This window comes from Parvibaculum sp. (assembly GCF_049671045.1).
In the GTDB taxonomy this organism is placed as follows: domain Bacteria; phylum Pseudomonadota; class Alphaproteobacteria; order Parvibaculales; family Parvibaculaceae; genus Parvibaculum.
In genome coordinates this window covers 1-56,268 of sequence record NZ_JBATUH010000127.1, presented here as the reverse complement: position 1 = coordinate 56,268, position 56,268 = coordinate 1, and the positions used below count along the sequence as shown (strand labels likewise).

The 56,268-nt window shown below is 64.4% G+C and carries 51 protein-coding genes; 22 read left to right on the top strand and 29 right to left on the bottom strand.

The genetic code is table 11. The features are described from left to right. Nucleotides 1-86 precede the first annotated feature (86 nt). From WBG82_RS15200 to WBG82_RS15175, 6 genes are all read left to right on the top strand, one after another. Nucleotides 87-437: an ArsR/SmtB family transcription factor gene (locus tag WBG82_RS15200; RefSeq protein WP_424425652.1), complete on the top strand. Its 351-nt coding sequence runs from the start codon at nt 87-89 to the stop codon at nt 435-437. Beyond that, on the top strand, nt 421-900 hold the full coding sequence (locus tag WBG82_RS15195; RefSeq protein WP_424425650.1) for an SRPBCC domain-containing protein: 480 nt from the start codon (nt 421-423) through the stop codon (nt 898-900). Before WBG82_RS15200 ends, WBG82_RS15195 begins: the two co-directional genes overlap by 17 nt. Continuing rightward, a complete protein-coding gene (locus WBG82_RS15190) occupies nt 897-1,415 on the top strand; it encodes an SRPBCC domain-containing protein (protein WP_424425648.1) in 519 nt (172 codons plus the stop codon). Before WBG82_RS15195 ends, WBG82_RS15190 begins: the two co-directional genes overlap by 4 nt. Nucleotides 1,416-1,467: 52 nt before the next feature. After that, on the top strand, nt 1,468-1,878 hold the full coding sequence (locus tag WBG82_RS15185) for a VOC family protein (RefSeq protein ID WP_424425646.1): 411 nt from the start codon (nt 1,468-1,470) through the stop codon (nt 1,876-1,878). 68 nt (nt 1,879-1,946) lie between these two features. Continuing rightward, entirely contained in the window at nt 1,947-2,696 is a 750-nt protein-coding gene (locus WBG82_RS15180) for a YceI family protein (protein WP_424425644.1), read from the top strand. A gap of 53 nt (nt 2,697-2,749) precedes the next feature. Then, complete coding sequence (locus WBG82_RS15175) at nt 2,750-3,397, top strand: glutathione S-transferase family protein (RefSeq protein WP_424425642.1); 648 nt, start codon at nt 2,750-2,752, stop codon at nt 3,395-3,397. 10 nt (nt 3,398-3,407) lie between these two features. Here the strand turns inward: WBG82_RS15175 and WBG82_RS15170 are convergent, their stop codons facing one another. From WBG82_RS15170 to cobA, 3 genes are all read right to left on the bottom strand, one after another. Further along, the gene (locus WBG82_RS15170; protein ID WP_424425640.1) at nt 3,408-4,688 is read right to left on the bottom strand and encodes a hypothetical protein; all 1,281 of its coding nucleotides are present in this window, start codon (nt 4,686-4,688) and stop codon (nt 3,408-3,410) included. Between the two features lie 106 nt (nt 4,689-4,794). Continuing rightward, nucleotides 4,795-5,013, bottom strand: coding sequence for an alkylphosphonate utilization protein (locus WBG82_RS15165; RefSeq protein WP_324297951.1), 219 nt, complete (start codon nt 5,011-5,013; stop codon nt 4,795-4,797). Nucleotides 5,014-5,094: 81 nt separating this feature from the next. Beyond that, the gene (cobA, locus tag WBG82_RS15160; RefSeq protein WP_424425638.1) at nt 5,095-5,985 is read right to left on the bottom strand and encodes a uroporphyrinogen-III C-methyltransferase; all 891 of its coding nucleotides are present in this window, start codon (nt 5,983-5,985) and stop codon (nt 5,095-5,097) included. Between the two features lie 142 nt (nt 5,986-6,127). On the opposite strand from cobA, the gene WBG82_RS15155 reads away from it, so the two are divergent. Both WBG82_RS15155 and WBG82_RS15150 read left to right on the top strand, forming a co-directional pair. Beyond that, on the top strand, nt 6,128-6,835 hold the full coding sequence (locus tag WBG82_RS15155; protein ID WP_424425636.1) for a retropepsin-like aspartic protease family protein: 708 nt from the start codon (nt 6,128-6,130) through the stop codon (nt 6,833-6,835). 95 nt (nt 6,836-6,930) lie between these two features. After that, complete coding sequence (locus WBG82_RS15150; RefSeq protein ID WP_424425634.1) at nt 6,931-8,430, top strand: phosphomannomutase/phosphoglucomutase; 1,500 nt, start codon at nt 6,931-6,933, stop codon at nt 8,428-8,430. A gap of 29 nt (nt 8,431-8,459) precedes the next feature. Here WBG82_RS15150 and dusA read toward each other — a convergent pair whose 3' ends face one another. Both dusA and WBG82_RS15140 read right to left on the bottom strand, forming a co-directional pair. Further along, nucleotides 8,460-9,452, bottom strand: coding sequence for a tRNA dihydrouridine(20/20a) synthase DusA (gene dusA / locus WBG82_RS15145; protein ID WP_424425632.1), 993 nt, complete (start codon nt 9,450-9,452; stop codon nt 8,460-8,462). 94 nt (nt 9,453-9,546) lie between these two features. Beyond that, complete coding sequence (locus tag WBG82_RS15140) at nt 9,547-9,876, bottom strand: ArsR/SmtB family transcription factor (RefSeq protein WP_424425630.1); 330 nt, start codon at nt 9,874-9,876, stop codon at nt 9,547-9,549. Between the two features lie 214 nt (nt 9,877-10,090). Here WBG82_RS15140 and WBG82_RS15135 point away from each other — a divergent pair, with 214 nt between their 5' ends. From WBG82_RS15135 to WBG82_RS15105, 7 genes are all read left to right on the top strand, one after another. After that, nucleotides 10,091-10,351, top strand: coding sequence for a helix-turn-helix transcriptional regulator (locus WBG82_RS15135; RefSeq protein WP_324297964.1), 261 nt, complete (start codon nt 10,091-10,093; stop codon nt 10,349-10,351). 76 nt (nt 10,352-10,427) lie between these two features. After that, nucleotides 10,428-12,446, top strand: coding sequence for a hydrogenase 4 subunit B (gene hyfB, locus WBG82_RS15130; protein ID WP_424425627.1), 2,019 nt, complete (start codon nt 10,428-10,430; stop codon nt 12,444-12,446). Next, nucleotides 12,437-13,393, top strand: a complete 957-nt coding sequence (locus WBG82_RS15125; RefSeq protein ID WP_424425625.1) for a respiratory chain complex I subunit 1 family protein — start codon at nt 12,437-12,439, stop codon at nt 13,391-13,393. Before hyfB ends, WBG82_RS15125 begins: the two co-directional genes overlap by 10 nt. Further along, the gene (locus WBG82_RS15120; RefSeq protein ID WP_324297969.1) at nt 13,394-14,056 is read left to right on the top strand and encodes a hydrogenase-4 component E; all 663 of its coding nucleotides are present in this window, start codon (nt 13,394-13,396) and stop codon (nt 14,054-14,056) included. After that, a complete protein-coding gene (locus WBG82_RS15115) occupies nt 14,053-15,501 on the top strand; it encodes a hydrogenase 4 subunit F (protein ID WP_424425623.1) in 1,449 nt (482 codons plus the stop codon). The genes WBG82_RS15120 and WBG82_RS15115 overlap by 4 nt, the downstream gene beginning before the upstream one ends. An 18-nt stretch (nt 15,502-15,519) precedes the next feature. Further along, nucleotides 15,520-17,010 carry an NADH-quinone oxidoreductase subunit C gene (locus tag WBG82_RS15110; protein WP_424425621.1) on the top strand — a complete coding sequence of 497 codons (1,491 nt, stop codon included), beginning with the start codon at nt 15,520-15,522 and terminating at the stop codon, nt 17,008-17,010. 11 nt (nt 17,011-17,021) lie between these two features. Beyond that, a complete protein-coding gene (locus WBG82_RS15105; protein WP_424425620.1) occupies nt 17,022-17,549 on the top strand; it encodes an NADH-quinone oxidoreductase subunit B family protein in 528 nt (175 codons plus the stop codon). A gap of 6 nt (nt 17,550-17,555) precedes the next feature. On the opposite strand, the gene WBG82_RS15100 is transcribed toward WBG82_RS15105, so the two are convergent. Genes WBG82_RS15100 through WBG82_RS15065 form a run of 8 tightly spaced genes read right to left on the bottom strand, consistent with a single transcriptional unit; the run spans nt 17,556 to nt 28,068 of the window. Then, nucleotides 17,556-18,686: an acyl-CoA dehydrogenase family protein gene (locus WBG82_RS15100; RefSeq protein ID WP_424425618.1), complete on the bottom strand. Its 1,131-nt coding sequence runs from the start codon at nt 18,684-18,686 to the stop codon at nt 17,556-17,558. Between the two features lie 15 nt (nt 18,687-18,701). Further along, a complete protein-coding gene (locus WBG82_RS15095) occupies nt 18,702-19,907 on the bottom strand; it encodes an acyl-CoA dehydrogenase family protein (protein WP_424425616.1) in 1,206 nt (401 codons plus the stop codon). Nucleotides 19,908-19,923: 16 nt separating this feature from the next. Next, the gene (locus WBG82_RS15090; RefSeq protein WP_424425614.1) at nt 19,924-21,114 is read right to left on the bottom strand and encodes an acyl-CoA dehydrogenase family protein; all 1,191 of its coding nucleotides are present in this window, start codon (nt 21,112-21,114) and stop codon (nt 19,924-19,926) included. Between the two features lie 17 nt (nt 21,115-21,131). After that, on the bottom strand, nt 21,132-21,743 hold the full coding sequence (locus WBG82_RS15085) for a glutathione S-transferase family protein (RefSeq protein ID WP_424425613.1): 612 nt from the start codon (nt 21,741-21,743) through the stop codon (nt 21,132-21,134). Next, nucleotides 21,740-23,752, bottom strand: a complete 2,013-nt coding sequence (locus WBG82_RS15080; protein ID WP_424425611.1) for an acetyl-CoA carboxylase biotin carboxylase subunit — start codon at nt 23,750-23,752, stop codon at nt 21,740-21,742. The genes WBG82_RS15085 and WBG82_RS15080 overlap by 4 nt, the downstream gene beginning before the upstream one ends. A gap of 13 nt (nt 23,753-23,765) precedes the next feature. Further along, nucleotides 23,766-24,578 carry an enoyl-CoA hydratase/isomerase family protein gene (locus WBG82_RS15075; RefSeq protein WP_424425609.1) on the bottom strand — a complete coding sequence of 271 codons (813 nt, stop codon included), beginning with the start codon at nt 24,576-24,578 and terminating at the stop codon, nt 23,766-23,768. 17 nt (nt 24,579-24,595) lie between these two features. After that, nucleotides 24,596-26,218, bottom strand: coding sequence for an acyl-CoA carboxylase subunit beta (locus WBG82_RS15070; RefSeq protein ID WP_424425607.1), 1,623 nt, complete (start codon nt 26,216-26,218; stop codon nt 24,596-24,598). 41 nt (nt 26,219-26,259) lie between these two features. Then, a complete protein-coding gene (locus WBG82_RS15065; protein WP_424425605.1) occupies nt 26,260-28,068 on the bottom strand; it encodes an acyclic terpene utilization AtuA family protein in 1,809 nt (602 codons plus the stop codon). A gap of 173 nt (nt 28,069-28,241) precedes the next feature. Between WBG82_RS15065 and WBG82_RS15060 the strand changes: the two genes are divergently transcribed. Together WBG82_RS15060 and WBG82_RS15055 are read left to right on the top strand one after the other, a co-directional pair. Next, nucleotides 28,242-28,880 carry a TetR/AcrR family transcriptional regulator gene (locus tag WBG82_RS15060; RefSeq protein ID WP_424425603.1) on the top strand — a complete coding sequence of 213 codons (639 nt, stop codon included), beginning with the start codon at nt 28,242-28,244 and terminating at the stop codon, nt 28,878-28,880. Further along, nucleotides 28,877-29,968, top strand: a complete 1,092-nt coding sequence (locus WBG82_RS15055) for a phospholipase (RefSeq protein WP_424425601.1) — start codon at nt 28,877-28,879, stop codon at nt 29,966-29,968. Before WBG82_RS15060 ends, WBG82_RS15055 begins: the two co-directional genes overlap by 4 nt. Here the strand turns inward: WBG82_RS15055 and WBG82_RS15050 are convergent. Then, on the bottom strand, nt 29,965-31,974 hold the full coding sequence (locus WBG82_RS15050) for an acetyl/propionyl/methylcrotonyl-CoA carboxylase subunit alpha (RefSeq protein ID WP_424425599.1): 2,010 nt from the start codon (nt 31,972-31,974) through the stop codon (nt 29,965-29,967). The genes WBG82_RS15055 and WBG82_RS15050 overlap by 4 nt on opposite strands. A gap of 11 nt (nt 31,975-31,985) precedes the next feature. Beyond that, nucleotides 31,986-33,593: a carboxyl transferase domain-containing protein gene (locus WBG82_RS15045; RefSeq protein WP_424425597.1), complete on the bottom strand. Its 1,608-nt coding sequence runs from the start codon at nt 33,591-33,593 to the stop codon at nt 31,986-31,988. A gap of 95 nt (nt 33,594-33,688) precedes the next feature. Here WBG82_RS15045 and WBG82_RS15040 point away from each other — a divergent pair, with 95 nt between their 5' ends. Beyond that, the gene (locus WBG82_RS15040; RefSeq protein ID WP_424425595.1) at nt 33,689-34,279 is read left to right on the top strand and encodes a TetR/AcrR family transcriptional regulator; all 591 of its coding nucleotides are present in this window, start codon (nt 33,689-33,691) and stop codon (nt 34,277-34,279) included. A 4-nt stretch (nt 34,280-34,283) separates the two neighbouring features. On the opposite strand, the gene WBG82_RS15035 is transcribed toward WBG82_RS15040, so the two are convergent. The 4 genes from WBG82_RS15035 to WBG82_RS15020 are packed head-to-tail and all read right to left on the bottom strand — an operon-like array spanning nt 34,284 to nt 39,504. Continuing rightward, entirely contained in the window at nt 34,284-36,257 is a 1,974-nt protein-coding gene (locus WBG82_RS15035) for an acetoacetate--CoA ligase (RefSeq protein WP_424425593.1), read from the bottom strand. Nucleotides 36,258-36,276: 19 nt separating this feature from the next. Further along, on the bottom strand, nt 36,277-37,053 hold the full coding sequence (locus WBG82_RS15030) for an enoyl-CoA hydratase (RefSeq protein WP_424425591.1): 777 nt from the start codon (nt 37,051-37,053) through the stop codon (nt 36,277-36,279). Between the two features lie 29 nt (nt 37,054-37,082). Further along, entirely contained in the window at nt 37,083-37,973 is an 891-nt protein-coding gene (gene mmsB / locus WBG82_RS15025) for a 3-hydroxyisobutyrate dehydrogenase (RefSeq protein ID WP_424425589.1), read from the bottom strand. A 31-nt stretch (nt 37,974-38,004) separates the two neighbouring features. Beyond that, nucleotides 38,005-39,504 carry a CoA-acylating methylmalonate-semialdehyde dehydrogenase gene (locus WBG82_RS15020; protein WP_424425588.1) on the bottom strand — a complete coding sequence of 500 codons (1,500 nt, stop codon included), beginning with the start codon at nt 39,502-39,504 and terminating at the stop codon, nt 38,005-38,007. Nucleotides 39,505-39,587: 83 nt separating this feature from the next. Between WBG82_RS15020 and WBG82_RS15015 the strand changes: the two genes are divergently transcribed. From WBG82_RS15015 to WBG82_RS15005, 3 genes are all read left to right on the top strand, one after another. Continuing rightward, complete coding sequence (locus tag WBG82_RS15015; RefSeq protein WP_424425586.1) at nt 39,588-40,508, top strand: LysR family transcriptional regulator; 921 nt, start codon at nt 39,588-39,590, stop codon at nt 40,506-40,508. Nucleotides 40,509-40,599: 91 nt separating this feature from the next. Continuing rightward, the gene (gene polX, locus WBG82_RS15010; RefSeq protein ID WP_424425584.1) at nt 40,600-42,315 is read left to right on the top strand and encodes a DNA polymerase/3'-5' exonuclease PolX; all 1,716 of its coding nucleotides are present in this window, start codon (nt 40,600-40,602) and stop codon (nt 42,313-42,315) included. Nucleotides 42,316-42,327: 12 nt separating this feature from the next. Then, nucleotides 42,328-43,344: a ribonuclease Z gene (locus tag WBG82_RS15005; RefSeq protein ID WP_424425582.1), complete on the top strand. Its 1,017-nt coding sequence runs from the start codon at nt 42,328-42,330 to the stop codon at nt 43,342-43,344. 8 nt (nt 43,345-43,352) lie between these two features. On the opposite strand, the gene cysN is transcribed toward WBG82_RS15005, so the two are convergent. From cysN to WBG82_RS14965, 8 genes are all read right to left on the bottom strand, one after another. Further along, the gene (gene cysN, locus WBG82_RS15000) at nt 43,353-45,257 is read right to left on the bottom strand and encodes a sulfate adenylyltransferase subunit CysN (RefSeq protein ID WP_424425580.1); all 1,905 of its coding nucleotides are present in this window, start codon (nt 45,255-45,257) and stop codon (nt 43,353-43,355) included. Further along, nucleotides 45,257-46,165, bottom strand: a complete 909-nt coding sequence (gene cysD, locus WBG82_RS14995) for a sulfate adenylyltransferase subunit CysD (RefSeq protein ID WP_424425578.1) — start codon at nt 46,163-46,165, stop codon at nt 45,257-45,259. Before cysD ends, cysN begins: the two co-directional genes overlap by 1 nt. A gap of 19 nt (nt 46,166-46,184) precedes the next feature. After that, a complete protein-coding gene (gene cysQ, locus WBG82_RS14990) occupies nt 46,185-46,991 on the bottom strand; it encodes a 3'(2'),5'-bisphosphate nucleotidase CysQ (RefSeq protein ID WP_424425576.1) in 807 nt (268 codons plus the stop codon). A gap of 318 nt (nt 46,992-47,309) precedes the next feature. Further along, nucleotides 47,310-48,830, bottom strand: a complete 1,521-nt coding sequence (locus tag WBG82_RS14985; protein ID WP_424425574.1) for a flavin-containing monooxygenase — start codon at nt 48,828-48,830, stop codon at nt 47,310-47,312. Between the two features lie 199 nt (nt 48,831-49,029). After that, nucleotides 49,030-49,689: an OmpW/AlkL family protein gene (locus tag WBG82_RS14980; protein WP_424425572.1), complete on the bottom strand. Its 660-nt coding sequence runs from the start codon at nt 49,687-49,689 to the stop codon at nt 49,030-49,032. Between the two features lie 125 nt (nt 49,690-49,814). Further along, nucleotides 49,815-51,236, bottom strand: coding sequence for a membrane-bound lytic murein transglycosylase MltF (gene mltF / locus WBG82_RS14975; RefSeq protein ID WP_424425570.1), 1,422 nt, complete (start codon nt 51,234-51,236; stop codon nt 49,815-49,817). A 176-nt stretch (nt 51,237-51,412) separates the two neighbouring features. Further along, nucleotides 51,413-52,642 carry an acyl-CoA dehydrogenase family protein gene (locus WBG82_RS14970; RefSeq protein ID WP_424425568.1) on the bottom strand — a complete coding sequence of 410 codons (1,230 nt, stop codon included), beginning with the start codon at nt 52,640-52,642 and terminating at the stop codon, nt 51,413-51,415. Nucleotides 52,643-52,688: 46 nt separating this feature from the next. Then, the gene (locus tag WBG82_RS14965) at nt 52,689-53,813 is read right to left on the bottom strand and encodes an acyl-CoA dehydrogenase family protein (RefSeq protein ID WP_424425566.1); all 1,125 of its coding nucleotides are present in this window, start codon (nt 53,811-53,813) and stop codon (nt 52,689-52,691) included. A 339-nt stretch (nt 53,814-54,152) separates the two neighbouring features. Here WBG82_RS14965 and WBG82_RS14960 point away from each other — a divergent pair, with 339 nt between their 5' ends. Beyond that, a complete protein-coding gene (locus WBG82_RS14960) occupies nt 54,153-54,695 on the top strand; it encodes a hypothetical protein (RefSeq protein WP_424425564.1) in 543 nt (180 codons plus the stop codon). A gap of 21 nt (nt 54,696-54,716) precedes the next feature. On the opposite strand, the gene WBG82_RS14955 is transcribed toward WBG82_RS14960, so the two are convergent. Then, entirely contained in the window at nt 54,717-55,277 is a 561-nt protein-coding gene (locus WBG82_RS14955; RefSeq protein ID WP_424425562.1) for an NADPH-dependent FMN reductase, read from the bottom strand. Nucleotides 55,278-55,392: 115 nt separating this feature from the next. Then, the gene (locus WBG82_RS14950; protein WP_424425560.1) at nt 55,393-56,010 is read right to left on the bottom strand and encodes a GNAT family N-acetyltransferase; all 618 of its coding nucleotides are present in this window, start codon (nt 56,008-56,010) and stop codon (nt 55,393-55,395) included. Nucleotides 56,011-56,268: the final 258 nt, after the last annotated feature.

Here is a 56,268-nt window from a genome sequence, read left to right as displayed (position 1 = left end):
CACGCCGCCACATCACGAATCTTGACTCGCCGCTGCGACAGATTTATTTAACCGATCGGTTATTTAACCAGCAGGTTCATTGCAAAGTGTCGACGGATCGCCTCAGCTCCACCTTCTCGGCTCTCTCCGACCCCACGCGGCGGGCCATTCTCGCGCGGCTATCGCTCGGCGAAGCATCGGTGAGCGAGCTTGCCAGGCCGTTCGAGATGAGCCTTCCGGCCATTTCAAAACATCTCAAGGTGCTGGAGCGCGCAGGGCTCATCTCGCGCGGGCGGGATGCCCAGTCGCGGCCCTGCCGGATAGCGCCCGGCGCGCTCAAGGAAGCGGCCGAGTGGATCGAGCATTACCGGCGGTTCTGGGAACAGAGCTTCGACCGGCTTGACGATTATCTGCGCGAAATTCAGGCGAAGGAGGACGAGCATGGACGCAACGGCTGATGCCGACACGGTGCTGGAGATCACGCGCTTGTTCGACGCGCCGCGCGAACTGATCTTCAGGCTCTGGACCGACCCGCAGCACTTCGGAAAATGGATCGGCCCGCGCCATCATCCGGCCATCCATGTCGAAATGGATGTGCGGCCGGGCGGCGCCTGGCGCGCCTGCCTGCGGCCGGTCGCCGGAGGCGTCGATCTCTGGCAGGGCGGCCATTACCGCGAGGTCGTCGCGCCGGAACGGCTCGTCTACACTTTCGCATGGGACAAGGAACACCCCGCCCATGGCCATGAGACACTGGTGACCGTGACCTTTGCCGAGGAAGGCAACAGGACGAAGATGTTCTTCCGGCAGGAATTCCTGCCCTCCACCGCCGAGCGCGACGGACATCGCGGCGGCTGGTCGAGCAGCTTCAACAGGCTGGACGATCTTCTGCGCGCCATGCGGGCACGGGGTGGACAGGCATGAACGCGAACGACAGGAGCGGCGCGGCCGCCACGAGCGAATTCGTCCTTGCACGTATGTTCGACGCGCCGCGCGACGTCGTGTGGCGCGCCTTCACGGAAAGCGAGCGGCTGAACGAATGGTGGGGACCGACGGGCTTCGCCATGCTCGCCTGCAAGGTCGATCTGCGCCCCGGCGGAATATTCCATTATGGCATGAGGGCGCCGACGGGAGAGACGATGTGGGGCAAATGGGTATACCGCGAAATCGTCGAACCGGAACGGATCGTCTTCGTCGTTTCCTTTTCGGATGAAAAAGCGGGCATCACCCGCCATCCGCTGAGCGAAAGCTGGCCGCTCGAGCTTCTGAGCAGCACGACGTTCGAGGAGCGGGACGGCAGGACGCTCGTCACCGATCGCGCCGTGCCCATCAACGCAACCGAGGAAGAGCGCGGGACATTCGTGGAAAATCTCGAAGGGATGAGACTGGGAACCGATGGGAGCTGGGACCAGCTCGCCGCCTATCTGGCGAAGCTCTGAAGGGCACCAGATCCCCTTACTCAGCCATAATCGCTATACGGGAGGAACGCATATGAAACTGAACCCCTATCTCAATTTCGACGGCACATGCGAGGAAGCCTTCAGATTCTATGAGAAGTGCCTGGGCGGCAGGATCGAAGCCATGTTCACGCATGAAGGTTCGCCCATGGCCGAGCAAGTATCGCCCGAATGGCGCGGCAAGATCATGCATGCGCGTCTCGTCGTGGGCGATACGATCCTGATGGGGTCCGACGCGCCGGCCGAGCATTTCGAGAAGGCGCAGGGCATATCGGTCTGCCTCAATGTCGAGAAGACCGCCGAAGCGGAACGCATCTTTCACGCGCTGGCGGAAGGCGGCACGGTACGCATGCCGATCCAGCAGACATTCTGGGCCGCGCGCTACGGCATGGTGGTCGATCGCTATGGCACGCCCTGGATGATCAATTGCGAGCAAGCATCGTAAGGCACCGCTCGGGCACGAGCGCGCGCCGCAATGGACGCGGCGAACAGTTGCCAAGGGGAGACGGCAAAATGGATATCGGACTTGAGAGTGCTGGCAGCGCGCAATCCGGCAAGCGCGGCATGAAGCGCATCATTCTCGCGGCATTCGTCTGCGCCGCGCTCGGAGCGAACATCTCCGTTGCGCGAGCGGCCGATGCCGCGAAGGAGACGGCGCCCGCAGCACCCGCGGCGCCCGCCCCGGCCGCCACCGAGCCGGTTCCGGCCGGCGTCTATACGATCGACAAGTCTCACACGAGCATCATCTTCCGCGTCGATCATCTCGGCTTCTCCTACTTCACCGGACGGTTCACGCGCTACGACGCGAAACTCGAAGGCGATCCGCGCAATCCGCCCGCGGCCCGTCTCTCCGTCACCATCGATCCCGCGTCCATCGAGTGCGACAACCCGCCCGCGGGCTTCGTCGCCGCGCTGCGCGGCGCGCAATGGCTCGACGCGGCGAAATATCCAAAGATGACTTTCCAATCGACATCCATCGAGATGACGGGCGCGACGAGCGCGCGGGTCACGGGCGACTTCACCATGCATGGCGTGACGAAGCCGGTGACGCTCGATGTCGCGTTCAATGGCGGCTATGCGGGCCATCCGATGGACCCCAATGCGCGCATCGGCTTTTCGGCGCGCGGATTTCTCAATCGCTCGGAGTTCGGCATCAGCTACGGCATTCCGCCGGCGGGTTCCGCCATGGGCGTGAGCGACAGGGTCGAAATTCTGATCGAGACGGAATTCTCCGGCCCCGCATTGAAAGCCGCCGCCAAATAGCACCGTCGGCGGCGCGTGGCCGCAGACCCGCATGCGCCAGGAAGAGAGGTCCCATGTCGCTTGAACTCTTGTTCCATCCGATGTCGTCCTTCTGCCAGAAGGCACTCATCGCGCTTTACGAGAACGACACGCCCTTCACGCCGCACATGATCGACCTCGGCGATCCGGCGTCGCGCGCGGAACTCACCGATCTCTGGCCCGTCGGCAAGTTTCCGGTTCTGCGCGACCACAAGAGAGGGCGGACGGTACCGGAATCGAGCATCATCATCGAGTATCTGGCGCAGCATTATCCGGGCAAGGAGGAACTCGTGCCGACCGACGCCGACCTCGCGCGGCAGGTGCGGATGCGGGACCGCTTTTTCGATCTCTATGTGAACGTGCCGATGCAGAAGATCGTCACCGACCGGCTGCGCCCGGAAGGCATGCACGATCCCTATGGCGTCGAGGAGGCGCGAAAGCTTCTTGCCACCGCCTATGACATGATCGAGAGCGAGATCGGCACGAAGGTCTGGATCATGGGCGACGGCTTCAGCATGGCCGATTGCGCCGCCGCGCCCGCGCTCTTCTACGCCAGCAAGGTTCTACCCATCGGCAAGGCGCATCGGAAGGTCGCCCAATATTTCGACCGCCTGCTCGCGCGCCCCTCCTATGCCCGTGTGCTCGAGGAAGCAGAGCCTTATCTCCCGCTTTTTCCGAAGTAGGAGAGCGGCGCTAGAAAAGCGAAGCGTAGCGCACCGCATCGAGCACGCGGCGCGAACGGACCTCGTAGCCGCGCTCGCGCAGCGCCTTCTCGATGCCGGGCATGTGCTCCGCGCCCCACGGAATGACGATCACGTCATGGCCTTGCGCCTCCCGGTCGAAGACCGCGATCAGCGCCGCGTTGCGCCTGTCGATGAGATCGGCATAGACGGTCGAAAGGTCCTTCTCGGAGAAGCGCTTGCTCATCGCATCGAGGCGGCGGAATGCCTCCAGCAGCGAGTGGCTGCCATAGATCGCGCCGACCTCGCGGAGAAAGCTGATCGTCGGATCGGAGAGATCGGACACATCGACATCTGCCCGCATGATGACGGGGCGCTGCCCGCCGCTCGGGACCGGCGCGGCGGCCGCGCTCGCCATTTTCCCCGCCTGCCCTGCCTGTACTGCCTGCCCTGCCGCGCCGCCGCTCATCCAGGCGGATTGCACTTCCACCTGCTCCTCAAGACCGAGCGCGCGAGCAAGGCGGCGATAGGAGAACTCGCCCTTCAGCCGCCCCTGCTCGTCGGACACGCCTTCGACGAGGACCAGCGCGCGCGGCGGAATACCCGCAAAGAGATTTTCATAGAAGGCACGCTCGCCGATATGGATCATGCCGACGAGCCGCACGGTCCTGCCCTCTTTCTCGAGCACAGTTTCGCCCGCCTCGATGCCCCTTGCCGTGAAGCGAATATAGCCATCCGTCTGCCGCTCCACCGTTGCCGCAAGCAGGGCCGCGCCGAGAAGCGGCAGCGCGACCAGGACGATGGCGAGGGTCGCCACCACAGCGAGGAGCACTCGCCGCAGGAGATGCGTCTTCACCGGCAGATCTGAAACGGCGAGATGCCAGCGCCCCGTCCGCCGCTTCACCAGCGCGGTGGCGAACAGGAAAACTGCGAGCTGGCTTGCGCAAAGCAGGAAGCTGGCAAGCGGCGTGCCCTGCCTGAAGGCGAAAGGCGGTGCGCCAAGCCCCGCCCAGAGCACGAAGACGAGCGGCGGAAGAAAGACCCGCTTCGGCAGATGCGGCACAAAGACGAGCAGCAGCAACATCGGTACGGCCGCAAACAGGACGGCGATCGCCACTGCCTCGCGGATCGCGGAGAGCGCGCCGATCTGCCAGAGTCCCTTCAGCGCCTCGTCGAGCGTCGAAATCCCGCCATCGAGACCGAAGGCGAAGAGATATGCATTCGCCAGCAGCGTGGCGATTGCGAGAAACTGGCTGCGACGGCCGGCAAGCGCATCGCTCTTCACTTCGGCCATCCGCCCTTCCCTCCCTCGCTGGCCCTCCGTCGCTGGCCTGCCATCGCTGGCTCGCGGCGAAGTTAGCGCGGATCACGCTTTGCGGGAAACCGGGAGTGCGATGGCCTCATGCCTTCTTCAGAAACTCGGTCTTGAGGACGAGGCCCTTGACCTTCTCGGCATTGCACTCGATGAGGCCCTCATCGCCGGTCAGACGAATGTTCTTGATGACAGTGCCGCGCTTCAGCGTCACCGAGGTTCCCTTTACCTTCAGATCCTTGATGACCATGACGCTGTCGCCGTCATGCAATTGATTGCCGTTGCTGTCCTTTACAATCAGGGTCATGGGGCCGCCTTTATTGATTGGGGGAAGCCCCTCTTTAGGCGGCGGGACGGCAAAGAGCAAGGAGAGGGCCCGAAGCCCGCTTCAGCCCGCGTCGCGCTGGCTGCGCGTTTCCAGCGGATCGCGCTTCAGGACGCGGCCTTCGAGCGCGCCGAGCCAGTCGAGCCCTTCGCGCAGGCGCACGACCTCGCCGATGACGATGATGGCGGGCGCCTTGAAGCCTGTCCGCTCGACATCGGCGGCCGCCTGCCCGAGCGTCGTTTCCAGAACCTGCTGGCTCTCGAGCGTCGCATTGTGGACGAGCGCGACGGGTTCGTCCGCATGCCGACCATTCTCGATCAGGAGGCTGGCGATACTGGAAAGATGCGACAGCGCCATATAGAGAACGATAACGGGCGAGCCGCGCGCGATGGAGGGCCAGTCGAGATTTTCCGGCACGGCGCCGCCCGCCATATGGCCGGTGACAAAGGTGACGGCGTGGTTCACGTCGCGATGGGTGACGGGAATTCCCGCATAGCCGAGGCCGCCAATGCCGGCGGTGACGCCGGGCACGATGCGGAACGGGACGCCGGCATCGACCAGCGCCAGCGCCTCCTCGCCGCCGCGGCCGAAGACGAACGGGTCGCCGCCCTTGAGCCGCAGGACGCGCTTGCCGGCCCGCGCAAGCTCGACGAGGCGCGCGGAAATATCGCGCTGCTTCGGACTCGGCTTGCCGCCGCGCTTGCCGGAATATTCGAGCTTCGCATGGCGGCTTGCGAAACCGAGCACACTCTCATCGACCAGCGCGTCATAGACGATGACATCGGCCTGGGAGAGCGCGTTCAGCGCATGGAGAGTGAGCAGGCCCGGATCGCCCGGCCCGGCGCCGACAAGCCAGACCCAGCCCGGTTCAAAAGCGGGCAGACCCGCGCGTGCCGCGAGCTGCGGGTCGAGCGCCGCTCCGCCACCAAGGCCGATGATCTTGCCGTCACTCATATTACAAATTTCTGTTGGTATTTAATCTCAAGCCCGACATTAGCACGTAAATAATGGGCTGTCGCGCCCGATCAAGACGAAAAGCGCGTTCTTTCAGACGTCGTTTATCCCCGGTCAGCGATTCCCGGCTAAGCTTCCTGCCATGAGACACAATAGCTGGACATTGGCGGCGCTGCTCCTCCTTGCGGTGGTTGCGCTACTCCTCCTCCTCAACAGCCTTTTTCCTGGCGCGCTCCAGGAAGAAGGAACGCAGATGCGCCTCATCTATGGCCTGACCTGGCTCACGCTGATCGGCGGCAGCATCGCGCTCGGCTGGCGCGGCAATGCGGGCGTGGCGCTGAAACAGGCGCTCGCCTGGGTCGGCATCGCGCTCGTGCTCATCGTCGCCTACAGCTATCGCGACGATTTCATGGGGCTGGGACGGACGCTTGGAAGCCGCGTGGCCGGCGAACTCATGCCGACGTCGGCGGTCGCCACGGCGCCGGGCATCGCCTATCTCACGCGCGATCTATCCGGGCATTTCCGCGCAGATGCGCTGGTCAACGGCACGCATGTGCGCTTCATGGTCGATACGGGCGCGACGGACGTCGCGCTCAGCGCGCCGGATGCGGAGCGGCTCGGCTTCGACCTCGCCAAACTCTCCTACAGCGTGCCCTACCAGACCGCGAACGGCGTCATCATGGCGGCGCGGGTGACGCTCGACGAGATCGCCATAGGCGAAATCCGGGTGAGGAATGTGCGCGCGTCGATCTCCCGCGCCGGGCTCGACCAGTCGCTGCTCGGCATGAGCTTCCTGAACGAGCTTGGCGGCTACGAGTTTCAGGGCAACCGGCTCATGCTGCGCGAATAGCCCGCCCGCGCCTCCCCGCCCGCAATCGACATCCCACGAACCCGGCCGACCCGCTATAAGGGGGCTAAGCCGATTGCGATATCAAGGAGACAGGGATGCTTCCCAAGCCGCGCGCCGACCTCAAGCCCAATACGTTCGAATTCGAGGTGGAGCCGCTGATCGCGCCCGCGGGCTTCCGCGAATATGACGCGCGCTGGCTTTTCCCCGAGCAGATCAACCTTGCGGGGATGCAGGCGCTGGGGCTCGGCCTCGGCACGCTGATCCACGAAATGGGCGTGCGCCCCGCTCTCGCCGTCGGTCACGATTTTCGCTCCTATTCGGCCTCGATCAAGAATGCGCTCATCATCGGCCTCATGCGCGCGGGCGCGGAGGTTCACGACATCGGGCTTGCGCTTTCACCCGTCGCCTATTTCGCGCAATTCGCCCTCGACGTACCGGGCGTCGCCATGGTGACGGCAAGCCACAATGAGAACGGCTGGACGGGCGTAAAGATGGGCGCGCAGCGGCCGCTGACCTTCGGACCGGACGAGATGAGCCGCCTGAAGGAGATCGTTCTTTCAGGCGCGGGCAAGGAGCGGGACGGCGGCAGATACATCCATGTGCCGGACATGGCCGAGCGCTATATCGCCGACCTCGCCAACCGGCCGAAGATCAAGCGCAGGCTGCGCGTCGTCGCCGCCTGCGGCAATGGCACGGCCGGCCATTTCGCGCCGAAGGTCCTCGAGGGCATCGGCGCGGAGGTGATCCCGCTCGATTGCAATCTCGACTACACGTTCCCGCGCTATAATCCGAACCCGGAGGATATGGAAATGCTCCATGCCCTTCGCGACAAGGTGCTCGCGGAAGGCGCTGATGTCGGCCTCGCCTTCGATGGCGATGGCGACCGCTGCGGCGTGGTGGACGATACGGGCGAGGAAATCTTCGCCGACAAGGTGGGCGTGCTGCTTGCCCGCGATCTTTCCGCGCGCCACCCAAATGCGCAATTCGTCGTAGATGTGAAATCGACCGGACTTTTCCTCACCGATCCCGTGCTCGTCGCCAATGGCGCAAGGACCGACTACTGGAAGACGGGACACTCCTACATCAAGCGGCGCGCGCATGAACTCGACGCGCTGGTGGGCTTCGAGAAGTCGGGCCATTATTTCTTCAATCCGCCGATCGGCCGGGGATATGACGACGGGCTCGTCTCGGCCATCGCCATTTGCGACATGCTGGACCGCAACCCCGGCACGAAGATGTCCGAACTGCGCGAGGCGCTGCCCAAGACATGGGGCACGCCCACCATGTCGCCCTTCTGCCCGGACGAGGTGAAATATCAGGTCGTCGATCGCATGGTCGCGCTCTTCACCGGCATGAAGGCCAATGGCGAAACGCTCATCGGACAGAAGATCCGCGATCTCGTGACCGTCAACGGCATCCGCGTCGTCACCGAGGACGGCACATGGGGGCTGGTGCGCGCCTCGTCGAACAAGCCCGGCCTCGTGGTGGTGGTGGAAAGCCCGACATCGGAAGCCAATATGCGGGGCATGTTCGCCGAGATCGACACGCGGCTCTCGGCCTTCCCGGAAGTCGGGGCTTACGACCAGAAGATCTGAAGCCGCGCGGTGGGGATGACAAGCTGGTGTCAGACGAGCGCGGCGGCGGCCTCGCGCGGGACAAGCGCCATGGCATCGCGGATGACCTGCGCCGTCGCGCCCGGACGTGGCGCGTTCTCCGAGATGTGGCGGCGGAAGGCGCGTGCGCCGGGCATGCCGTGAAACAGGCCGAGAATGTGGCGCGACATGGCGTGAAGATGCGTGCCCTTCGCAAGCTCCGCCTCGACATAAGTCAGGTAAGCCTCGAGCACCTCATGGGGCGCTCGTGGCGGCGCATCGGCGCCATAGAAGCGGCGGTCGGCATCCGCAAGCACGTAAGGCGTCTGATAGGCGGCGCGGCCGAGCATCGCGCCATCGACATGATCGAGATGGGCCGCCGCCTGATCGAGCGAGACGATGCCGCCATTGATGACGATCCGCATGTCCGGCATGTCGCGCTTCAAGCGATAGGCGCGGTCATATTCGAGCGGAGGAATGTCGCGGTTCTCGCGCGGGGAAAGCCCTTCGAGCCACGCCTTGCGCGCATGGACGATCAGCGTTTCGCAGCCTGCATCGCGCACGGCGCGGGCAAGCGCCGGCAGGGCCTCGGCCGGGTCCTGCTCATCGACGCCGATGCGGCACTTGACCGTGACGGGAACGGAAACGGCCTTTCGCATCGACGCCACACACTCGGCAACCAGCATCGGCTCGCGCATGAGGCAGGCGCCGAAGCGGCCGGACTGCACGCGATCCGACGGGCAACCGACATTGAGATTGATCTCGTCATAGCCGAAGCCTTCGGCGATGCGCGCGGCCTCGGCAAGCTCGCCGGGCTCGGAGCCGCCGAGCTGCACGGCAACGGGATGCTCAGCCGGATCGAAGCCGAGAAGGTGCTGGCGGTCGCCATGAATGACGGCGCCGGTCGTCACCATTTCCGTATAGAGCAGCGCATGGCGCGTGATGAGCCGCAGGAAGAACCGGTCATGCCGATCGGTCCAGTCCATCATGGGCGCCACGCAGATGCGGTGGTTGAAGCTGCTCATCTGATCCGCATTGTTGAAATTCGGAGCGCGCGAAGATCGCCGGAAAGGTCCTGAAGCGCAAGCGCGCCCGCCCGGCCCGCGCAATCGACAAGGATCAACGCCGCTTCGCCGCGGGCGGGCAATAAATCTCGGCCAGAGTTTCGATGATGCGCTGGGCGGCCGGGTCCGCGAGGCGATAGAAGATCGTCTGTGCTTCGCGCCTCGTCGCCACCAGCCCCTGCTCGCGCAAAACGGCAAGATGCTGGGAGAGCGCCGACTGGCTGATGCCGATGAGTTCCTGTATCTCACCGACGGACATTTCGCGGGCCGCGATCTGGCAGAGGATCAGCAGGCGGCGCTCATTGGCGAGCGCGCTCAGGAGCTTCGACGCTTCCGCCGCGCTTGCCTCGAGATCCTTGATATCCGCCGCCAGGGCCGTCGCCATGTGAACTCCGTCGCCGCGTGAAGCGGCCTGTCCGATACACCACATACATTAGCAATGCGTGATATGAATTCAAGGCTGGGCGCCGGGAACAACCGCACATCGCGTGAGCGCATAGCCTGAAATTGATGTTTTATACATCATAATACACCATTGAAATATCCATCTTCATGGATTATCCTCGATCAAATTCGACATCCAGCCGCTGAAGGCCGCCATGATTACCGCAGCGCAACTGCGCGCAGCGCGCGCCCTGCTCGGGATCGACCAGCGCAAGCTTGCCGCGCTGTCGGGCCTTTCCGTACCCACGATCCAGCGCATGGAAGCGAGCGAAGACGTGATACGCGGCAATGTCGACTCGCTGATGAAGCTCGTTGCGGCGCTCGATGCCGCGGGCGTCGATCTGATCAATGAAGGGGCGGTGAGCGACCAGGGCGGCCGCGGCGTGCGCCTCAAAGGCGGACCTGCAAAGCCCTAGCGTGGGGGGCGCCCGATCCCACACGCTGCCATGGCCGCGATTAGTGTTGCTACGGGCATGTCGAGGATGAAGCACGATGTACCTCATCGTGAATTTGTGGTGCGTTCTCGCCTTCTTCGCCCTTTCGGCGGCAGCAGCCGCGACGGGGCGGCGCCCGCTCGCCTCGCCGCTCATCTATGGCGCGAGCGCGGTCGTCTCGCTTGCAGGTTTCATCCTCGCCCTCGCGGAAATGACTGGCGTGGAAATGACGGGCGCGCCCATGACGGCGGCCCTGCCGCTCGGCCTTCCATGGCTTGGCGCGCATTTCCGCGTCGATGCGCTGTCGGCCTTCTTCCTCGCCATCGTCAACTTCGGCGGGCTCGCCGCGAGCATCTACGCCATCGGCTATGGACGGCATGAAAGCGCGCCTCAACGCATATTGCCGTTCTTTGCGTCCTTTCTCGCCGGCATGAACCTCGTCGCGCTGGCGGACGACGCCTTCACATTCCTCGTCGCCTGGGAGTTCATGTCGCTGTCGTCATGGGCGCTCGTCATGGCGCATCACCGAGAACCGGAGAACCGGCGCGCGGGCTACATCTATCTCGTGATGGCGGCCTTCGGAACCTTCTGCCTTCTGCTCGCCTTCGGCCTGCTTGCGGGGCCCGCCGGGGGCTACACATTCGCCGAGATGCGCGCGCACGCGCCCGGGCCGCTCACGGGCGCGCTGGTGCTCATGCTGCTTCTCCTCGGCGCGGGCTCGAAGGCTGGCCTCGTGCCGCTGCATGTCTGGCTTCCGCTCGCCCACCCGGCGGCGCCGAGCCATGTCTCCGCGCTGATGAGCGGCGTGATGACCAAGGTCGCGATCTATGGTTTCATCCGCATCGTTTTCGATCTGCTCGGCCTTCCCGAATGGTGGTGGGCGCTTCCGGTGCTCGCGCTTGGCGGCGTGACCGCGGTCGCAGGCGTTCTCTATGCACTCATGCAGAGCGACATGAAGCGCCTGCTCGCCTACAGCACGGTCGAGAATGTCGGCATCATCTTCATCGGCCTCGGCCTCGCGCTCGCCTTCCGGGCGAACGGCATGAACGCGGCGGCGGCGCTCGCGCTCACCGCCGCGCTGATGCATGCGCTCAATCACATGCTCTTCAAGAGCCTGCTCTTCTTCGGCGCGGGCGCGATCCTCAACGCGACGGGCCTGCGCGACATCGAAAAACTGGGCGGGCTCATTCGCCTCATGCCCGCGACGGCGCTCTTCTTCCTCGCGGGCTCGGCCGCGATCTCGGCGCTGCCGCCCTTCAACGGCTTCGTCTCGGAATGGATGACCTTTCAGGCGATCCTGCTGAGCCCGGCGCTGCCGCAATGGGGCCTCAAGCTGATGGTGCCCGCGGTGGGCGCCGGGCTCGCGCTCGCCGCGGCATTCGCCGCCGCCTGCTATGTGCGCGCTTTCGGCATCGCATTCCTGAGCCAGCCACGATCCGGCGCCGCAAGCATGGCGCGCGAGGCCGATCGCTTCTCGCTGGCGGCGATGGCGGCGCTCGCCGCGCTGTGCCTCCTGCTCGGCGTCGTGCCCGGCCTTGCCATCGACGCGCTCGCACCCGTCGCACAAGGGCTCATCGGCACGCATATGCCGCGCCAGATCGTCCAGCCATGGCTCTCCATCGTCCCGATCGCGGAGAGCCGCAGCTCCTATAACGGGCTTCTGGTGCTCGCGTTCATTGCAATGTCGGCTACGGCCGCAGTGCTCGCCATTCACCGCTTCGCCTCGCGCGTGGTCCGTCGCGCGCCGAGCTGGGATTGCGGCTATCCGGACGCCTCTCCCCGCCTCCAATATTCGGCGAGCGGATTTTCGCAACCGCTTCGGCGCATCTTCGGCACACTCGCCTACAGGATCGACGAGCGCGTCGATATGCCCGCGCCCGGCGACACCCGCGCCGCGAGATACAGGCTCGAATTGCGCGACATGGCATGGGAAACGCTCTACGCCCCGCTCGCGGGCGCCGTCATGTCCACCGCCGAATATCTCAACCGCTTCCAGTTCCTGACGATCCGGCGCTATCTCAGCCTCGTCTTCTTCGCGCTCATCCTGCTTCTCATCATGGTGGCGGCATGGCCCTGATCGCCGACCTCGCAATCCAGACGGCGCAGATGGCGCTGGTGCTGCTCATCGCGCCACTCCTCACCGGCTTCGTGCGCAAGGCGAAGGCGCGCCTCCTGCGCAGGCGCGGGCCTTCCGTGCTGCAACCATATCGCGACCTCGCGCGGCTGCTGCGAAAGGACGCAGTGCTTGCCGAGAATGCCTCATGGCTCTTCCGCGTGGCGCCCTATCTCGTCTTCGCCGCGACCTGGGTGGCGGCGGCACTCGTGCCGACATTCGCCACCGGCCTCATGTTCAGCTGGTCGGCCGATCTCATCGCCATCATCGCGCTTCTCGGCAGCGCGCGCTTCATGCTCGCGCTGGCGGGGCTCGACGCCGGAGCGCGCTTCGGTGGCATAGGCTCGAGCCGCGAAATGATGATCTCCTCGCTCGCGGAACCCGCCATGATCATGATCGTCTTCACGATCGCGCTCATCGCGGGCTCGTCGCAACTCTCGACCATAGCGGGCTTCATGCTGTCGCCTGAGGTGGGGCTGCGCGTCTCGCTCGGGCTTGCCGCCATTTCCCTCGTCATGGTGGCCATTGCAGAGAATGCGCGCATACCCATCGACAATCCGGCGACGCATCTCGAACTCACCATGGTGCATGAAGCGATGGTGCTCGAATATTCGGGCCGCCATCTGGCCATGATCGAGCTTGCGGCGATGCTGAAGCTCCTTCTCTACATTTCGATCATCATCTGCGTCTTCACGCCCTGGGGCCTGACGCCGGATGGCGCGAGCCTCGCCACGCATCTCGCCGGTGCCGGCATCTATGCGCTCAAGCTCGGCGCGGCGGGGCTGCTGCTCGCCTTCTTCGAGACGACGGTTGCCAAGATGCGCGTCTTCCGGGTTCCGAATTTTCTCAGCGCCGCGCTCATGCTGGGCCTGCTCGCTGTTCTCCTGCGTTTCGTGTCGGGGAGTTTCTAGATGCAACATCTGACCTTCGATATCGCGCATATGCTGGCAGGCGGGCTCGTGCTGGTGAGCGTGATGATGCTCTATCAGGATCGCCTCTACGCGCTGCTCAATGTCTTCGCGCTCCACGCCGTCGTGCTGGCGCTCTCGGTCGCATGGCAGGCCTACATTCAACACGCCTCGCAGCTCTACATCACCGCAGGCATCGCGCTCGTCTTCAAGGCGATCATCATTCCGGTCGCCCTGCACCGCATGATCGTTCGCCTCGGCATCCATCGCGAGGTCGAAACGGTGATCGGCATCGGCACGATCATGCTCGCGGCGATGGCGCTCATCGCGCTTTCCATGGCCGTGATGCTGAGGGTGACGGCCGAAGCCGATCCGCTGGCGCGTGAGGACATCGCCTTCGCGCTCTCTGTCGTATTGCTGGGACTTCTGATGATGGTCAGCCGCCGCAATGCCGTCAGCCAGATCGTCGGCTTCATGTCGCTCGAGAACGGTCTCATCCTCGCTGCGGCCGGCGCGAAAGGCATGCCGCTCGTCGTCGAGATCAGCGTCGCCTTCTCCATCCTGATCGCCTTCATCGTCATAGGTATCTTCCTCTTCCGGATCCGCGAACGCTTCGACACGGTCGATGTGCGCGCGCTCGATCAGGTCAGGGAGGATCAGCGATGACGGGTTTCGCCTTCGATGCACTCGCGGCGGTTCTCATCGTTCCCTTCGCTGCCGCCGGGCTTCTCATCCTCATTCCCGGCTACAGGGCGGCCGCCGCGCTGAACGCGCTTGCCTCGCTCCTCACGCTCGCCGCCGCAGCGATGCTCCTCGTCGAGCGGCCGGAACCCGGCGCCTATCTCATCGTCGATGATCTCAATATCGTCTTCATCGTGCTCAACGCCTTCGTCGGCTTCACGACCAGCACCTTCAGCGCGGGCTATATCGGGCACGAACTCGAAACCGGGCGGCTGACGCCTGCCTATCTGCGTTTCTACCACGCGACCTATCAGATCATGATGTTCGGCATGAACCTCGCGCTGGTCTCGAACAATCTCGGCCTCATGTGGGTCGCGGTCGAACTTGCCACGCTGAGCACCGTGCTCATGGTGGGCATGTATCGCACGCATGAAGCGCTCGAAGCGGCGTGGAAATATTTCATCCTGGGCAGCGTCGGCATCGCGCTGGCGCTCTTCGGCACGATCCTCGTCTATATGGCGGCGCTGCCCGTCATCGGAGAGGGACCGCAGGCGATGGCCTGGACCGTGCTCATGGAGCATGTCGCGAAGTTCGATCCGGCGCTTCTCAATGTCGCCTTCATCTTCCTGCTGCTCGGCTATGGCACGAAGGCGGGACTCGTGCCGCTCCACGCCTGGCTCCCCGATGCGCATGCAGAAGGCCCGACGCCGATCTCGGCCGTTCTTTCGGGGCTTCTGCTCAATGTGGCGCTCTATGCCGTGCTGCGCTTCAAGATGCTGCTTGCGGGCAACCCGGAAGCGCTCGCGCCCGGACCGCTGCTCGTGACCATGGGGCTTGCCTCGCTGATCTTCGCCGCCTTCATGCTCTATCGGCGGCGCGACATCAAACGGCTCTTCGCCTATTCGTCGATCGAGCATATGGGCATCATCGCATTCGCCTTCGGCATGGGCGGCCCGCTCGCAAATTTCGCCGGGCTGCTGCACATGACGATGCACAGCCTGACGAAGTCCGCGATCTTCTTCGCGGTCGGGCATGTGGCGCAGGTGAAGGGCACGCAGCGCCTTGCGGATATTCGCGGCCTCAGCGAGTCCCACCCGCTGCTCGGCTGGGGGCTCATCGCCGGCGTCGCAGCCATAGCGGGCCTGCCGCCTTTCGGCGTTTTCATGAGCGAATTCCTGATCGTGAGTTCGACCTTCGCGCGCGAACCGCTGCTGGCGATCCCGCTCGCCTTCGGCCTCTTCGTCGCGCTCGGCGCGCTCTTCATGTGGATCGGCAGCATCGCATTCGGAGAGCCGACGGGACGCGTGGCGCCAGTGCGCGCATCCTACGTGCCGCTCTTCGCGCATCTTGCGCTGGTGCTTGCCGCGGGCGTCTATCTGCCGCCGCCTCTCGTCGCGTGGTTTCAGCATGTCGCGCATCTGCTCGGCTAGGGAAAGGAGGCAGGCACGATGACAATCCTTTCCGACATTCTCGCGAAGGGGCGGCCCGCGCCTTCGCACCGGCCCTGGCCGCGCGTGACACTCGACGTCGAGGCGTGGCGGCAGCTCGGCCCGCAGCTCGCGGAAGGGCGCCCGACGCTCTGCGGACTTTGGGCCGATGGAAATAAAGTCCATGCCGCGCTGCTCGACGAACTGACGCATGAACTCGCCGTCGTCACGCTGGATTGCGAGGATGGGCGCTATCCCTCGATCGCCGCCGCGCATCCGCCCGCGCTTCGCCTCGAGCGCGCGGCGCGCGATCTCTTCGGGCTCACGGCGGAAGGATGCCCGGATGAAAGACCCTGGCTCGACCACGGCCGATGGGGAGACGCGAGCGACAAGGTCGCGCCCTACACCTTCCTGCCGAGCGAAGGCGAGGCGCTGCATCAGCTCGCGGTCGGCCCCGTTCATGCCGGCATCATCGAGCCCGGACATTTCCGCTTCACGATCAATGGCGAGACGATCGTGCGTCTCGAAGCGCGGCTCGGCTACGCGCATAAGGGTGTCGAGGATCTGATGTCCGGCGCCGGGCTCGATCACGCGGCGAGGCTCGCAGGCCGCGTGTCGGGCGACAGCACGGTAGCCTATGCGCTCGCCTTCTCCCGCGCGGCGGAGGCGGCGCTCGGCATCGAGGCGCCGCCGCGAGCCATGTACTTGCGCGCGCTCATGGCCGAACTCGAGCGGCTCGCAAACCATTTCGGCGATATCGGCGCGATCTGCAATGACGCGGCCTTCGCGCTCATGCACGCCCAATGCGGCGTTCTGCGCGAGAATGTCCTGCGCGCGGCGCATGCCTCGTTCGGCCATCGGCTGATGAAGGAGTGCATCGTCCCCGGCGGCGTCGCGGCCGATCTCACCAAGAACGGGGCGGAACGCATCCGCGCGCTCATCGCCGAGGCGGGACGCCAGTTTCCAGAGCTGATCGAACTCTACGACAACACGGCATCGCTTCAGGATCGCACCGTCGGCGCCGGGATATTGAAGCCGGCGCTTGCCCGCCAGTTCGGCTGTGGTGGCTATGTGGGGCGCGCATCGGGCCGCGCATTCGACGCGCGGCATTCGCTGCCCTATGCGCCTTATGGCGCGCTCACATTCGACGTGCCAGTCCTCATCGCAGGCGACATAGACGCGCGCGTATGGGTGCGCATACGGGAGGTCGAACAATCGCTCTCGCTGGTTCGGCAAATCCTCGATCGTCTGCCCGAAGGGCCGCTGCGCGCCGAGCCCGCGCCCTTCGCGGGTGAGCCGCGCGAAGGCATGGCCATGGTCGAGGGATTTCGCGGCGACATTCTCGTCTGGCTCCGGCTTTCCGGCGACCTCCGGATCGAGCGCTGCCATTTGCGCGATCCTTCATGGTTTCAATGGCCGGTGCTCGAAAACGTCGTTGAGGGCAACATAGTTGCCGATTTTCCAATCTGCAACAAATCCTTCAACTGCGCCTATTCCGGCCACGACCTCTAGGGCCACACGCCATGCGCAAAATTCTCTTTCGTAATCTGACACGCGGACCGCTGACGGAGCAGGCACCTTCGGTGGACGACAAGGCCATGGCCGAACTCGCGGCCGCGCTCGAACGCGCATCGCGCCGGCGGCTCGGGCGCAGCCTCTCGATCCGCGCGCTCGATGCCGGCTCCTGCAATGGCTGCGAACTCGAGATGCATGCGCTCTCGAACGCCTTTTACGATCTCGAGCGCTTCGGCCTGCACTTCGTTGCATCGCCCCGACACGCCGATGTGCTGATGGTGACGGGCCCCGTCACGAAAAACATGCGCGAGGCGCTGGAACGGGTATGGACCGCGACGCCGGACCCGAAATGGGTCATCGCTATCGGCGATTGCGCTGTGGATGGGGGGCTTTTCGCGCCGAGCCCGAAGATCGTGGGCGGCGTCTCGGCGGTCATTCCCGTCGATCTTCACATTCGCGGCTGCCCGCCCTCGCCGCTTGAACTTCTGAAGGGGCTCGTCGCTCTGCTCGAGACGACAAGCCCCGCCAGGAAGTAGCGCCGATCAGAAAAGCAGATCGGCAAGCAGGCGGCGATGATGAGCCGCATCGCCATGCTGATATTCGCACCAGAGCCCGCGGCGGCGATAAAGCTGCGCGTCGCAGTCATAGGTGAAGCCGAAGCCGCCATGGAACTGGATGGCGCGGTCGGAGGCAAAGGCAAGCGCATCGCTCGCCTGCGCCTTGGCCATGCGGACGGCTATCTCGCCCTCCTCGCCCTTGCCGAAAACCGCTGCTGCGTAATAGAGGTGCGAGCGCGCCGCCTCCATCGCCAGCAGCGCATCCACCGTCGGGTGCTTCAGTGCCTGATAGGAGCCGATATATTTCTCGAACTGCTTTCGCGTCTTCAGATATTCGACCGTTACGTCGATGACGCCACTCGCGCCGCCGCACATCTCCGCGGAGAGAAGCAGGCAGGCGGCAAGATCAAGATGCGAGAGGCAATCGGCCGTCTTCGCCGGATCGAGAAGATTGCTCGCCGGGATCGACACCCCATCGAGCTTCACCCGGTAGGAACGGCGCGTTTCGTCGATGACCGTCTCGCGCTCCATCTTCGCGGAGGCAAGCGCCGCGCGATCGAGGAGAACGAGCGCGGGCGCGCCGTCGAGCGCCACCGAGACGATCGCAAGATCGGCGGAAGCGGCGTCCGTCACGAATGTCTTGGTGCCCGAAAGCGTCAGCTTGTCGCCGCTGCGCACCGCCCTGCTCGCAAGGTTTGCGAGGTTCCAGTCGCCGCTCGGCTCCGTCAGCGCGAGCGCGCCGATGGCGCCTTCGCAGATGGCCGGCAGCCACTCGGATTTCTGCGCGTCCGTTCCCGCCTTGATGAGCGCCTGCGCGACGAGCGTGGTCGATGTGAGAGGCGTGCCCACCAGGTAGCGGCCCATCGGCTCCACGATGGTCACGACCTCGGCGAGACCAAGGCCGCTGCCGCCGAACTCCTCGGGCACCGCGACGCCGAGCCAGCCGAGCGAGGCCATCTCGAGCCACACGGACCGATCGAAATCCTCCGCCGCAGCAATGCGCGCCCGCGTGCGGTCGAGCGGGAACTTGTCGGCGCAGAAGCTCGTCGCAACTTCGAGGAGCTGCGCCTGCTCTTCGCTGAACTCGATGGTCGGTCTTTTGTTTGTGTCCTGCATGGTCCTACGTCTCACTTAGCTCTTCGGCAGGCCGAGAACACGCTCGCCAATGATGTTGTGCTGAATTTCGCTGGTGCCGCCGCCAATGGTGGCGGAGAAGGCATTGAAATAGGAACGCTGCCAGAGGCCGCGCTCATAGGCGAGATCGTCGCCCACATAATAGGCGGCGTTTGCGCCCTGTAGCGAAAGCGCGAACTGATTGAGGCGGCGCTGATACTCGCTGCCGACGAGCTTCGACGACATGGCGATCGATGCCGGGCGATCGGCGGTGAGCGCCTTGATGCGTGCGCGCGAGGAATTGAGCGACTGGCCGCGCTCCTCCATGATGAACTGGACGAGCTTGTCGCGGATCAGCGGATCCTCGATGGCGGGCCGCCCGTTGCGCTGCGCGACACGCGCCAGCGCCACGACTTCGGCCACTTCCTTGCTCATCATCGAATGGCCGCCGGCCTGCCCGCCGACCGCGCCGCGCTCGAAGGCGAGCGTCGCCATGGCGACCTGCCAGCCGCCGCCTTCCTTGCCGATGAGGCAGGTGTCGGAGATCCGCGCATCGGTGAAGAAGGTCTGATTGAAGCCATACTCGCCCGTTAGCTTGCGGATCGGCACGACTTCGATGCCCGGTATGCGCATGGGGATGAGGAAGAAGCTCAGCCCTTCATACTTGTTGTTCGCATTCGGATTGGTGCGGGCGAGCAGGATCATGTACTTCGCGTGCACGCCGAGGCTCGTCCAGATCTTGCTGCCGTTGAGCACGAACTCGTTGCCGTCGCGCTCCGCCTTGAGCTGCGCATTGCCGAGATCGGAACCATGGTCGGGCTCGGAGAAACCCTGGCACCAGATGTCCTCGGCGCTCAGAATGCCCGGAATGTAAGCCTTCTTCTGTTCGTCCGAGCCCATGTTGAGGATGAGCGGACCGGCCCAGTTGAGGCCGATCGTGTTCATCATGAAGGGCACCTTCTGGCGCACCATCTCGCGCGTCACGATGTCCTGAAGCTGCTGGGGCTTGCCGCCGCCGCCATACTCCTTCGGCCATGCCATGCCGAGATAGCCAGCCTCATAGACCTTTCGCTGCCAGTCGCGAAGGAAATAGAACTGCTCGTCGGTTCCCACTTCCATGAAAGATTGCGGCAGCAGAAATCCCGGATCGGCGGGCTTGTTCTCCTCGAACCAGGCCCGCACCTCCTTGCGGAATTCGTCGAGCTCCTGTTTGCTCAGGCTCATTCGTCGTCCCTTTCCATCAAATTCCAAGCTGACGGGCGGCGAGATCGCGCATGATCTCCTCCGACCCGCCGCCAATCGCGTTCACGCGCACCTCGCGATAGATGCGCTCGACGCGGCAGCCGCGCATATAGCCGGCGCCGCCCATGATCTGCATCGCCTCGCGGGCGCAAAACTCCATCGTCAGTGTTGCCTGTACCTTGAGCAATGAAAGGTCCGCGACCGGCGTCTCGCCCGCCTTCACGCGCACCACGCACTGCTCCAGATATGCCTGCGTCGCCGCGATCTTGCGAGCCATCTCGGCGAATTTGTGCCGGATGACCTGATGATCCGCAAGCCGCTTGCCGAAGGTCTCGCGGTCTCGCGCCCAGGCCAGCGCATCCTCGAAACAGACGCGCGCATGAGCGACGGCGCTCGCCGCGAGGCCGATACGCTCATTGTTGAAGTTGAGCATAATGCCGAGGAAGCCCTGATTTTCCTCGCCGATGAGATTTTCCTTCGGCACGCGCACGTCGTCGAAATAGAGCGCGGCCGTGTCCGACGACCACCAGCCCTGCTTCTTCAGCGGGGTGCGGGTGAAGCCCGGCATGTCGCGCTCGAGCAGCAGGAGCGATACGCCCTTCGCGCCTGGGCCGCCCGTGCGGACGGCGACGGTGTAGAAATCCGCCCGCATGCCGCCGGTGATGAACATCTTCGAGCCGTTGACGACATAGTGATCGCCGTCGCGCACGGCGCGCGTCTTGAGGTTCGCGACGTCGGATCCGCCCGAAGGTTCGGTGATCGCCAGCGCATGGATCTTCTCGCCCGCGAGAACCTGCGGTGCGACACGGGCCTTTATCGCCTCGGACCCGATGGCGAGCACCGGCGGCAGGCCGATGCCATGCACCATCAGGCTCGCATTGACGCCGCCAGCGCCAAGCCGCGCCAGCTCTTCCGCCGTGACGATCGAATACATCGGATCGTCGACAGGCGTGCCGCCATATTCCTCAGGGTAACCGAGACCGATCAGCCCGATCTCGGCCGCCTTCCTGTAAAGCTCGCGCGGGAACTCGCCCGCCTCCTCCCAGGCATCGACATAGGGCATCATCTCCGTCTCGACGAACTTGCGGAGCGTTGCCCGCCAGGCGCGATGATCGTCGGTATAGAGCGGTCCCATATAACGGTGGTCGAAATCGACCGGGCTTTCGCCGCCGGAAAACTTGAGTGACATACTGCCGCTCCGCTGCTTCAAAGCGCAATGGCGCGCTGGAAGGCCGGGCGCTCGCTCAGCCGCTTGTAATAGGCGTCCGTATTCGGCTTGAAGCCGCCCCTGAGCCCAAGCGTATCTGCGAGATAGAGCGCGTAGCCGACGCAGATGTCGGCGATGGTGAAGCGGCCCGCGCAGAGATATTCACGCTCGCCCGCCGCCTGCTCGACGCTCTTCAGGCGCGAGAAGAACCACTGGGTGTAATCGTCCGCCGCCTGCTTCAGCCGCCGCTCCTCGGGCTCGAGCTGCGTATAGCGAAGCACGATGGTCTGCGGGAAGGTGAGCGTCGCGTCGCTTCTGTGCAGCCAGTTGAGATAGAGGCCGTAATCCTTGTCCTTCGGCGTGAGGCCGATGGAAGTCGGCCCGTAGCAATCGACGAGATACTGACAGATGCCCGCCGACTCCGTCATGGTGAGGTCGCCATCCGTCATGGTCGGCACGGTGCCCAGCGGATTGATATCGAGATAGCCTTCGTGGAAGAAGCGCGGCGGAAACTTCATCGATTCGAGTTCGTAGGAAATCCCCATTTCCTCGAGAGTCCAGAGCGGACGCACCGAGCGCGCGCCCTTGCAGTGATAAAGCTTGATCGTCATGCCTTTGAGGCTCCGCTTGCCGTTTGTTCCATCTCGATCATGAGCGTGTTCGCAGGCACCTGATCGCCAAGAGCGACATTCACCGCCGTCACCTTGCCGCTCCGCGTCGCGTTGATCTCGTGCTCCATCTTCATGGCTTCGAGCACCACGAGCGACTGGCCTTCGGCAACCTCGTCGCCCACCGCGACATTGAGCCGAAGAATCTTGCCATGCATGGGCGCAAGGATGTGCCCGCCCGACGCCGTTTCATCCGCGCCTTTGGCGCGCTTCAGAAGATTGTCGAAAACGAAGCTGCGCCCGTCGACCGCGAGATGAAGCTTCGCCTCGCCGCTTGCGAGATGGCGCAACGTCTTTTGCACATTGCCGACGAGCATGCGCGCAACGCCCGCTTCGTCGTTCAGCACCTCTACATTGTGGACGCTCTCTCCCTCCTCGACCCTGTAGCGCCCGCCACCGAGCGCACTGACGCGGAACTCGACCGGCGCTTCCTCGCCCAGCGAATAGGAAAAGCGGCTCGCAAGCGTGCCGGCGCTTGCCCAATCCTTGAGCTTCGGCGTCAGCGCCACGGCACGGGCGGCGGCATCATCACGCGCCGCGCGATATTGCAGCACCGAGGCGAGCGCTGCCTGCGCGCGGGTGGGACGCGTGGCCTCCAAGCCTGCATCTCCGAAATTCTCGGCAAGGAAGGCGGTCGTCGCCTCGCCCGCCGCGAAACGCTCCTGCGCGAGAATGGCGACGAGGAAATCCTTGTTCGTCACCGGGCCGAAGACGGTCGTTTCCTCCAGCGCGCGGATGAGCCTCCGCCGTGCCTCATCGCGATCGCTTCCCCAGGCAATGATCTTGGCGATCATCGGATCGTAGAAGGGCGAAATCTCCTGTCCTTCGCGCAGGCCATGGTCGATGCGGACGCCATCGCCGCTCGCAGGGCGCCACACATCGACACGGCCACTCGCGGGAAGGAAATTGTTGGACGGATCTTCCGCGTAAAGGCGCACCTCGATGGCGTGCCCCTCGAGCGTCACATCGTCCTGCGTCAGCGGCAGCACCTCGCCGCGTGCCACGCGAAGCTGAAGCGCGACGAGATCGAGGCCGGTGACAAGTTCCGTCACCGGATGCTCGACCTGAAGGCGCGTGTTCATTTCGAGGAAGTAGAATTCGCCGTCGCGGTCGAGCAGGAATTCGACCGTGCCCGCGCCCTCATATTTGATGCTGCGCGCGGCTTCCACCGCCGCGCGGCCCATCATGTCGCGCAGGCCCGGCGTCATCACCGGACAGGGCGCTTCCTCCACGACCTTCTGGTGACGGCGCTGCACGGAACAATCGCGCTCGCCGAGATGAATGACATGGCCGTGGCTGTCGCCAAAAACCTGTATCTCGACATGGCGCGGCTGCTGCACAGCCTTTTCGAGAATGAGTTCATCCGAGCCGAACGCATTGAGCGCCTCGGAACGCGCGGAGGCGAGAGCAGCGACGAGCTGATCCTTCCGCTCGACAAGGCGCATGCCGCGGCCGCCGCCGCCTGCCGCCGCCTTCACCATGACGGGATAGCCGATCTCTTCCGCGGCCGCGACGAAAGCCGCATCCGACTGATCGCGCCCTTCATAGCCCGGCACACAAGGCACGCCCGCCGCGATCATGCGGCGCTTGGCTTCCGCCTTGTTGCCCATGAGATGAATCGCATCGGCCGAGGGGCCGATGAAGACGAGCCCCGCTTCCGCGCATGCCCGCGCGAATGCGGCATTCTCGGAGAGAAAGCCGTAACCGGGGTGGACGGCGTCGGCCCCTGTCGCCGCAGCTGCCTTCAGCAGCCGCTCGGGATCGAGATAGGACGAGGCGACCGGCGCCGGGCCGATCAGCACAGCTTCATCGGCAAGCGCGACATGAGGCGCGCTGCTATCGGCTTCCGAATAGACGGCGACGGTGCGATAGCCGAGCGCACGGGCCGTGCGGATGACGCGCACGGCGATCTCGCCGCGATTGGCCACCAGTATCTTCGTGAAATTCCTCATGCTGCGCCCCCCGTCACGCGCCCGATACCGACCAGCGCGCCTTGCGCTTCTCGATGAAGGCGGCAACGCCTTCGCGCCCCTCCTCGCTCAGCATGCATTCGGCAAAGCCCCGCGCGGCGAAATCGAGCGCTTCCGCGCGCGGTCGCCGCATGGCCTCGAAGAGGATCGCCTTGGTGACCGCGTTCGCGCCGGGCGCGCAATTGGCGATCTGGGAGAGCACATCGGTGCAGATGCGGTCGAGATCGTCCGCGCCATCGGCGAGGAAATGACCGATGCCGAGACGCACCGCCTCCTCGCCCTTGAAGCGCGCGCCCGTGAGCATGAGCCGGCGCGCCGTCGTCAGCCCGACGCGCTCGACGACGAAGGGCGCAATCTGCGCAGGGGGAATGCCAAGGCTCGTCTCGCTGAGCTGGAAGCGCGTCTCTCGCTCGACGATGGTGACGTCGCCGACGCAGGCAAGCCCGAGCCCGCCGCCGACGGCCCCGCCCTCCACCAGCATGACGACGACCTGGGGCTGCTCGTTGATCTTGATCATGAGATCGCCAAAGGCGCGATTGCCGCGCGCGATCTCATCGGCGTTGCCTGGGCCCTGCATGCCCGACTTGAAGCCCTTGATGTCACCGCCCGCGCAGAAGACGCCGCCCTTGCCGCGTATGACGAGGGTGCGGATTGAGCGGTCGTCGCGCACCGCGTCGAGCACGGCGGCAAGCTCGCCCGTAACCTCCGCCGTCAGCGCGTTGCGCGCCTCCGGCCTGTTGAACCAGATGCGCAGCACGCTTTCTTCGCGTTCGAGGATCAATGCGGTCGTCGCCGGAAGCGTCGTCATATTCCCTTCTCCCGAAATCACATGCGCGCGATGCCAAAGCTGTTCGGCGTCACCTTGCGGTGCCGCGCCTCCCAGCACGTCTCGAGCAGGAAGCCCAGAACCCTGCGCGTATCGCGCGGGTCGATGAGCCCATCATCGAGCAGATGGCCCGATGTGTAGAACGCATCCGACTGGCCGTCGAAATGCTGGGTCAGCATGTCTTCCTGCGCCTTGATCTGCGCCTCGTCGAGCGTCAGACCGCGCCGGGCGGCACCGGCCATCATCACCTGTGACATGGTGCGCGCGGCCTGCGCGCCGCCCATCACGCCGGTTTTCGTGTTCGGCCAGGAGAAAACGAAATCCGGATCGTAGCCGCGTCCGCACATGCCGTAATTGCCTGCGCCGAAGCTCGCGCCGATCATGAAGGTGAGGCGCGGAACGCTGACATTGGTGACCGCCTGGATCATCTTCGAGCCATGCTTGATCATGCCCGCGCGCTCATACTGCGTGCCGACGAGATAGCCCGTCGTGTTCTGGAAGAAGACGAGCGGTATCTGCGCCTGATCGCAAAGCTGCATGAACTGCGCGGCCTTGGTCGCGCCGTCGGGATCGATCGGGCCGTTATTGCCGATGAGGCCGAATGCCTGACCGTAAACCTCCGCCTGCAGACAGACGGTCGACACGCCATAGGCGGGCTTGAAATCCAGAAGCTCGGAGCCATCGACGACACGCGCCACGACCTCGCGCACGTCATAGGGCTTGCGGTAATCGAGTGGCACGACGCCCGCGATCTCGTCAGGATCGTAGAAGGGCTCGGCGAAGCCACGCGCGGGCAGCGCCGGGCAGCGATCGTTCCATTGCAGGCGCGCCACCACTTCGCGCGCGATCAGAAGGCCATGGCCGTCATCCTCGGCGAGATATTCGGCAAGGCCGGACACCGTCGCGTGCATTTCCGCGCCGCCAAGTTCCTCCTCCGTCGCGACCTCGCCCGTCGCTGCCTTGAGAAGCGCCGGACCGGCAAGGAACGCCTTGCCGCGCCCCTTGATCGCAACGACGTAATCGCTGAGCCCCGGCATATAGGCGCCGCCCGCCGTCGACGCGCCATGGAGCACCGTGATGACAGGAAGACCCGCGGCGCTCAGCCGCGCGAGATTGGCAAAGAGGCCGCCACCGGCGATGAAGCCTTCGACGGTATATTTCATCAGGTCAGCGCCGGCGCTCTCCACCAGATGGATGAAGGGAAGTTTCTTCGCCAGAGCGATTTCCTGGCAACGCCGAAGCCGGTAACTGCCCGCCTGCGTCATGGCGCCCGCATTGATGCCGCTGTCATCGACAAGGATCGCCGCGCGCACGCCCGCGACGAAGCCGATACCGGCAATCACGCTGCCGCCAGGAACCGACTTCGCCGGATCGTTCGTGTCGAGCAGATAGCCCGACATATTGCCGATTTCGAGAAACGGCATGCCGGGATCAAGGAGCCGCGACAGCCTTTCGCGCGGCGTCAGCTGACCGCGCTCGTCGAAACGGGCCTTGCGCTTTTCCGACTCGCGGAAGGAACGCCCGTTCAGCTCCTCGAGCTTCGCCGTCAGTTCGAGCATTTCCGCCCGATTGGTTCTGAACGCCTCAGACACCGTGCTGATTTTCGAGACGAAGCGTGGCATTCGAGCACCCTCTCAGAATTGATGGCCGCCTGTTACGATCCTCACGCCGCCGGAAGCCCGTCGCGGCGGGCAAGCTCCGCCGGCACTTCGATCGGCACTTCGAGCAGCAATTGCGAATAGCCCTTGCCCTGCGGATCGTTGCGAAGGCTGGCGATGCCGCCGCCGCCGAGCACATTGTGCAGCAGGAAATTGAGTGCATGCGGGCCCGGCAGAACGAAGCGCTCGACTTCGCCTTTGAGGAAATGGGCGAAGCGCTCCACGACGATTTCAGTCGTCAGCGAGCGGCAGATATAGGGGAAATATTCGGCGCGCCGCGCGATCACGCCAACATTCGCCTTGTCGCCCTTGTCGCCGCTGCGCGCCCAGGCGAGCGAGACGAGCGGCACACGGACGAGATTTGCCGTCTCCGCAGCTTGCGGCGTCTCGGGCCGGGCGAGCGAAGCGGGATCGAAAGGCCGGCCCGCCGCATCGGCCATCGCGATTTTCCGGCCATCCACTTCGACGGCGATCGCAACGCGCGACTTCGGGATCGCGAAGGAGAAGAGCCGCGCCACCGGCATCGGCTTCGGCCGCCCGCCTGCAAAGCCGGACAGTCCCGGCGGCGTCGCAAGGCCGAGGCCCGTCGCCTCCTTCAGCAGAATGCCGATGCCCGCCGCCTCCGGGTGCTTCGCCGCGATCTTCACCACGACCTCGCGCGAAACCTCGATGCGCCGCGCGCTGCCATATTGCGACTCGGCGCCGATGACCTCGGTGCTGACCTCCGTATAGTCCGGCAGGTTGAGGCCCCGCAGCGTGCGCCGCGCGCGCTTGTAGACGACTTCGGCGAACCGCTCCGCCTTGCGGCTCGCATCCATGCCGTAGAAGCTCATGGTGAGGCCGCCGCGAAAGCCATCCACATAGGTCGCGCAGACCTTATAGGTATCGGGCGCGGGATGCCCCTTGGCGTTCCACACCAGCACGCGGTCCGCGCCCTGCTGCTCCACTTTCACCTGCGAGAAATCGCAGACGACATCCGGCAGCATATAGGCCTGGGGATCGCCGATCTCGTAAAGCATCTGCTCCGAGACGGTGCCGACATTGACGACGCCGCCGGAGCCTTCCGGCTTCGTGCAGACGAAAGTGCCGTCCGGCGAAACCTCGGCGATCGGATAGCCGATGTCCTCCAGCCGGTCGATGACGCTTTCCCAATCGGTGAAGTTGCCGCCCGTCGCCTGCGGCCCGCATTCGAGAATGTGGCCTGCAAGGCTGCCGCCCGCGAGCTTGTCGAGATCACTTGGCGTCCATCCGAATTCGTGGATGCAGGCGCCGAGCGTCACCGCGCTGTCGACGGAGCGCCCGGTGATGACGATGTCCGCGCCCTCGCCAAGCGCCTTCGCGATCGGGAATGCGCCGAGATAGGCATTGACCGAGAGAATCTTCTTCGGATCGGGAAAGACATCGGCCGAAAACATTTCAGCGAAGCCCTGCGCCGCAAGCTCGTCCTTGCTCGCGATGAGATCGTCGCCGGTGATGGCGGCAACCTTGAGATCGAGACCGCGATCGGCGATGAGCGCGCGCACGGCCGCCGCGCAGGCCTCCGGGTTCACGCCCCCGGCGTTGGAAATGATCTTCACCTTCTGGCGTGCGATCTCGGCAAGATTGGGCTTCAGCGCCTGAGAGACGAAATCCGTCGCGAAGCCCGCATCCGGCTTCTCGGCGCGGGCGCGCGCCATGATCGACATGGTGATTTCGGCAAGGTAGTCGTAAACGATGTAGTCGAGCCCGCCAGCCGCCAGAAGCTGCGGCGTCGCCATGGCCGCATCGCCCCAGAAGCCGCTCGCACCGCCGATGCGGATGACCTTCTTCGACATTCTCCGCCTCCCTCATCGATGCCGGATCGCCACGCCTTATTGCGACATTTACAAACCGGGCATACTGTTTTTATTATGGCAGCGCGCCGCGAACAAGTGGATTCAATGTCGCGCATCACAGTAGAGCCCAAGCTTCCCTTGCGGCACCCAACAAAAGAGCCACGATGCGGAAGATGAAGTCAGCAGAAGCACCGCCGCTGGGCCGCCAGGAGGCGAAAAGCCTCAGGACGCGCAACGCGCTCTGCGATGCGACCGTCACCTGCCTCGTCGAGTTCGGCTATGGCGAGACGACGCTGGCGCGGGTGGTCGAGAAGGCCGGCCTTTCCAACGGGGCGCTGCTTCACCACTTTCCGTCGAAAGAGCATCTGATGACGGCGACGGCGCAGCACCTCTTCGCCAAGACGCTCAATCGCCCCAAGCGCCGCCTGCCCGAGAATGCGGGCGACAAGGATGTGATCGCAGCCGATCTGCGCACGAACTGGTCCTACTACATCAACACGCCGCAATATCGCGCGCTTCTCGAAATCCTGATCGCTTCGCGTACGGACAAGAACCTTCGCGCGCAGATCGCGGGCACGCTGCACGAATATCACCGCCAGGCCGTCGCCTACATGATGTCCGCCTATGAATCCGCGATCGGCGAGCCGGAAGACGCGGAGCTTCTGCCCGTGATGAGCAACATCTTCTTCCGTGGCCTGCTCATTCAGGACCAGTATTCCGCCGATCCGCACAAGCAGCAGCGCATGGTGGAACGGTGGATCGAGATTGTCGCCCCTCTGCTTCGGCCGCGCGGCGGCACGGCCGGACAATGAGCGGCGAGGAAAACGACGCCGTCTTCGAGGCGGTCGTAGCGCTGGTGCCCGCGCTCCTCAACGCGCTCGAGGCGATACAGTTCGCCGGGCGGCATCTGCATCCGCCGCACCTCGCCGATCTCATTGCCACTGTCGGCACGCGCGACGCACCGCTGCGCGAGGCGCTTGACGGGCTTCGCCGTATCGACTGGCCGGAGCGGTTCGCCTTCGTCCGCGACCGGCTCGAAGCGGCATCCATCTCGGCCATGAGCGCATTCGATGGCTTGCGCGCCGCTGGTGGCGAAGCAGGCGGCGTGCTTCAGGCCTATCGCGCCCTTCGGCACTACGTCCGCGCCGTGGAGGCGATCTATCCGCTGGCGCCGATGCTGCCTGCCATCAGCCGCTTCTTCCTCGAGGAGCCGGCGCGCGGCGACGAGGCGCTACTGCGTCGGCTTGGCGAACCGCGCAGCGGAGAGGAACGGACAGGCATTCTCGAAGCGCGCAACGAAAAGACGATGCGTGGCGGCTTCTCGCTCTATGTCCCTGAATATTATGACGCCGGCACCGCCCATCCGCTCATCATGGCGCTGCATGGCGGCAGCGGGCATGGACGCGATTTTCTCTGGACATGGATGCGCGAGGCGCGAACGCGCGGCGCCATTCTCGTGAGCCCCACCTCGATGGGCGATACCTGGTCGCTCATGGAGCCGGAACTCGACATCGCCAATCTGGAGCGCATGCTTGCCTTCGTGCGCGAGGGATGGAACGTCGATCCATCACGCATGCTGCTCACCGGCATGAGCGACGGCGGCACCTTCACCTATTTGAGCGGCCTCTCCGGCGAAAGTCCCTTCACCCATCTCGCGCCCATCTCCGCGAGCTTCCACCCGATGTTGCTGAGCTTCATGGACGCGGAACGCATTGCCGGACTGCCGATCCGTATCGTGCATGGCGCGCTCGACTGGATGTTTCCGGCCGCCATGGCTCGCTCCGCCGAGGAAGCCCTTAAGGGCGCGGGCTCACGGGTCGTCTATCACGAAATCGCCGATCTCTCGCACACCTATCCGCGCGAGGAGAATGCGGCGATCATGGACTGGTTTCTCGGCTAGTCGCCGCCTTCAAAGGTGACGAGCGCCGCGCCTGCCTCCACCTGATCCCCGGCGGCGACGTTCACCGCCTCGACAACGCCATCGGCCGGGGCGGCGAGCGTCTGCTCCATCTTCATCGCTTCCATGACGACGAGCGCGGCACCTTTCTTCACCGCCGCACCTGCCCCCGTCAGTACCGCGACGATCTTGCCCGGCATGGGCGATTTGAGCGCGCCCACCTCACCCTCATGAACGAGATCGACATCGAGGGGATCGGGGACGATGAAGTCGCGGACAACGCCTTCACGGATGAGCGCGAAGCCGCGCGCCGCAGGCACGAAGGCCGCCTTCATGCGCACGCTATCGACCGTCGCCACGATGCCGCCATCGGGCCCGAGCGTGCCGGAAGCGACATGCTCGCCGCCCTCATGTACGAAGCGGACAGCCCCGCCCTGCATCCGCACGGGGATCGCGAGCGCTTCGCCGTCGAGCGTGAATGTCAGCACCTGGCGCCTTCCGCCGCCGAGCACCCAGCCATCGCTCGCCGCCCAGGGCGAATAGGGATCGCGCGTTGCCCGCTGCGCCGCTTCAGTCTTGCGGGCGCGATCGGCAAGATGGCCAACAAGCGCTGCGCCCAGCGTCAGCGCATCGAGCTTCGGCGCCGGCAGCAGCGCGGCCAGATGCCGGTCGATGAAGCCGGTGTCGATATCGGCCTTGAGAAATGCGTCGTGCCCCGCCACGGCGGCGAGGAAGGCGAGATTGGTTTTCGGTCCCGCCACCTCGGCCGATCGGAGAAAGCGGCGCAGCCGCGAGAGCGCCGCCTCGCGCGTTTCCCCATGCGCGATGATCTTGCCGATCATCGGATCGTAGAACAGGGAAACGTCGTCGCCCTCCTCCACCCCCATATCGGCGCGGATCGCGGCATCCCCCGGCAGGCGCATGCGCGTGAGCCTGCCCGTCGACGGGAAGAAATTATTTGCGGGATCTTCCGCATAAAGCCGGACCTCGACGGCATGGCCGTTGAGCGGAATGTCGCCCTGCGCGAGCGGCAGCGCCTCGCCCGCGGCCACGCGAAGCTGCCATTCGACGAGGTCGGTGCCGGTGATCGCCTCGGTCACCGGATGCTCGACCTGAAGGCGCGTGTTCATCTCCATGAACCAGAAGGCATCGGCGCTGAGGCCCTTCGAGGCATCGGCGATGAACTCGACCGTGCCCGCGCCCCGATAGCCGATCGCCTTCGCCGCCGCGACCGCCGCCTCGCCCATGGCGCGGCGCATCGCTTCCGGCATTCCGGGGGCCGGCGCCTCCTCGATCACCTTCTGGTGGCGCCGCTGGAGCGAGCAGTCGCGCTCGTGGAGATAGACCGCATTGCCATGCGCATCGGCAAAGACCTGGATCTCGATGTGACGCGGCCGCGCGACATATTTCTCGACCAGTACGCGCTCGTCGCCGAACGCGGACCCCGCCTCGCGCTGGGCGGCCTTGAGTTCCGCCTCAAACACCTTGGGATCATCGACGCGGCGCATGCCCTTGCCGCCGCCGCCCGCCACCGCCTTGATGAGCACGGGATAGCCGATCTTCTGCGCCTCGCCCTCGAGGAAACGCGCATCCTGCATTTCGCCGTGATAGCCGGGAACGACAGGAACCCCCGCCTTCTCCATCAGCGCCTTCGCCGCGTCCTTGAGGCCCATCGCCCTGATGGCGGAGGCTGGCGGGCCGACAAAGACGAGCCCTGCCTTCTCGCACGCCTCGGCAAACGCCACATTCTCGGAAAGGAAGCCATAGCCCGGATGAATGGCCTCCGCGCCCGAGCGCTTCGCCGCCTCGATGATCCGTTCAATGACGAGATAGGACTCCTTCGCGGCGGCGGCACCGATATGGACGGCGTCGTCCGCCTCGCGCACATGATATGCGCCGGCATCGGCATCCGAATAGACGGCGATGGTACGAAGCCCGAGCCGCCTTGCCGTGCGCATGATGCGCACCGCGATCTCGCCGCGATTGGCGATGAGGAGAGATTTGAACATGCTCTTGCTCCTCACATCCTGAAGACGCCGAAATGCGTTTCGGACACTGGCGCATTGAGACAGGCCGAGAAGGCAAGCGCCAGCACGCGGCGCGTTTCCTGCGGCGTGATGATGCCATCGTCCCAGAGCCGCGCGGTGGCGAAATAGGGATGCCCCTCTTGCTCGTATTGCGCGCGGATCGGCGCCTTGAAGGCATCTTCCTCCTCCGCGCTCCAGCTCTCGCCGCGTGCTTCCATACCCTCGCGGCGCACGGTCGCGAGCACGCTCGCCGCCTGCTCGCCGCCCATGACAGAGATGCGCGCATTGGGCCAGGTGAAGAGGAAGCGTGGGCTGTAGGCGCGACCGCACATGCCGTAGTTGCCCGCGCCATAGGAGCCGCCGATGACGAGCGTGATCTTCGGCACGTCGGCGCAGGCGACCGCCGTCACCATTTTGGCGCCGTCCTTGGCGATGCCGCCCGTCTCATACTCGCGGCCGACCATGAAGCCCGCGATGTTCTGAAGGAAGAGCAGCGGGATGCGGCGCTGGCAGCACAGCTCGACGAAATGCGCGACCTTGAGCGCCGATTCCGAAAAGAGGATGCCATTATTCGCGACGATGCCCACGGGCATGCCGTGGAGATGGGCAAAGCCGGTCACGACCGTCGTGCCGTATAGCGCCTTGAACTCGTCGAATTCGGAGCCGTCGACCAGCCGCGCAATGACCTCGCGAACATCGTACTGGATCGAGAGCGAATGCGGCACCACGCCATCGAGCTCCGCCGCGTCATAGAGTGGCGCCACGGGCTCGCGCAGCGGGATGTTGACCGGCTTGCTGCGGTTGAGCGTGCCGGCGATCTGGCGGGCGAGCGCCAGCGCGTGATTGTCGTCGATGGCGTAATGATCTGTGACGCCGGATTTGCGCGAATGCACATCGGCACCGCCGAGATCCTCGGCTGTCACCACCTCGCCCGTCGCCGCCTTCACGAGCGGCGGGCCGCCGAGAAAGATCGTGCCCTGCTTGCGGACGATGATCGTCTCGTCCGACATGGCGGGCACATAGGCGCCGCCCGCCGTGCAGGAACCCATGACGACCGCGATCTGCGGAATGCCCTTCGCGGACATGCGCGCCTGATTGTAGAAGATGCGGCCGAAATGCTCCCGGTCGGGAAAGATGTCGGCCTGGTTCGGCAGGTTCGCCCCGCCAGAATCCACGAGATAGAAGCAGGGAAGATTGTTCTCGAGTGCGATTTCCTGCGCGCGCAGATGCTTCTTCACCGTCACGGGATAATAGGTGCCGCCCTTGATGGTCGCATCGTTGCAGACGATGACGCATTCCTGCCCGCGCACGCGGCCGATACCGGTGATGATGCCCGCCGCATTGATCGCCTCGCCATACATGCCATGGGCCGCCATGGACGAAAGCTCGAGAAAGGGCGTTCCCGGATCGATGAGGCCATAGACGCGGTCGCGCGGCAGGAGCTTGCCGCGCGAGACATGGCGATCGCGCGAGCGCTGGTCGCCGCCCTCCGCTGCCTTGGCGCGCTCTGCCTCGAGTTCGGAGACGAGGCGTTCCATCGCCGCGGCGTTTTCGCGGAAGCGCGCATCGCGCGGATTGACGTTGCTCTTCAGAATGGACATGGGCTCGACCGGACGGATTGAAGACAGGGCCGGGTTAGGATACAAACGATCATACGTTCGTTTCCGGTATCCGCGCAAGCCGCGTGAGAGGTTCCATGAGCAGGACCAGAGGCTCCTCGGGCCCCAAGACGCTCGCCGCCATCCGGGAGGCCGGGCTCGATCTCATCTACAAGCGCGGCTTCGACGCGATGACGCTGCGCGATCTGGCCGCCCGGGTCGGGCTCCAGCCCGGCTCGCTCTACAACCACATCGCCAACAAGCAGGACCTGCTCTTCGACCTCATCCATAATCACATGGTGACGCTGCTCGCGCGCATCGACGCCGATCTCGACGGCATCGACGACCCGGTGGCGCGGCTCGAGGCGTTCATCGCCTTTCACCTCACCTATCACATCGAGCGCAAGCGCGAGGTCTTCATCGGCTCGGCGGAGCTTCGCAGCCTGACGCCGAAAAACCGCAGGCGCATCGTCGATCTGCGGCGCGCCTATGAAGACCGCCTCTGCGCGATCCTCGAAAGCGGCGTCAGAAAGAGAAAGTTTCGCGTCGGCGATATCCGCGTCGGCGCCTATGCCATCCTCGCCATGCTGACGGGCATCTGCACATGGTACGACCCCAAGGGGCGCATCGACCGCGAGGCGCTCATCGACATCCACACGAAGCTCATCCTCGAGGGTGTTGAGCGATAGCGCTTCAGCTCTTCAGCGCCGCGATGTCGCTGTAGAGATCGAGTGCCTCGGGATTGGCGAGCGCTTCCTTGTTCTTCACCTGCCGCCCATGGACGACATCGCGCACGGCAAGCTCGGTGATCTTGCCCGATTTTGTGCGCGGAATATCGGCGACGGCGACGATCTTTGCGGGCACATGGCGGGGCGAGGCCCCTTCGCGGATCTTCTGGCGGATGCGCGCTTCCATCGCCGCATCGAGCGCGGCGCCGGGCTTCATAACCACGAACAGCACGACGCGCACATCGCCCTGCCACTCCTGGCCGATGGCGATCGCCTCCTGAATTTCGGGCAACTGCTCGACCTGGGCGTAGATTTCCGCCGTACCGATGCGCACGCCGCCCGGATTGAGCGTCGCGTCCGAGCGGCCGTGAATGATGAAGCCGCCATGCGGCGTCAGCTCCGCGAAGTCGCCATGACACCAGACGCCGGGAAAACGCTCGAAATAGGCGCTGCGATATTTGGCGCCGTCCCGGTCGTTCCAGAACCCGATGGGCATGGACGGAAAGGGCTTCGTGCAGACGAGTTCGCCCTTCTCGCCCGCGACGGGCCTGCCCGCATCGTCCCAGATCTCGGTCGCCATGCCGAGCATGCTCGCCTGGATCTCGCCGCGCCAGACCGGCAGCAGCGGCGAGCCGCCGACGAAGCATGCGAGCAGGTCCGTGCCACCCGAGATCGAGGCGAGCGCCACGTCCTTCTTGATGTCCTCATAGACGAAATCGAAACTCTCCGGCACCAGCGGCGAGCCCGTCGAGAGGATCGTGCCGATGCTCGAAAGGTCATGCGTCTCGCGCGGCTTCGCGCCAGACTTCTTCACCGCGTCGATGAATTTGGCCGAGGTGCCGAAGACATCGGCTTGAACGGCGTCGGCATAGTCGAAGAGCACATCGCCCGTTGGATGGAAGGGCGAGCCGTCGTAAAGCGCGAGTGTCACTTCCGAGGCAAGCGCCGAGACGAGCCAGTTCCACATCATCCAGCCACAGGTGGTGAAGTAGAAGAGCACGCTGCCCGGCTTCAGATCGCAATGGAGCTTGTGCTCCTTCATGTGCTGCAGCAGCGCCCCGCCCGCGCTGTGGACGATGCATTTCGGAATGCCGGTCGTGCCGCTCGAATACATGATGTAGAGCGGATGGGCAAAGGGAAGCCGCGCGAAGGTGAGCGGCGCGACGGGAACGGAGGCGAGAAGCCCGTTCCAGTCTTCCGCCTTCGGAAGACCCTTCGGCCCCTCGCCGATGAAGGGCACGATTGCCACATGCTCGAGCCCCGGAAGCCCCTCGATGATTTCGGTGAGCTTCTCATGGGACGGGAGCACCTTGCCCGCATAGCGATAGCCGTCACAGGCGACGAGCACCTTGGGCTCGATCTGACCGAAACGGTCGAGCACGCCGCGCACGCCGAAATCGGGCGAGCAGGAGGAGAAGACGGCGCCGAGGCTCGTCGCCGCCAGCATGGCGACAATCGTCTCCGGGCAATTCGGCATGAAGGCGGCAACGCGGTCGCCGGGCCCGACGCCCCAGCGGCGGAGCACGGAGGCGAAGCGGGCGACGCGGCGCTTGAGTTCCGCCCAGGAGACGGCCTCGGCCATCTCGCCTTCATTGTTGAAATAAAGCGCAGGCCCGTCGTCGTCGCGCGACAGCAGGTTCTCGGCGAAGTTGAGCCGCGCATCGGGAAAGAATTGCGCGCCGGGCAGCTTCTCCGCATCGGCAAGGATGCGGCCGCCCTTCTCGCCAACGACGCCGCAGAAATCCCAGACGGCGTCCCAGAAGGCCTCGACATGCTCGACCGACCAGCGGTGAAGATCGGCATAGGAGGAGAAGCGCACGCCGTGCCGAGCCGTCAGATGGCCCATGAAGGCCGTCATGTTGGAGGCGGCGATGCGCTCGGCGGAAGGCGACCAGAGCGGCGCCTCGATCACATTCTCACCTGCCATGCCGGCCGCCATATCGCCCTCCCCCTCGACGTCATTCGTGCACGAAGCTGGGCGGCCTCTTCTCGATGAAGGCGGCCATGCCTTCCTTCTGGTCCTTCGTCGCGAAGGCCGAATGGAACACACGCCGCTCGAAGCGGACACCCTCGGCAAGCGTCGTCTCGTAGCTGCGATTGACGCTCTCCTTGATCATCATCGTAATCGGCAGGGACATTCCTGCAATGGTTTCCGCGAGCTTCAGGGCCTCCTCGGCGAGCGAGGCCGCCGGCACGATGCGAGCGACGAGGCCGGCGCGCTCCGCCTCTTCCGCGTCCATCATCCGGCCGGTCAGGCACATTTCCATCGCCTTCGCCTTGCCGATGATGCGGGTCAGGCGCTGCGAGCCACCAATGCCCGGCATGACGCCGAGCTTCACTTCCGGCTGGCCGAATTTCGCCGTGTCGGCGGCGAGGATGATGTCGCAGAGCATGGCAAGCTCGCAGCCGCCGCCCAGCGCATAGCCCGAGACGGCCGCGACGAGCGGCGTGCGGATGCGGCCAAGCTCGTCCCAGGGCTGGAACCAGTCGGCGAGATACATCTCCGTCGCCTCGCGCTCCGCCATCTCCTTGATGTCGGCGCCAGCCGCGAAGGCCTTGGCGGAGCCGGTAATGACGATGCAGCCGATGCCCCTGTCGGCATCGAAAGCCTTGGCCGCGCCGACGACCTCGTTCATCAGTTTCTCGTTGAGCGCGTTGAGCGCCTCGGGGCGGTTCAGCGTGATGATGCCGACGCGGCCCCGCGTCTCGACCAGAATCGTCTCGAAGACGGTCATGTCCCTCGTTCCTCGTACTTCGGCTTTGATCAGATTTCGCCCTTGATGAGCTTGATGACGCCGGAGAAGTCGAGGCTGTCATGCCCCGAGGCTTCCATCAGCGCATAGAGCTGCGCGGCCTGCGCGCCGAGCGGCGTCGGCGCCTTCGCGGTCTTCGCCGCGTCCTGGGCGAGGCGCAGATCCTTCAGCATCATGCCCGCCGTGAAGCCCGGTTTGTAGTCGCGATTGGCGGGCGATGTCGGCACCGGCCCCGGCACCGGGCAATAGGAAGTCATGGACCAGCACTGGCCGGACGCCGTCGAGGAAATGTCGAAGAGCGTCTGCGCATCGAGGCCGAGCCTTTCGGCAAGCACGAAGGCTTCCGAAACACCGATCATGGAAATGCCGAGGATCATGTTGTTGCAGACCTTGGCGACCTGCCCGTTCCCCGCCGCGCCGGCATGGAAGATGTTCTTGCCCATCTTCTCGAGAATGGGCTTTGCCCGTGCGAAAGCCTCGTCGGCGCCGCCCACCATGAAGGTGAGCGTGCCTGCCTCCGCGCCGCCGACGCCGCCCGAGACAGGCGCGTCGAGCATGGCGTGGCCCGCCTTCCCGGCCGCCGCGATCACCTCGCGCGCCGTTGGCACGTCGATGGTCGAGCTGTCGATGAAGAGCGTGCCCTTCCGCGCCGCGGCGAGGAGCCCGTCCGTACCGAGATAGACCGCGCGCACATGCTCGCCCGCGGGCAGCATGGTGACGACGATCTCGACGTCGCGCGCGGCATCGGCGGCTGTCGCCGCCTTCTCCGCGCCCGCCTCGACAAGGCCCGCCACGGCCTTTTCGGAAAGGTCGAAGACTTTGAGCTTATGTCCCGCCTTGACGAGATTCCTCGCCATGGGCCCGCCCATATTGCCGAGGCCGATGAAGCCGATCGCTGCCATTGCTCTACTCCCCTGTCTCGCGCCCTGCGGGTCAGCTCATGGTCGGGATGACGAAGGACGAGCCCTCCTTGACCCCGGTCGGCCAGCGCGAGGTCACGGTCTTGACCTTCGTCCAGAACTTCACGCCTTCGGTGCCGTGCTGGTTGGTGTCGCCGAAAGCCGAGCGCTTCCAGCCGCCGAAGGTGTGATAGGCGAGCGGCACGGGGATCGGCACGTTGATGCCGACCATGCCGACCTGCACGCGCGAGGCGAAGCTCCGCGCCGTGTCGCCATCGCGGGTGAAGATCGCGACACCATTGCCATACTGGTGCTTCGTGGGCAGCTCGACGGCTTCCTCGAAGGTCTTGGCGCGCACGATCGAGAGGACGGGCCCGAAGATCTCGTCCCGATAGTTCTTCATCTCGGGCGTTACGTGATCGAGCAGCGAGCCCCCGAGGAAAAAGCCGTTCTCATAGCCCTGAAGCTTGAAGTCGCGGCCATCGACGAGAAGGTCCGCTCCTTCCTTCACGGCGAGGTCGATATAGCCCTTCACCTTTTCGAGATGGGCCTTGCTCACGAGCGGGCCGTAGTCGGAATCCGCCGCCGTGGAAATGCCGACCTTGAGCGCGCGGACACGCGGCACGAGCTTCTCGATCAGCCGCTCCGCCGTTCCCTCGCCCACCGGAACCGCGACCGAGAGCGCCATGCAGCGCTCGCCCGCCGAGCCATAGCCCGCGCCGATGAGATCGTTCACGACATGATCCATGTCGGCATCCGGCATGATGATGGCGTGGTTCTTCGCGCCGCCCATGGCCTGCACCCGCTTTCCGTTGGCGGCGGCATTGGCATAGACATATTGCGCGATGTCCGACGAGCCGACGAAACTCACGGCCTGGATGACAGGATCGGTCAGGATGGCGTCGACCGCCTCCTTGTCGCCATTGACGACGTTGAGCACGCCTTCCGGCGCGCCTGCCTCCATCATCAGTTCGCCAAGGCGCATGGGCACCGAGGGGTCCTTCTCCGAGGGCTTCAGGATGAAGGTGTTGCCGCAGGCGATGGCGACGCCGAACATCCACATCGGGATCATGGCCGGAAAGTTGAACGGCGTGATGCCGGCGACGACGCCGAGCGGCTGACGCATCGAATACATGTCGATACCGGGCCCCGCGCCTTCCGTGAATTCGCCCTTCTGGAGATGCGGAATGCCGCAGGCAAATTCGATCACTTCGATGCCACGCTGCACATCGCCGCGGGAATCGGCCAGCACCTTGCCGTGCTCCGCCGAAAGCATGGCGGCAAGCTCGTCCATATTCGCCTCGACGAGGCGCTTGAACTCGAACATCACACGCGCGCGGCGCTGCGGGTTGGTCGCCGCCCAGCCGGGAAACGCCTTTGCCGCGACCTCAACGGCCGCGTGCAATTCGCCCGCGCTTGCGAGCGGCGTGCGGGCTGTGATCTCGCCCGTGTTCGGGTTCGTCACATCGAGGAACCGTCCGCTCGTGCCCCTGACATGCTTGCCGCCGATGAAATGTGTGAGTTCCTTGGCCATGACCGGTTCCACCCTGAGGTTCTGTTGATCTGAAGACGTGAATAGAGGCTGCATCGACGCATCGGAACTGATAAAAATGCAGCATGAAGCTGCAAAAACGCATGCCCTTCGATTGGGAAGATCTGCGCCTGTTCCTCGAAACGACGCGGCATCCGACGCTGGCCGATGCCGCGCTGCGCCTGCGGATCGACCCGACGACGCTCGGACGCCGCCTCAAGCGCTTCGAGCAGGAAATCGGCACCAATCTCTTCGAGCGCGCGCAGCAGGGACTCCGGCTGACGCCGACCGGCCAGCGGCTCGCATCTTATGTCGAGCGGATGGAGGATTCGAGTCTTCAGGCGCTCGAGGCCATCAAGGGCATCAGCGGCACGGTGCGCGGCACGGTCCGCATCAGCACGACGGAGGGGTTCGGCACATTCGTCGTCGCCCCCGCCCTCGTCGATCTGGCGCGCGCGCACCCCGATATCGACATCGACCTCGTGGCGAGCAGCGGCTTTCTCAGCGTCTCGAAGCGCGAGGCGGACATAGCGATCCTTCTCGCCCGACCGCAGACGGGACGCCTCTTCACGCAGAAACTCGCCGACTACGCGCTCATGCTCTATGCCTCGAAGCGCTATCTGCGAGGCGCGCCGCCGATCCGCACCGCGCAGGATCTCGCCCCGCATCGCCTCGTAGGCTATGTGGACGATCTCATCTACTCGCCGAAGCTGCGCTATCTGGACGAGCTTCCCGTTGCGGTTTCGCCCTCGATCAAGAGTTCGAGCATCGTCGGCCAGTATCACGCCACGAAGGCCGGCGCGGGGCTCTGCATATTGCCCTGCTTCATCGCCGATCAGGACAAGAGCCTCGTTCGCGTGCTGCCGGACGAGTTCCGCATCGAGCGTAGTTTCTGGCTCGCCGTGCATGAGGATATTCGTGGCTTTGCTCGCATCAGGGCTGTTCTCGACGCGCTCATCGGCGCCGCCCATGCCCGCCAGGTGCTGCTGATGGGCCGGCTCGACTGAGGCGCGCCCGCCGCCACTTGACCGAAATCAATGCCCCGGCAGCGCGATGGGCGAGCATTGGGGCGTGAGTTCCGGCTCCAGGGCCTCTTGTATGCACAATACGGAGATCGCGCATCTCTTCGAGCGTTTTGCCGTGCTGCTCGACATAGACGGCGCAAACCCCTTTCGCGTGCGCGCCTATCGCAATGCCGCGCGGACGATCGAGAGCCTGTCGCAAAGCCTCGAATCCATGATCGCGGATGGCGCCGACCTCACGGAGCTGCCGGGCATCGGCGAAGACCTCGCGCAGAAGATCGCGGACATTGTGGCGACGGGGCGTTTCCATGATCTCGACGAGATCGAAAAGCGCGTACCCGGCGCGCTTGCCGATCTCACCGAGGTTCCGGGCCTCGGCCCCAAGCGCGTGCGAAGCCTCTTCAAGGATCTCGGCATCGCATCGCTTCCGGAGCTTTCAAGGGCCGCGAAGGCAGGCAAGCTGCAAATGCTGCCGGGCTTCGGCCCGAAGATCGAGCAGGCAGTCCTGCAGGCGGTCGACCGCCATATCTCCACCGAAAAGCGGCTCATGCTGTCCACGGCCGAGGGCGTCGCCGCGCCGCTGATCGCCTATCTGAAGGCGCTGCCCGGCGTCAGCTCCGCCGTCGTCGCCGGCAGTTTCCGCCGCCGCCGCGAGACGGTCGGCGACCTCGACCTTCTCGTCACCTGCAGGCGCGGCACGCCGGTGATGGAGCACTTCGCGGCCTACAAGGAAATAGCCGATGTGCTCGCCAAGGGCACGACGCGCTCGACGGTCAAGCTCCGCTCCGGGTTGCAGGTCGATCTTCGCGTCGTGCCGGAGGTGAGCTATGGCGCCGCGCTCGTCTATTTCACCGGCTCCAAGGCGCATAATGTCGCGATCCGCATGCTCGGTGTGCGCAAGGGCCTCAAGATCAACGAATATGGCGTCTTCAAGGGCAAGCAGCGCATCGCGGGCAATACCGAAAAAGAAGTCTATGCGGAGATCGACCTGCCCTTCATCGCGCCCGAGCTTCGCGAGGATCGCGGCGAGGTCGAGGCGGCGAAGGCCGGCCGCCTGCCAAAGCTCATAAACCTGGACGACATCCGGGGCGATCTTCACAGCCATACAAAGGCGACCGACGGCCACTACACAATCGAAGAAATGGCGCGCGGGGCCGAAGCGCGCGGCTATGCCTATCTCGCCATCAGCGACCACACCAGGCATGTGACGATTGCCCATGGGCTCGACGCCAGGGCGCTCGGCAAGCAGATCGCGGAAATCGACCGCGTCAATGCGAAGGTCAAATCCATCCGCATCCTGAAATCGGCGGAGGTCGACATTCTCGCCGACGGCACGCTCGACCTGCCCGACAGCATATTGCAGGAACTCGATTTCGTGGTGGCGGCGCTTCACTACAAATTCAACCTCGACGCCAGGGCGCAGACCGAGCGCCTCATCCGCGCGATGGACAACCCCTATGTGAGCATCCTCGCCCATCCGACGGGGCGGCTCATAGGCGAGCGCGAGCCCTGCGCGCTCGACATGGAGCGGCTGATGAAAGCCGCGCTTGAACGGGGATGCTTCCTCGAAGTCAATGCGCAGCCAGAGCGGCTCGACCTCAACGACATTCACTGCCGCATGGCGAAGGAAATCGGGCTGAAGGTCGCCATCTCGACCGATGCGCATAGCGTCGATTCACTCGACCTCATGCGCTTCGGCATCGATCAGGCGCGGCGGGGGTGGCTCGAAGCCGACGATGTCATCAACACGCGGAGCTGGCAGGACCTCAAGCGTCTCTTCCAGCGAAAGTGATCGGGAAGCTCCATGCCTCGCCTCTTTCAACCCTCGCTCGTCAACGACGTCTTCGGCGACCCGGCGCTCATTGTCGATCTGACATTTCGCAGGCAGGCCCTTCTCTTCGATCTCGGCGAAATCTATCCGCTGCCGCCGCGCAAACTCCTCAATGTCTCGCATGTATTCGTGACGCATACGCATATGGATCATTTCGCCGGCTTCGACCGGCTGCTCCGCATCTGCCTCGGGCGGCCGCGCATTCTGCATCTCTATGGACCGGAGGATTTCGCCGAGCGCGTTCGCCACAAGCTCCAGTCCTATACATGGAACCTCGTGCCGAACTATGTGAGCGACTTCACCATCGCCGCGCATGAAGTGCTGAGCGCGACGCGGCTGAAAACTGTCGAGTTCCACGGGCGCGAATCCTTTCATCCGCGGCAGCCGGAAGAGTCGACGATCGCCAATGGCATCCTTGTGGACGAAAACGGATTTCGGGTGACGAGCACCCTCGTCGATCACGGCATTCCCTGCCTCGCCTTCGCGCTCGAAGAGCACGAACATCTCAACATTTGGAGCAATGTCATCGAGGAGATGGGGCTCGGGATCGGCGCCTGGATCAACGATCTCAAGGCCGCAATTCTCGCGCGAGCGCCCGAAGAAACGCCCATTCACGCATCATGGACGGAGGGCGGCACGACCCGCACCGCGACGGTACCTCTCGGCACATTGCTGGGCACGGCTGTCCGCCGCACGCCGGGGCAGAAGATCGGCTATATCTGCGATGTCGGTTTTGAGAAGCGCAACAGGACGCATCTCGTGGAGCTGGCGAAGGACGCCGACGAACTCTTCATCGAAGCGTCCTTCATGGCGGCCGACGCCGATCTGGCCGAAGCGCGGCATCATCTGACGGCGGAACAGGCGGGCCTTCTCGCACGCGAGGCGCATGTGAAGAAGGTCACGCCCTTTCATATCTCCACCCGCTACTCCGAGTGCGAAGACGCCGTGGTGGAGGAAGTGCTCCGGGCATTCTTCGGCACTGCGGCGTGAGGCGCCGATCAGGCGATGTTGCCTCGGACCCTGAGCAGCGCGATCACCTCCTCGGCCAGCTCCTCGGGCGACCGCGTTCCCGATTCAAGCCTGATCTCGGGATGCTCCGGCGCCTCATAGGGCGAGTCGATGCCGGTGAAGTTCTTGATCTGGCCCGCACGCGCCTTCTTGTAGAGGCCCTTCGCGTCGCGCTTCTCGGCGATCTCGAGCGGCGTGTCGCAGAACACCTCGAAGAACTCGCCATCCTCCACCAGCTCGCGCGCCATGCGGCGCTCGGCGCGGAAGGGCGAGATGAAGGAGACGAGCACGATCAGACCGGCATCGAGCATGAGCTTTGCGACTTCCGCCACGCGGCGGATGTTCTCGACGCGATCGGCCTCGGTGAAGCCGAGGTCGCGGTTGAGGCCGTGGCGCACATTGTCGCCATCGAGCATGTAGGTATGCCGTCCATCGGCATGGAGCCGCTTCTCGACGATATTGGCGATGGTCGACTTGCCCGCGCCTGAAAGCCCGGTGAACCAGAGGATCGCCGGCTTCTGCCCTTTCTGAACGGCGCGCGCTTCCTTGTTCACGTCGAGCGCCTGAAGGTGGATGTTCGTCGCGCGGCGAAGACCGAACATGATCATGCCCGCGCCGACGGTCGCATTCGTCATGCGGTCGATGACGATGAAGGACCCGGTCTTACGGTTCGTCTGATAGGGATCGAACCCGACGGGCTGCGAAAGCGAGAAGTTGCAGACGGCGACCTCGTTGAGCCCCAGCTCCTTGGCCGCCAGATGATCGAGCGTGTTCACGTCGATCTTGTGCTTGATCTCGGTCACTTGGGCCGTGACCGTCCGCGTCCCGATCTTGACGAGATAGGATCTGCCGGGCAGCAGGTGATCCTCGCTCATCCAGAGCAGATGCGCCGCGAACTGGTCGGCGAGCTCGGGTTGGTCGTTCGCCGCGACAAGGAGATCGCCGCGCGAAATGTCGATCTCGTCGGCAAGCGTCAGCGTGACGGCATCTCCCGCGACCGCAAGGTCGAGGTCGCCATCCGCCGTCACGATGCGCTCGATCGTGCTCGACCGGCCGGAGCCCGCGACGACGATCTTGTCGCCCGGCCGCACCGCTCCGCTCGCAATCGTGCCGGAAAAGCCACGGAAATCGAGATTTGGCCGGTTCACCCACTGAACCCCCATGCGGAAGGGTTTGGCCTCCGCTTCGTTCGTGACGTCCACCGTTTCGAGGTGATCGAGCAGCGCCGGCCCATTGTACCAGGGCGTGCGCTCCGAACGCGCGATCACATTATCGCCATAGCGCGCTGAAATCGGAATCGCGACGATCTGGCGGAAGCCGAAATTGCCGGCGAACTCGGTGAAGCCTTCCCGGATCTCCTCGAAGACCTCACGCGAGAAATCGACGAGGTCGATCTTGTTCACGGCAAGGACGATCTGCCGGATGCCGAGCAGAGAAGCGATGAAGGCGTGACGGCGCGTCTGGGTGAGGATGCCCCTTCGCGCATCTACGAGCAGAATGGCGAGGTCCGCGGTGGACGCGCCCGTCGCCATGTTCCGCGTATATTGCTCGTGTCCGGGCGTATCGGCGACGATGAACTTGCGCTTGTCGGTCGTGAAGAAGCGATAGGCAACGTCGATGGTGATGCCCTGCTCGCGCTCGGCCTCGAGGCCGTCCACGAGAAGCGCGAAATCGATGTCCTCGCCGGCCGTGCCGTGCTTCTTGCTGTCGCGCTCCAGCGTCGCGAGCTGGTCGTCGAAGAGCAGCTTCGTGTCGTAAAGCAGGCGGCCGATCAGGGTCGACTTGCCGTCATCGACCGACCCGCAGGTCAGGAAGCGCAGAAGCCCCTTCCGTTCCTGCTGCGCGAGATAATCGACGAGATCCTGCGTCGTGATATCTGCTGCAAGCTCGCTCATCAGAAATACCCCTCGCGCTTCTTCTTTTCCATCGAGCCCGCCTCGTCGTGATCGATCAGCCGGCCGGAGCGTTCCGAGGTCCGGGTCACGAGCATTTCGCGCACGATCTCGGGCAGGGTCGTCGCATTGCTCTCCACGGCTGCGGTCAGCGGATAGCAGCCGAGCGTGCGGAAGCGCACGAGCTTTTGCTCCGGCTTTTCGCCGGGGCGCAGCGGCATGCGGTCATCATCGACCATGATGAGTTGGCCACCGCGCTCGACAACGGGACGGAGCGCCGCGTAGTAGAGCGGCACGATCGGAATGTCCTCCGCCATGATGTATTGCCAGATGTCGAGCTCGGTCCAGTTCGAGAGCGGGAACACGCGGATCGACTCGCCCGGCCCCACGCGCGTGTTGAAGATGTCCCAGAGTTCCGGGCGCTGCTTCTTGGGGTCCCAGCCGTGATTGGCGGTGCGGAAGGAGAAGATGCGCTCCTTGGCGCGCGACTTTTCCTCGTCGCGGCGCGCACCGCCGAAGGCCGCGTCGAAACCGTATTTCGTCAGCGCCTGCTTCAGCGCCTCCGTCTTCATCACATGCGTGTAGTAGGACGAGCCGTGATCGAACGGGTTGATGTTCTGCGCCTTGCCCTCGGCATTGGTGTGGACGATGAGATCGAAGCCGAGCTTCTTCGCCATCATGTCGCGAAAGGCGATCATCTCGCGGAATTTCCACGTCGTATCGACATGCATCAGCGGGAAAGGCGGCAGCGAAGGGAAAAAGGCCTTCGCGGCCAGATGCAGCATGACGGACGAGTCCTTGCCGATCGAGTAGAGCATCACCGGATTGGAGAATTCGGCCGCCACCTCGCGGATGATCTGGATGCTTTCATCCTCGAGCCGTTTCAAATGGGAATGCCGATCGCGTGACATCGAATAACCTCTTGAAGATCTACTGTTCGGCCGAAGCGAAAGGATCGAAGCGCCCGGTCGCGGCGAACCACGGGTTCGCGAAATCAACGTCGTCCTTCTGATTGCGTTTGCCGTAAACGAGCGGCTTGCCGTCCATCGTCAGCACCGCGCCCTTCGCCGCGCGCAGGACCGCATCGCCCGCCGCCGTGTCCCACTCCATGGTCCGGCCGAGCCGTGGGTAAAGATCGGCCTCGCCGGCCGCGAGCTTGCAGAATTTGAGCGAAGAGCCCGCCGTCACGAAGTCCGCGACCGAAAAGCGCTCGATGAAGGATTTTGTCTCCTCGGTCAGATGAGAGCGGCTGGCAATGACGCAAAGCCCGCCATGCGGCTCGGCGCGCACCGAGATCGCGCGCCAGGGGCCGGGGTTTCCGGCCTCCACATTGGCCACCTTCGCGCCCTGCCCCTTGCCGCCCGCATAGATGACGCCGATCGCGGGCGCATAAACGACGCCGAGCACCGGGACCCCGTCCTCGATGAGCGCGATGTTGACGGTGAATTCGCCATTGCGGCTGATGAATTCCTTGGTTCCGTCCAGCGGGTCGACCAGGAAGAACCGGCGTCCCGTCTCCGGAACCTGACCGGCGGCGACCGCCTCCTCGGCAACGACCGGGATCTCCGGTGCGAGCCGCGCCAGTTCTTTGAGAATCAATGTCTCCGCCGCCGCATCCGCCGCGGTCACCGGCGAGCCGTCGACCTTGGTCGCCATGGTGGCCGGATCGAAATGCGCATAAATGGCCATGATGGCCGCGCCGGCCTTCAGCGCGATGGTGACGAGATCGTCCAGCATTAGGGAGGCTCTATTTACAGTTACCGGCCGGGCTTTAATTATCGTCCGGCGTTTCGCATGTTAAATAGGACATCTTTGCGGCCGCGAAAAGCCCTATTCCGTCCTCCGGCCGGCAATTCGCCATTTTCGACGGGCTACGCTTGGCCGAGCGCCGACCCGTGTCGTCGTCCCGGCCTGCATCGTAATCATAGAGTTTCAGCGACGGATCGGCTTGTCGAGCGGCTTGCCACTCTCCGCCCGCACCCCATCGGACCGAAGCTTGATACCGGCCTTGCCCGTCTCAAAGAAAATTCCGAAAGGCGCAGCGCAGGCCCGCTCTCAGGCACCCAATGCGTATTCCGCAAAGTCGGGGTGACGCATCTGCCACCAGTAACGCATCGTGAATGTCGACCAGTTGTTGGTGACCTTGCCCTCGGCCGTCTTGTACCAGCTCGAACAGCCGGCAGCCCAGACGGTCCGCTGCATGTCTTCCTGCAGCTCTCGATTGAAGGCGTCCTCGGCTTCCTTGCGAACCTCGATGGACTTCACCTTCGGGCTGCGAAGCGCCTCGATGCACTGCAGGATGTAGTTCACCTGACATTCGAGCATGAAAATGATCGAGTTGTGGCCGAGATTGGTGTTGGGCCCGTAGAGAATGAAGAAATTCGGGAAGCCGGCCACCGCGACGCCCCGATGCGCCTCGGCGCCTTTCGCCCAGACGTCGTTGAGATCGCGGCCGCCCCGGCCGACGATCTTCATCGGTGCAAGGAAGGTCGTTGTCTCGAAACCCGTCGAATAGATGATGACATCGGCCTTGTGGGCCACGCCATCCTCGGTCACGAGCCCTTCCGGTGTCGCTCTCGCGATATGGCTCGTCTCGACGTTGACATTGGGCCGCGCCATGGTGGGAAACCAGTCATTGGAAAGCAGGATGCGCTTGCAGCCGGCCGGGTAATCCGGCGTCAGCTTTTTCGCAAGCTCCGGGTCCTTGATATGGGTTTCGATTTCCTTGCGCGAGGCCCGCTCGAAGAGCTTGCCGAAGAAGCTGCCCTGGATGAAGGCCAGGAAGTTGCGCTCGAGCGTCAGATAGATCTGATAGCGGTGCAGCTTCACGAGCCAGGGGAAGCGCCGGAACATCTTCTTCTCGAATTCCGTATAGGGACGATCCGGCTTCGGGACGATCCAGTTTGCGGAGCGCTGGAAGATCGTGAGCTTCTTCACCTTGGGCGCGATCTCCGGCACGAACTGGATGGCGCTGGCGCCATTGCCAATGACGGCGACGTTCTTGTCGGTGAGATCGACGTCATAGTCCCAGCGGGCAGAATGGAATGCCTTGCCGGCGAACGTTTCAAGCCCCGCGATCTTCGGATAGGCGGGACGATTGAGCTGCCCCGTTCCCGAGACGACGACATTGGCCGTGATCTCCTCGCCCGCCGTCGTGCGGATGCGCCAGAGGCTCTCGGCCTCGTCGAAGCGCGCCTCGGCGACTTCCGTATTGAAGCGGATGAAGGGGCGCAGGCCGTATTTCCGCGCCACCTGCTTCATGTAGTCGAGGATTTCGGGCTGCAGCGCGAATTTGCGCGACCAGTCGACCTTGGGCTCGAAAGAGAAGGAATAGAGATGCGAGGGCACGTCGCATCCCGATCCCGGATAGATGTTGTCGCGCCATGTGCCGCCGATCTCGCCGGCCTTCTCGATCATGACGAAGCTGTCTATACCGGCGCGGCGGAGCTGCGCGGCCATGCACAAGCCACCCATTCCGGTCCCCAGAATGGCAATCTGGACGGTCTTCGCGGCGGTGGGCGCGGCGGGCCCGGGCTTGCTCATCAGATCCACGAGAATGCTCTCCCTCTCCTGCATGTCTGCCGCCCCTGGCAAAAGGGGCCGCAATTCTCCGGATTGTCTAGGGTATGTGCCCTAGATTTATATACCAGAGCGCAACCTTCGACAACGCGGATGGAATGATCGGAGCCTCCCTGAAAAAAGCAATGGGTCCCGCGAGACGCGCTCGCGGAACCCATGCGGAAGACCCTCGAAAGAGCAGCTTCCCTTGCGTCTCTCAGAAGCGGTAGCCGATGCCGACACCGATGAGCCAGGGATCGAGATCGGCCTTCGCGGTGACGGCCCCGCCATTCACCGACACGTCGGTGCGGAGGAAAATCTTCTTCACGTCGAGGTTCACCGACCAGTTGCCCGCGATCGCATAATCGACGCCGGCCTGCAGCGCGTAACCGATATGGTTCTTGTAGTCGACGCTGTTGATGCCGCCACCCGGCGCATCCTCATTGTAGAAGAACGTGTAGTTGAGGCCCGCGCCGACATAGGGGCTGAGACGCTCCTTCGGCATGAAGTGATACTGAAGCGTCAGCGTCGGCGGAAGCAGGCTCACCTTGCCGAGATCGACACCCGCAGGCGTCCAGCTCACCTTGTGCCGCGTCGTGCCCGCGATCAGTTCGAGCGCCAGATTGTCGGTGAGGAAATAGCTGAAGTCGGCCTCGGGAACGAAATCGTTGGAAACCTCGACGCCGCCGCCGGCCGAAACGCTCGCATGGTCGCGCGGGACCGCATAAAGACCGCGCAGACGGACCAGAAAGTCCCCGGCGGACTTGGCCTTGAAGCCCGCCTCGTCGGCCGCGGCCGGAGACACGGTCAGCGCCGTCGTACCGAGCAGAATGCCGAGCGCCATCGCCGCCAAAGTGAAACCCTTATTGCCTCTCATCGTTCTTCTCCGTCAGGGGCACTCTATCGGTGCCAAATCAACGGGAAGCAGTCTCGTGGAATAGTTACATTTTTTCTGTGGTCATTCTGTCGCAGAGGCTGCGGAGCGTTGTCGCATAAGGACAATTACCTATAGGCCTCGAGAATATGCTGATAGGCGCGGACCTGCTGCACGAAGCGGAGCGCCTGCCCGCCCCTCGCCGGTCCGAACTTGAGGTTCCGGGCATATTCCGGCTTCTGGATGAGCGAGAGCGCGCGGCGGACGCCGGTCCAATTGTCCGCATCCAGACCAAGTCGCGTCGCAAGAAGGCGTGCGTCGGAAAGATGGGCAATGCCCATATTGTAGGCCGCGAGCGCGAACCAGACGCGGTCCGGCTGCTTGACGCTGTCGGGTATGCGATCCTTGATGCTGGCGATGTAGCGCGCGCCTGCATGGATGCTCTCGACGGGATCGAGACGGTCGGCCACGCCGAGGTGGTCGGCGGTATCCTGCGTCAGCATCATGAAGCCGCGAACGCCGGTATGGCTTCGCGCCTCAGGCTTCCAGTGGGATTCCTGATAGGCGACCGCCGCGATCAACTGCCACGGCAGGCCGGTATCGCGCGCGGCGTCGCGAAACGCCTTTTCGTAATCCGGCAGGACGTCCCTGATCGCCTGCCTGAAGGCGCGCACATCGACATAGTCGAAGGGCGGAAGGAAGCCGAAGAAGCGGCGCGCAATGTCGAGCAGGAAACCGGATTTGCGCTGCTCGTCCATCCACCGTTTCAGATAGTCCGCGAGGTCTTCGGAGCCCGGCGCGACGAGCCAGGCGACCGGCTCTTCCTCCGTCAGCGGGAACGCCTCCACGAGTTCGGGGAAATAGGGATTGTTGGTCTGCAATTCGGGGCTGTTGGCCGCGGTGCAATCGAGCTGGCCCGCGGCAACGGCCTCGAGCAGGGTTTCGACGGGCTCGCGCTCGGCCCGGATGGACAAGCCCGGCGTCTTTTCGGCAAGGGCCTCCATCGCCTCCGCGCCTGCCGTTCCCTCGGAAACGGCAAGGTTGAGCCCGGCGAGGTCGGCGGGCTTTTTCGGCCGGGGCAGATCGCGCCGGCAGACGACAAGCTGGCGCACGGTCTGGTGCGGCGGCGCGGCGGCAAAGCGCGCATGGCGGGCCTCGGTGGCAGCAAGCCCCGCTGCCGCGAGTTGCCCCTTTCGCGCGGCGAGCGCCGCCAGCAATTCGGGCTCCGTGTCATAGACGCGATACTCGACGCGAACACCGAGAGCGCGGCCAAGTGCCTGCGTCATCTCGTAATCGAAGCCCGTCTCGCCCTGCGTGCCGAGATAATAGGTCGTCGGCGCCATGCGCGTGAGCACGACGAGGCGGCCGCTCTTGCGAATGGCATCGAGCCCCTGCGGAACCGCCGGGACATGGAACAGATACAGGCCGAGATTGGCCGCAGCGAAAACGAGAAGCGCCGCCAGGACGAGATAGGGCGCCCGCCGGTCGCGCCATGGCGGCATGAGAGCCCGCGCGCGACGCCGCGCCCCCTCTATCGCCTCGCGGAACATCTATGGCATGCCTCCACGCCGCTCTTTTCCTGTGTCACAAGTTTACCTTGCCATCGGTACACCGATGAACGGGGGATATCCCCCCTCCCGATCATGGGCAAGAAACCGGCAAAAGAAAGGCCCGTGGCGGGAAGCCACGGGCCTACTTTCAGGTCGCCCTAGCGGCTGCCCGAGGGTTACTTCCCCTTGGGCGCCTGATTGAAGGGCAGGTCCTTGTCGACGCGGACATCCTGCGGCATGCCGAGAACGCGCTCGGCAACGATGTTGCGCAGGATTTCGTCCGTGCCGCCGGCGATGCGGTAGCCCGCCGCGCCGATCCACTGTTCCGTGTAGGCGCCTTCGGCCGGCGAAATGCTCCGGTCGCGGATGACGCCGCCCATGTCCTGCAGATCCATGCCGAAGGAGCCGAGATCCTGCATCTTCTTGGCCGCGACGATCTTGGAGATTGAGCTTTCCGGTCCGGGCGTCTGGCCCTTGGAAAGCGCGGTCAGCGTGCGGAAGCGCGTGAACTTGAGCCCCTGCGCCTGCACATACCAGTCGGCGATACGCTCGCGCACCGCGCCGTTCTGAATGGCGGGCTTGCCCGCGACCTCGGTTTCGCGCGCAAGCTCGATCAGGTCGTCCGTGTCGGCGTTGCCCTGGCTGCCGCCGACGGCGAGACGCTCGTTCATCAGCGTGGTCAGCGCCACCTTCCAGCCATCGCCGACATTGCCGAGACGCTGGCTGTCCTTCACGCGGACATTGGTGAAGAAGACCTCGTTGAACTCGGCGCCGCCCGACATCTGCTTGATCGGCCGCACTTCGATGCCGGGGCTCTTCATGTCGATATAGAACATGGTGAGGCCCTTGTGCTTCGGCACCGTCGGATCGGTACGGACGAGCACGATGCCGAAGTTCGAATAATGGGCGCCCGACGTCCAGACCTTCTGGCCGTTGATGACCCATTCATCGCCATCGCGCTCGGCGCGCGTGCGAAGCCCGGCGACGTCAGAGCCGCCCGCCGGCTCGGAGAAGAGCTGGCACCAGATTTCGTCGCCGCGCACGGCGGGGCCGACATAGCGCTTCTTCGCATCCTCGGGGCCCCAGGTCATCAGGGTCGGGATGCACATGCCAAGACCAATGGCGAAGATGCCACCCGGAACGGCGTAGTTCGCTTCTTCCTGGCTGTAGATGACGTTCTGGATCGGCGTGCCGCCGCCGCCGCCCCACTCCTTCGGCCAGGTGATGCAGGCAAAGCCCGCTTCCGCCTTCTTCGCCTGCCAGGCCTTTGACTGCTTCAGCACCTCGTCGAGGGTCTTGGGCAGCGGCAGGTCCTTGGCATCGGCCTTGCGGACGGCGTTCTTGTCGAGCCAGGCACGCACCTCGGCGCGATAGGCTGCTTCTTCCGGAGTATCGTTGAAATCCATGGTTCTGTTCCGATCTTCGAATGTCTATGCGTCTCTGGGCGATGCGTCAGGCGGCGTTCTTGGCTTCGAGACGCGCGACGAGCTTTTCCTTCCACTGGATCGGCGCGCCAAGCGCGAGCGCAAGGAGCTTCGCGCGGCGATAGTGGAACTGCGTGTTCGCTTCCCAGGTGTAGCCGATGCCGCCATGGGTCTGGAGGCTCTCCTGCGCGGCGAAGACATAGCCCTCGCTGCCCGCGATGCGCGACGCGGCCGCTGCCTCCGGCAGCTCCGAGCCTTCATCGTTGAGCATCATCGCGCCGAAATAGGCGTTCGACTTCGCCAGTTCCTTCTTCACATAGATGTCGGCGAGCTTGTGCTTGATCGCCTGATAGGAGCCGATCTGGCGGCCGAAGGCATAGCGCTCGAGCGAATAGTCGCGCGCCATTTCGAGCGCCGCTTCGGTTCCGCCCACCTGCTCGAAGGCAAAGAGCACGGCCGCGCCGTCGAGAATGCGCTGAAGCTGCGACCAGCCCTGCCCCGCGGGCCCCATCAGTTCTGCAGGCGCATCCTTGAAGGTCAGGTGCGCATGCTTCCGGGTCGGGTCGATGGTGCGCACATCCTCGCGCGAGACGCCCGCCCCCCGGAGGTCCACGATCGCAAGCGAGATCGCCTGCTCACCCGTGCCGCCGGAATTGACGACCACGACAGCGACGTCGGCAACGCCACCATCTGCGACGGGCACCTTCTCGCCATTGACCTTGCCACCGGCAAACGCCGTCTCGATATTGCGGGGGCTGGCGGCATGAAGGCCTTCCGAAAGCGCCAGCGTGCCGATGATTTCGCCGCTGGCGAGCTTCGGCAACCAGTTCTGCTTCTGCTGCTCGGTGCCGAAGAGCTTGATCGCCTCGGAAGCGAGATAGACGGACGAGGAGAAGGGAACCGGCGCCACGGCGCGGCCAAGCTCCTCCGCGATCACGCAAAGCTCGAGCGCGCCGAGGCCGAGGCCGCCATAGGCTTCGGGGATCGCCGTGCCGGTGAGGCCCATATCGACAAGACCCTGCCAGACCTCTTTCGCATAGGGCTCATCGCTGTCGAGAATGCGGCGAGGCACGGAATAGGGGCACTTGTCGGTCAGAAACTTGCGAACCTGCTCCTTGAGCAGCTTCTGGTCATCGGAGAAATCGAAATTCATGCGCCTCCCGGCTCCCTTGTTGTGCGGCACATATCCGGCCGGCCGATCGGCAACGGCTCGAAGCTGTCGCCCATCAGCCGTGCCTCCATTGGATACGGCCGAAATCCGCAGTTGGACCGACGCCGCATGACGCGGGCGCCCATCCGCTTGGCGCGCATTGTTCCTGCAATTTCACGCTCTGAAAAGGGCTTAGCCGTTGACGTTGCGTCCGCTTGGGCGTCCGCTTGGGCATCCGCTCGTCCGGGCCGCCTTGCAAGGAGGATTCGGGGATTAATCTCCCGATAACCGGCCGCCGACATACTGACAGTGCGCATTTCCACTCCTGCCGGATATCCGTTCATGGCGAAGGCACAGTTCCACAAGAACCAGCGCGTCTATGTCAGACCCGTCGGTACATGGGCCATTATCGAGCGCGTGGTCCCCCATTGGGTGAAGGATGTGGATGAGCCGCTGCGCGTCTTCTACGACGTGGGACTCGGGCGGGATTTCCATGCCGACGAACTTCAGACCGAGCAATCGGCGGAACTCACCGAGATCGATCCAGCCATGGAGGAGTGGCGCGTGGTGCGCGCGGCCAACAAATGGCGTTCGGTGGAGGAATGCGCGGGCCATCCCGTTCCCGGCACCTATCCCGTCATCGTCACCGGCAGCACGAAGGAAGGCGGCGGCTGGCGCGTGCCCGGCGTCGAATACGACCTTTCGCCGGACCGCATCGAGCTTCAGGCCCGGATCATGGCGGCCTCGCCCAAATTCATGGTGCTGCTGCGCCGGCTCATCGAATATGCGGAAACGAACCCCGAGAACCTGCCGGAAGAACTGCTGGTGCTGGCGCGCGACGCGCGGACCGTGATTGAGCAGACGAAGAACAACGCGCCGTCCTAGTACCGCCGCGCCGGCGACGCCTCAAGCCTTCGCGTTGGTCTCGATCCAGGTCGCGAAGCTCCCCATGAATTTGGTCAGAAAATCGCGCGTTGCATCGTTCGTCAGATTTCCTTCCTTGTCGAAGAGCGAAGCCGCATTGCCGATATAGGCTTCGGGCTGCTGCATGACTGGCACGTCGAGGAAGACGAGCGATTGGCGCAGATGATGATTGGCACCAAAGCCGCCAATCGCGCCGGGCGACACGCTGACCACGGCACCGGGCTTTCCGGCCCAGGCGCTTTTCCCATATGGCCGCGAGCCGACATCGATCGCGTTCTTGAGGACGCCCGGGACCGAGCGGTTATATTCCGGCGTGACGAAAAGCACGGCGTCGGCCGCGCGGATCCGCTCGCGAAATTCGACCCAGACGGCCGGCGGGTGCACATCCTCGTCTTCATTGTAGAGGGTCAGCGCGGCGATCTCGACAATGCCGGGCTTGAGCGTTCCGGGGGCAAGCTTCGCCAGCGAATGCGCCATCTTGCGATTGTAGGATTCCTTGCGGAGACTGCCGACGAGAACGGCGACTTTGCGTTCGATGGCCATGCGAAACTCTCCTCACACCGGAAAGACGGGCCCCCACGCCAGATCATCGATCTGACAAGGCTCCTTCCACAAGGCACCGCTGTCAAGCGGCCAAGGGTGGAGTCAAAAGCGCGTGTCACAGCGCCATGGCGAACCAGACCGGATCATGCGGGCGCGGGTTTTCGCGCGGCAGTTCCTCAAATCCATAGGCCCGATAGAAGCCGAGCGCGCGGTCATTGACCGGGCTCACGCCGAGATGCACGCCGCGCGAACTGGCGTCGCGCATCGTGTCGAGCCAGCGGGTCATCAGCTTCGCCCCCATCCCCTGCCCCTGCAGACGCGGCAGAAGGTTGATATGGAGATGCGAGGGATAGCGCTCGATGATGGCGCGCGGCGTCCGTCTCGGATGATGGATGATGAAGGCCGCGATCTCGTCAGCGCTCCATTCCGCCGCCCGCTCCGGCGACGGGTCCGCATAGCGAGGGCGGAGCCCCGGCCACCACTCGGCTTCGAGCCTCGCATCGAAGGCGGGCGTATCGACCGTTCCGACGATATAGCCCGCGACGCCTTCGTCATCGACGGCGACGAACGCGCTTTCAGGCTCGAGCCGCGCATAGGGCGCCGCCCAGATATGCCCGACGAGCCGGCCATCCTTGTAAAGATGAGTGGCGTCTTGGCCGCTCGCGCCGGTCAGAAGAGCGATCTCGTAAAGCGCGTCGATGTCGGCCGGTTGAACGGGGCGGATATGGGGCAAGGGACTGTTTCTCCGGTTTGCCGTCCGAAACGGCGTCCACGCGGACGAATAGAAAAGAGGCAACCGGCCCGGTCAAGCCCCGGCATCGCCCGGATTTCCGTCCCGGCCGGCCTTGCAAGGCCCCGTTTGCGTCCGCCGAAATTTCGCCCTATCAAGCGCTTAATGTTCTAGACTTTGTTAAGTTACTCTCGCTGCGCGGCTCCGGCCCCGTGGCCGAATGTTGAGCGCCGCCATGCGAACCGAAGAACCGCGCGCCGT

What these genes read in the sequence shown, in the direction of transcription:
- WBG82_RS15065 (WP_424425605.1), bottom strand. Translation starts at nt 28,068, where the DNA reads ATGTCGAAGAAGGTCATCCGCATCGGCGGTGCGAGCGGCTTCTGGGGC.
- WBG82_RS15165 (WP_324297951.1), bottom strand. Translation starts at nt 5,013, where the DNA reads ATGACCCTGATTGTAAAGGACAGCAACGGCAATCAATTGCATGACGGC.
- WBG82_RS15195 (WP_424425650.1), top strand. Translation starts at nt 421, where the DNA reads ATGGACGCAACGGCTGATGCCGACACGGTGCTGGAGATCACGCGCTTG.
- WBG82_RS15095 (WP_424425616.1), bottom strand. Translation starts at nt 19,907, where the DNA reads ATGAGCCTGAGCAAACAGGAGCTCGACGAATTCCGCAAGGAGGTGCGG.
- WBG82_RS15105 (WP_424425620.1), top strand. Translation starts at nt 17,022, where the DNA reads ATGCGCAAAATTCTCTTTCGTAATCTGACACGCGGACCGCTGACGGAG.
- WBG82_RS15120 (WP_324297969.1), top strand. Translation starts at nt 13,394, where the DNA reads ATGCAACATCTGACCTTCGATATCGCGCATATGCTGGCAGGCGGGCTC.
- mmsB (WP_424425589.1), bottom strand. Translation starts at nt 37,973, where the DNA reads ATGGCAGCGATCGGCTTCATCGGCCTCGGCAATATGGGCGGGCCCATG.
- WBG82_RS15045 (WP_424425597.1), bottom strand. Translation starts at nt 33,593, where the DNA reads ATGTCCATTCTGAAGAGCAACGTCAATCCGCGCGATGCGCGCTTCCGC.
- WBG82_RS15035 (WP_424425593.1), bottom strand. Translation starts at nt 36,257, where the DNA reads ATGGCGGCCGGCATGGCAGGTGAGAATGTGATCGAGGCGCCGCTCTGG.
- WBG82_RS15085 (WP_424425613.1), bottom strand. Translation starts at nt 21,743, where the DNA reads ATGACGATCAAGCTTTATCACTGCAAGGGCGCGCGCTCGGTGCGTCCG.
- WBG82_RS15185 (WP_424425646.1), top strand. Translation starts at nt 1,468, where the DNA reads ATGAAACTGAACCCCTATCTCAATTTCGACGGCACATGCGAGGAAGCC.
- hyfB (WP_424425627.1), top strand. Translation starts at nt 10,428, where the DNA reads ATGTACCTCATCGTGAATTTGTGGTGCGTTCTCGCCTTCTTCGCCCTT.
- polX (WP_424425584.1), top strand. Translation starts at nt 40,600, where the DNA reads ATGCACAATACGGAGATCGCGCATCTCTTCGAGCGTTTTGCCGTGCTG.
- WBG82_RS15170 (WP_424425640.1), bottom strand. Translation starts at nt 4,688, where the DNA reads ATGGCCGAAGTGAAGAGCGATGCGCTTGCCGGCCGTCGCAGCCAGTTT.
- WBG82_RS15075 (WP_424425609.1), bottom strand. Translation starts at nt 24,578, where the DNA reads ATGACGACGCTTCCGGCGACGACCGCATTGATCCTCGAACGCGAAGAA.
- WBG82_RS15060 (WP_424425603.1), top strand. Translation starts at nt 28,242, where the DNA reads ATGAAGTCAGCAGAAGCACCGCCGCTGGGCCGCCAGGAGGCGAAAAGC.
- WBG82_RS15020 (WP_424425588.1), bottom strand. Translation starts at nt 39,504, where the DNA reads ATGGCCAAGGAACTCACACATTTCATCGGCGGCAAGCATGTCAGGGGC.
- WBG82_RS15070 (WP_424425607.1), bottom strand. Translation starts at nt 26,218, where the DNA reads ATGCCACGCTTCGTCTCGAAAATCAGCACGGTGTCTGAGGCGTTCAGA.
- WBG82_RS15055 (WP_424425601.1), top strand. Translation starts at nt 28,877, where the DNA reads ATGAGCGGCGAGGAAAACGACGCCGTCTTCGAGGCGGTCGTAGCGCTG.
- WBG82_RS15040 (WP_424425595.1), top strand. Translation starts at nt 33,689, where the DNA reads ATGAGCAGGACCAGAGGCTCCTCGGGCCCCAAGACGCTCGCCGCCATC.
- WBG82_RS14960 (WP_424425564.1), top strand. Translation starts at nt 54,153, where the DNA reads ATGGCGAAGGCACAGTTCCACAAGAACCAGCGCGTCTATGTCAGACCC.
- WBG82_RS14980 (WP_424425572.1), bottom strand. Translation starts at nt 49,689, where the DNA reads ATGAGAGGCAATAAGGGTTTCACTTTGGCGGCGATGGCGCTCGGCATT.
- WBG82_RS15110 (WP_424425621.1), top strand. Translation starts at nt 15,520, where the DNA reads ATGACAATCCTTTCCGACATTCTCGCGAAGGGGCGGCCCGCGCCTTCG.
- cobA (WP_424425638.1), bottom strand. Translation starts at nt 5,985, where the DNA reads ATGAGTGACGGCAAGATCATCGGCCTTGGTGGCGGAGCGGCGCTCGAC.
- WBG82_RS15150 (WP_424425634.1), top strand. Translation starts at nt 6,931, where the DNA reads ATGCTTCCCAAGCCGCGCGCCGACCTCAAGCCCAATACGTTCGAATTC.
- mltF (WP_424425570.1), bottom strand. Translation starts at nt 51,236, where the DNA reads ATGTTCCGCGAGGCGATAGAGGGGGCGCGGCGTCGCGCGCGGGCTCTC.
- WBG82_RS14965 (WP_424425566.1), bottom strand. Translation starts at nt 53,813, where the DNA reads ATGAATTTCGATTTCTCCGATGACCAGAAGCTGCTCAAGGAGCAGGTT.
- WBG82_RS15175 (WP_424425642.1), top strand. Translation starts at nt 2,750, where the DNA reads ATGTCGCTTGAACTCTTGTTCCATCCGATGTCGTCCTTCTGCCAGAAG.
- WBG82_RS15100 (WP_424425618.1), bottom strand. Translation starts at nt 18,686, where the DNA reads ATGCAGGACACAAACAAAAGACCGACCATCGAGTTCAGCGAAGAGCAG.
- WBG82_RS14970 (WP_424425568.1), bottom strand. Translation starts at nt 52,642, where the DNA reads ATGGATTTCAACGATACTCCGGAAGAAGCAGCCTATCGCGCCGAGGTG.
- WBG82_RS15125 (WP_424425625.1), top strand. Translation starts at nt 12,437, where the DNA reads ATGGCCCTGATCGCCGACCTCGCAATCCAGACGGCGCAGATGGCGCTG.
- WBG82_RS15135 (WP_324297964.1), top strand. Translation starts at nt 10,091, where the DNA reads ATGATTACCGCAGCGCAACTGCGCGCAGCGCGCGCCCTGCTCGGGATC.
- cysN (WP_424425580.1), bottom strand. Translation starts at nt 45,257, where the DNA reads ATGAGCGAGCTTGCAGCAGATATCACGACGCAGGATCTCGTCGATTAT.
- WBG82_RS15080 (WP_424425611.1), bottom strand. Translation starts at nt 23,752, where the DNA reads ATGAGGAATTTCACGAAGATACTGGTGGCCAATCGCGGCGAGATCGCC.
- WBG82_RS14955 (WP_424425562.1), bottom strand. Translation starts at nt 55,277, where the DNA reads ATGGCCATCGAACGCAAAGTCGCCGTTCTCGTCGGCAGTCTCCGCAAG.
- WBG82_RS15090 (WP_424425614.1), bottom strand. Translation starts at nt 21,114, where the DNA reads ATGTCACTCAAGTTTTCCGGCGGCGAAAGCCCGGTCGATTTCGACCAC.
- WBG82_RS15005 (WP_424425582.1), top strand. Translation starts at nt 42,328, where the DNA reads ATGCCTCGCCTCTTTCAACCCTCGCTCGTCAACGACGTCTTCGGCGAC.
- WBG82_RS15180 (WP_424425644.1), top strand. Translation starts at nt 1,947, where the DNA reads ATGGATATCGGACTTGAGAGTGCTGGCAGCGCGCAATCCGGCAAGCGC.
- WBG82_RS15015 (WP_424425586.1), top strand. Translation starts at nt 39,588, where the DNA reads ATGAAGCTGCAAAAACGCATGCCCTTCGATTGGGAAGATCTGCGCCTG.
- WBG82_RS15030 (WP_424425591.1), bottom strand. Translation starts at nt 37,053, where the DNA reads ATGACCGTCTTCGAGACGATTCTGGTCGAGACGCGGGGCCGCGTCGGC.
- cysQ (WP_424425576.1), bottom strand. Translation starts at nt 46,991, where the DNA reads ATGCTGGACGATCTCGTCACCATCGCGCTGAAGGCCGGCGCGGCCATC.
- cysD (WP_424425578.1), bottom strand. Translation starts at nt 46,165, where the DNA reads ATGTCACGCGATCGGCATTCCCATTTGAAACGGCTCGAGGATGAAAGC.
- WBG82_RS15140 (WP_424425630.1), bottom strand. Translation starts at nt 9,876, where the DNA reads ATGGCGACGGCCCTGGCGGCGGATATCAAGGATCTCGAGGCAAGCGCG.
- WBG82_RS15190 (WP_424425648.1), top strand. Translation starts at nt 897, where the DNA reads ATGAACGCGAACGACAGGAGCGGCGCGGCCGCCACGAGCGAATTCGTC.
- WBG82_RS15155 (WP_424425636.1), top strand. Translation starts at nt 6,128, where the DNA reads ATGAGACACAATAGCTGGACATTGGCGGCGCTGCTCCTCCTTGCGGTG.
- WBG82_RS15050 (WP_424425599.1), bottom strand. Translation starts at nt 31,974, where the DNA reads ATGTTCAAATCTCTCCTCATCGCCAATCGCGGCGAGATCGCGGTGCGC.
- WBG82_RS15115 (WP_424425623.1), top strand. Translation starts at nt 14,053, where the DNA reads ATGACGGGTTTCGCCTTCGATGCACTCGCGGCGGTTCTCATCGTTCCC.
- WBG82_RS14985 (WP_424425574.1), bottom strand. Translation starts at nt 48,830, where the DNA reads ATGCAGGAGAGGGAGAGCATTCTCGTGGATCTGATGAGCAAGCCCGGG.
- dusA (WP_424425632.1), bottom strand. Translation starts at nt 9,452, where the DNA reads ATGAGCAGCTTCAACCACCGCATCTGCGTGGCGCCCATGATGGACTGG.